The 40,469-nt window shown below is 55.1% G+C and carries 34 protein-coding genes; 11 read left to right on the top strand and 23 right to left on the bottom strand.

The window, feature by feature from the left end:
* Nucleotides 1-552: 552 nt before the first annotated feature.
* From P1S59_06245 to P1S59_06150, 20 genes are all read right to left on the bottom strand, one after another.
* Nucleotides 553-1,161 carry a Maf family protein gene (locus P1S59_06245; GenBank protein ID MDF1525850.1) on the bottom strand — a complete coding sequence of 203 codons (609 nt, stop codon included), beginning with the start codon at nucleotides 1,159-1,161 and terminating at the stop codon, nucleotides 553-555.
* 91 nt (nucleotides 1,162-1,252) lie between these two features.
* Nucleotides 1,253-2,797, bottom strand: coding sequence for a radical SAM protein (locus tag P1S59_06240; protein ID MDF1525849.1), 1,545 nt, complete (start codon nucleotides 2,795-2,797; stop codon nucleotides 1,253-1,255).
* 18 nt (nucleotides 2,798-2,815) lie between these two features.
* On the bottom strand, nucleotides 2,816-3,964 hold the full coding sequence (gene ftsZ / locus P1S59_06235; GenBank protein MDF1525848.1) for a cell division protein FtsZ: 1,149 nt from the start codon (nucleotides 3,962-3,964) through the stop codon (nucleotides 2,816-2,818).
* A gap of 131 nt (nucleotides 3,965-4,095) precedes the next feature.
* Nucleotides 4,096-5,328 (bottom strand): cell division protein FtsA, encoded by a 1,233-nt coding sequence (ftsA, locus tag P1S59_06230; protein ID MDF1525847.1) that lies wholly within the window; start codon nucleotides 5,326-5,328, stop codon nucleotides 4,096-4,098.
* A gap of 4 nt (nucleotides 5,329-5,332) precedes the next feature.
* Nucleotides 5,333-6,205: an FtsQ-type POTRA domain-containing protein gene (locus P1S59_06225; protein MDF1525846.1), complete on the bottom strand. Its 873-nt coding sequence runs from the start codon at nucleotides 6,203-6,205 to the stop codon at nucleotides 5,333-5,335.
* A complete protein-coding gene (locus P1S59_06220) occupies nucleotides 6,202-7,140 on the bottom strand; it encodes a D-alanine--D-alanine ligase (protein ID MDF1525845.1) in 939 nt (312 codons plus the stop codon). Before P1S59_06220 ends, P1S59_06225 begins: the two co-directional genes overlap by 4 nt.
* On the bottom strand, nucleotides 7,133-8,041 hold the full coding sequence (murB, locus tag P1S59_06215; protein MDF1525844.1) for a UDP-N-acetylmuramate dehydrogenase: 909 nt from the start codon (nucleotides 8,039-8,041) through the stop codon (nucleotides 7,133-7,135). Before murB ends, P1S59_06220 begins: the two co-directional genes overlap by 8 nt.
* Nucleotides 8,038-9,414, bottom strand: a complete 1,377-nt coding sequence (gene murC / locus P1S59_06210) for a UDP-N-acetylmuramate--L-alanine ligase (protein ID MDF1525843.1) — start codon at nucleotides 9,412-9,414, stop codon at nucleotides 8,038-8,040. Before murC ends, murB begins: the two co-directional genes overlap by 4 nt.
* Before the next feature lie 505 nt (nucleotides 9,415-9,919).
* Nucleotides 9,920-11,023 carry an undecaprenyldiphospho-muramoylpentapeptide beta-N-acetylglucosaminyltransferase gene (murG, locus tag P1S59_06205; GenBank protein MDF1525842.1) on the bottom strand — a complete coding sequence of 368 codons (1,104 nt, stop codon included), beginning with the start codon at nucleotides 11,021-11,023 and terminating at the stop codon, nucleotides 9,920-9,922.
* Nucleotides 11,020-12,117 carry a putative lipid II flippase FtsW gene (gene ftsW, locus P1S59_06200; GenBank protein ID MDF1525841.1) on the bottom strand — a complete coding sequence of 366 codons (1,098 nt, stop codon included), beginning with the start codon at nucleotides 12,115-12,117 and terminating at the stop codon, nucleotides 11,020-11,022. The genes murG and ftsW overlap by 4 nt, the downstream gene beginning before the upstream one ends.
* Nucleotides 12,114-13,514 (bottom strand): UDP-N-acetylmuramoyl-L-alanine--D-glutamate ligase, encoded by a 1,401-nt coding sequence (gene murD / locus P1S59_06195; protein MDF1525840.1) that lies wholly within the window; start codon nucleotides 13,512-13,514, stop codon nucleotides 12,114-12,116. The genes ftsW and murD overlap by 4 nt, the downstream gene beginning before the upstream one ends.
* 3 nt (nucleotides 13,515-13,517) lie before the next feature.
* Entirely contained in the window at nucleotides 13,518-14,582 is a 1,065-nt protein-coding gene (gene mraY, locus P1S59_06190; GenBank protein MDF1525839.1) for a phospho-N-acetylmuramoyl-pentapeptide-transferase, read from the bottom strand.
* An 18-nt stretch (nucleotides 14,583-14,600) separates the two neighbouring features.
* Entirely contained in the window at nucleotides 14,601-16,022 is a 1,422-nt protein-coding gene (gene murF, locus P1S59_06185) for a UDP-N-acetylmuramoyl-tripeptide--D-alanyl-D-alanine ligase (protein MDF1525838.1), read from the bottom strand.
* A complete protein-coding gene (locus tag P1S59_06180; protein MDF1525837.1) occupies nucleotides 16,019-17,485 on the bottom strand; it encodes a UDP-N-acetylmuramoyl-L-alanyl-D-glutamate--2,6-diaminopimelate ligase in 1,467 nt (488 codons plus the stop codon). The genes murF and P1S59_06180 overlap by 4 nt, the downstream gene beginning before the upstream one ends.
* Nucleotides 17,482-19,449: a penicillin-binding protein gene (locus tag P1S59_06175; GenBank protein MDF1525836.1), complete on the bottom strand. Its 1,968-nt coding sequence runs from the start codon at nucleotides 19,447-19,449 to the stop codon at nucleotides 17,482-17,484. Before P1S59_06175 ends, P1S59_06180 begins: the two co-directional genes overlap by 4 nt.
* Nucleotides 19,446-19,769, bottom strand: a complete 324-nt coding sequence (locus tag P1S59_06170) for a cell division protein FtsL (protein MDF1525835.1) — start codon at nucleotides 19,767-19,769, stop codon at nucleotides 19,446-19,448. The genes P1S59_06175 and P1S59_06170 overlap by 4 nt, the downstream gene beginning before the upstream one ends.
* 48 nt (nucleotides 19,770-19,817) lie before the next feature.
* Nucleotides 19,818-20,801 carry a 16S rRNA (cytosine(1402)-N(4))-methyltransferase RsmH gene (gene rsmH, locus P1S59_06165; GenBank protein ID MDF1525834.1) on the bottom strand — a complete coding sequence of 328 codons (984 nt, stop codon included), beginning with the start codon at nucleotides 20,799-20,801 and terminating at the stop codon, nucleotides 19,818-19,820.
* Nucleotides 20,802-20,990: 189 nt separating this feature from the next.
* On the bottom strand, nucleotides 20,991-21,443 hold the full coding sequence (gene mraZ, locus P1S59_06160; GenBank protein ID MDF1525833.1) for a division/cell wall cluster transcriptional repressor MraZ: 453 nt from the start codon (nucleotides 21,441-21,443) through the stop codon (nucleotides 20,991-20,993).
* 1,185 nt (nucleotides 21,444-22,628) lie between these two features.
* On the bottom strand, nucleotides 22,629-22,766 hold the full coding sequence (locus tag P1S59_06155) for a hypothetical protein (protein MDF1525832.1): 138 nt from the start codon (nucleotides 22,764-22,766) through the stop codon (nucleotides 22,629-22,631).
* A gap of 32 nt (nucleotides 22,767-22,798) precedes the next feature.
* On the bottom strand, nucleotides 22,799-22,942 hold the full coding sequence (locus tag P1S59_06150; GenBank protein MDF1525831.1) for a hypothetical protein: 144 nt from the start codon (nucleotides 22,940-22,942) through the stop codon (nucleotides 22,799-22,801).
* 365 nt (nucleotides 22,943-23,307) lie between these two features.
* Between P1S59_06150 and P1S59_06145 the strand changes: the two genes are divergently transcribed.
* The 3 genes from P1S59_06145 (at nucleotide 23,308) to P1S59_06135 (ending at nucleotide 28,091) form a co-directional block, all read left to right on the top strand.
* Nucleotides 23,308-24,066: a sulfite exporter TauE/SafE family protein gene (locus P1S59_06145; GenBank protein MDF1525830.1), complete on the top strand. Its 759-nt coding sequence runs from the start codon at nucleotides 23,308-23,310 to the stop codon at nucleotides 24,064-24,066.
* Nucleotides 24,067-24,296: 230 nt separating this feature from the next.
* The gene (locus P1S59_06140) at nucleotides 24,297-25,268 is read left to right on the top strand and encodes a permease (protein ID MDF1525829.1); all 972 of its coding nucleotides are present in this window, start codon (nucleotides 24,297-24,299) and stop codon (nucleotides 25,266-25,268) included.
* A gap of 324 nt (nucleotides 25,269-25,592) precedes the next feature.
* The gene (locus tag P1S59_06135; GenBank protein ID MDF1525828.1) at nucleotides 25,593-28,091 is read left to right on the top strand and encodes a right-handed parallel beta-helix repeat-containing protein; all 2,499 of its coding nucleotides are present in this window, start codon (nucleotides 25,593-25,595) and stop codon (nucleotides 28,089-28,091) included.
* Between the two features lie 91 nt (nucleotides 28,092-28,182).
* On the opposite strand, the gene nth is transcribed toward P1S59_06135, so the two are convergent.
* Together nth and polX are read right to left on the bottom strand one after the other, a co-directional pair.
* Nucleotides 28,183-28,830, bottom strand: coding sequence for an endonuclease III (nth, locus tag P1S59_06130; GenBank protein MDF1525827.1), 648 nt, complete (start codon nucleotides 28,828-28,830; stop codon nucleotides 28,183-28,185).
* A 266-nt stretch (nucleotides 28,831-29,096) separates the two neighbouring features.
* Entirely contained in the window at nucleotides 29,097-30,815 is a 1,719-nt protein-coding gene (gene polX, locus P1S59_06125) for a DNA polymerase/3'-5' exonuclease PolX (GenBank protein ID MDF1525826.1), read from the bottom strand.
* Nucleotides 30,816-31,075: 260 nt separating this feature from the next.
* On the opposite strand from polX, the gene P1S59_06120 reads away from it, so the two are divergent.
* The 6 genes from P1S59_06120 (at nucleotide 31,076) to P1S59_06095 (ending at nucleotide 37,170) form a co-directional block, all read left to right on the top strand.
* Nucleotides 31,076-31,579, top strand: coding sequence for a hypothetical protein (locus P1S59_06120; GenBank protein MDF1525825.1), 504 nt, complete (start codon nucleotides 31,076-31,078; stop codon nucleotides 31,577-31,579).
* A gap of 721 nt (nucleotides 31,580-32,300) precedes the next feature.
* Nucleotides 32,301-33,296 carry a TGS domain-containing protein gene (locus P1S59_06115; protein ID MDF1525824.1) on the top strand — a complete coding sequence of 332 codons (996 nt, stop codon included), beginning with the start codon at nucleotides 32,301-32,303 and terminating at the stop codon, nucleotides 33,294-33,296.
* 157 nt (nucleotides 33,297-33,453) lie between these two features.
* On the top strand, nucleotides 33,454-34,356 hold the full coding sequence (locus tag P1S59_06110; GenBank protein MDF1525823.1) for a zinc ABC transporter substrate-binding protein: 903 nt from the start codon (nucleotides 33,454-33,456) through the stop codon (nucleotides 34,354-34,356).
* Nucleotides 34,349-35,104: a metal ABC transporter ATP-binding protein gene (locus tag P1S59_06105; GenBank protein MDF1525822.1), complete on the top strand. Its 756-nt coding sequence runs from the start codon at nucleotides 34,349-34,351 to the stop codon at nucleotides 35,102-35,104. The genes P1S59_06110 and P1S59_06105 overlap by 8 nt, the downstream gene beginning before the upstream one ends.
* Nucleotides 35,105-35,512: 408 nt before the next feature.
* The gene (locus P1S59_06100) at nucleotides 35,513-36,322 is read left to right on the top strand and encodes a metal ABC transporter permease (GenBank protein ID MDF1525821.1); all 810 of its coding nucleotides are present in this window, start codon (nucleotides 35,513-35,515) and stop codon (nucleotides 36,320-36,322) included.
* A gap of 137 nt (nucleotides 36,323-36,459) precedes the next feature.
* The gene (locus P1S59_06095) at nucleotides 36,460-37,170 is read left to right on the top strand and encodes a hypothetical protein (protein ID MDF1525820.1); all 711 of its coding nucleotides are present in this window, start codon (nucleotides 36,460-36,462) and stop codon (nucleotides 37,168-37,170) included.
* Nucleotides 37,171-37,328: 158 nt separating this feature from the next.
* Here P1S59_06095 and traF read toward each other — a convergent pair whose 3' ends face one another.
* Entirely contained in the window at nucleotides 37,329-38,405 is a 1,077-nt protein-coding gene (gene traF, locus P1S59_06090; GenBank protein ID MDF1525819.1) for a conjugal transfer protein TraF, read from the bottom strand.
* 388 nt (nucleotides 38,406-38,793) lie between these two features.
* On the opposite strand from traF, the gene P1S59_06085 reads away from it, so the two are divergent.
* Both P1S59_06085 and P1S59_06080 read left to right on the top strand, forming a co-directional pair.
* On the top strand, nucleotides 38,794-39,687 hold the full coding sequence (locus P1S59_06085) for a GGDEF domain-containing protein (protein ID MDF1525818.1): 894 nt from the start codon (nucleotides 38,794-38,796) through the stop codon (nucleotides 39,685-39,687).
* 1 nt (nucleotide 39,688) lies between these two features.
* Nucleotides 39,689-40,462 (top strand): NYN domain-containing protein, encoded by a 774-nt coding sequence (locus P1S59_06080; GenBank protein MDF1525817.1) that lies wholly within the window; start codon nucleotides 39,689-39,691, stop codon nucleotides 40,460-40,462.
* The last annotated feature ends 7 nt before the right edge of the window (nucleotides 40,463-40,469 follow it).

Here is a 40,469-nt window from a genome sequence, read left to right as displayed (position 1 = left end):
CGATGTTATCATTCACCCCCACCTCGGTCCTCCCCCCTCAATAGGGGGAGGAAGAATTAGGAAGATGACTATTTTATGCTCGCAATGACATCAAGGACTAATTCCGGCTTCGGGGTCGGGCTCCCTTCGACAAGCTTCCCTCCCTTCGACAAGCTCAGGGCAGGCGACAGGCTCCCACCTTCGCGTGGAGCTTCGGTGGGCAAGCAGGGCAGGCGGGACAGGCAGGGCAGGCCGGCGGGCTCGGGAAAATGTAATTCAAGACCGACTGGATTCCGGGTCATCGCGTTCGCTTTGCCCGGAATGACGGCTAATGAGTGATATCGCACTTGAATGGACTGCGCTCACCGGCGCGCTAGAATGGGTGAGATGCAAGGCCGGAGCCCTGAGGAACACCGGAGCGTACACGATATCGTACGCGAGGAAGTCCGAAGGGCGACAACGCCGCCCATTGATTTAATTCAGGGTCCCGAACGAAGAGAGGGACAGATCGCCCGTTATAGCGCGCCGCCCCCCAATATTTTTACGGCTGCGATGATGTACTATTGGCAGCCGTTATAGCCTCACCCCAAAACTGCGGAGCAGCATTACAGTCTCCATCAGGGGTAAACCGATGACGTTGGTATGCGACCCCACAATCCCCTCTATAAAAATAGCCGCCTTCCCCTGGATTCCATACCCCCCTGCCTTATCCCGATACTCCCCCGATTCCAGATACCAGTTCATCTCCCACTCTTCCAGCATCTTCATCCGAACGCGGCTCTCCACCGTAACCACCCGCTGCTTGCTCTTCTTATGCCAGACGGCGGCAACGCTGGATAAAACAGTATGCTCCCGACCGGCCAGGCTGGTCAGCATCTGCTTGGCGTCCTTCCTGTTCTGGGGCTTGCCGAGGATATTGCGTTCGTTGAGGATAACGATCGTATCACACCCGATGACCACATCGTCCGGATGGTTGGCAGCCACACTTGTGGCCTTTTCCAGTGCCAGCCTCTCCACGTGGTCTTTGGGAGTTTCTTCCGGAAGGATCTTTTCATCAACACTGGGGATGATCACCTGATACCTGAGACCGGTGAGGTCCATGAGCTCCTTGCGACGGGGCGAACCTGAGGCAAGGATGACCTTTTTTCTGCGGAACCATCGTTTTGAAAATCTTACAGGCATGGGTTTTATCCTTATATCTCATCAGTCCAAGGTCCAATGTCCAAGGTCCAACGAAAGAGTTTGTTGCCCTCTTTGGTCTTTGGGCTTTGGGCTATTTTATAAACCCCCACGGTAACCGCCCTGATTCACGTCCGTAGAGGATCTGCTCCGCGGCGGGGATGATCTTTGTCAGGCGCTTCATTGATACACCCCCGGCGGGCAGGTTGTCCAGCACCTCGGCCACCGACCTGTCTCCCAGGGAAAGAAGAGCGTCCAGGTAAGCGCCCCTCACAGAGCCCGTCTGGACCCTGACCCCTCCAACGGGGCCGAGTCTGGATCTCACTGTTTTCATCCGCCCGTTGAGTATGGATTCCGCGGCCATGGGAGCCCTTTCAAAAGCTGTCCGCGGTTTGGGTACGAAGGGGTTGACGCTTATCGTTAAAGTGCCCACCTTCCCCCTGGGCCTGCCAAAGTGGAGCATCCTCTCTCTCAGTTTTACGGCAAGCTCCACGATCCCCTCAATATCACTGTCTGACTCTTCGGGCAATCCCACCATGAAATACAGTTTGAGGTTGGGAATTCCCGCATCGAGGAGTATGTCCACTTTCTCGAGGAACTGTCCATCGGAAAACCGTTTACCGATGGCGCTCCGAAGCTCCACAGTTCCGGCCTCGGGAGCAAGAGACACTGTCCGGTGCCGGGCGGCAACCAGCAGGGCTGCCAGCTTCGGGGTGACCCTTTCGGCCCGGATGGAAGAGGGGGAAAAGCTGCCTTCCTGCTCCAGGAGATAGCCGGCCATCTCTTCCAGCTTCGGGTGGTAGGACACAGCCGTCCCTACCAATCCGATAGTCTTGCGGTAATGAAGCCCAAGCTCTGCTTCCCGAACGAAGGCGTCCATCCCCAGGAACCGCACGGGACCGCAAACCGAACCGGCCGCGCAAAAGAGGCAGCCTGCCGGACATCCCCTTGAAACCTCCAGCGGATATAGGTTCCCGAACTCCGAATCGGTGCTGACCACGGCCGGCCGGGCGGGGTTGTCATCCAGATCGCCCACGGCTGCCGTTACGATGGTGGACGGGGTTCCCGGGTCGGGGCGGGTCCTGAGAAAGGGGCTGCCGGGCACAGGCTCCATTTTATATCTGCCAGGCAGGTAGACACCCGGCACCCTTACCATACTGTCCAGGAAAGCGGTTCTGTCGTTGCCTGGGCCCTCGGCCAGGAGCTGATCCTTTAATACCGGGAGGACAGGTTCTGCGTCCCCGAGGACAATGAGGTCGAAAAGATGATGACAGGTTTCAGGGTTTATGGTGACTGCCACCCCTCCTCCGATGAGGAGAGGCCTGGTTATTGGATTTTCAAGCCCCACCCTTCCCGCTTCCAGCAGCCGTGGGAGGTGAACCATGTCCGGCTGAAAGGAAACGGAAAAGGCGATGACATCGAACTGGTCAAGGGATCGCCCTCCATCCGGGAAACTGAGGGAGCGCCCATCCCAGAAAACTCTCCTGGCATCAAACCTGTGGTCCTCCAGGAAAGTCCTGAGAATTGCCTGGTATCCGAGGTTTGGCATGCCCACCCGATAACTGTTGGGGTAGGCCACGGCAACCTTCATACCGCCGCTTCGGGGTGGCGGCGAGATCCAGGTCTTTTGTGAAACCATGCTTGCAGGCACGGGAAATCAATCCGCCTGGCGCCTTAAAAAGGCCGGAACCTCGAACTCTTCCTCTTCGATGAGGGTCACCGACGGCCGCCTCACCTTATCGAGGGGATTTTCCGCTTCATTTTTACGGACATAGGCCGGGATCTCGGAATCGCTGGATCTGTCACCCCTGTGGGGGTGGATCAGGTCCCGCCCCTTGTGACCGGCTTCCCGGCCGAAACCTGTGGCGATGACGGTAACCATGAGTTCATCCCCTACCGTGTCGTCCTCAACCCATCCGAAAATGATCTCGGCATCGGCGTGGACAGCGGCGCGGATAATGGATGAGGCGTGCTGGATCTCCTGGATACCAATGTCGGAGCCGGCAGTGATGTTAATGAGCACGCCGGTTGCGCCATCGATGCTGTTGTCCTCCAGAAGGGGACTCGAAATGGCTGTTTGAGCTGCCTCGGCAGCCCGGTCATCCCCATCAGCAACCCCTGTTCCCATGAGCGCCCGTCCCTTGCCCGCCATGATGCGCTTGACGTCGGCAAAGTCCAGGTTGATCCGTCCCGGTTTCGTGATGAGATCGCTGATGCCTTTCACAGCGCAGTTAAGAACTTGATCCACGATCGCAAAGGCGTCGGTGGCCCTGGAGCCGTGTTTGACCACCGAGAAGATCCGGTCGTTGGGGATCACGATAAGAGTATCAACATTCTTGCGCAGCTCTTCGAGACCGTCCTCGGCGTTTTTCAGCCTGACTCTGCCCTCGAAGTCAAAAGGCTTGGTGACCACGCCCACGGTCAAAGCACCCGACTCTTTGGCAATTTTGGCCACGATGGGCGCGGCTCCTGTCCCGGTTCCCCCTCCCATGCCGGCGGTGATGAACACCATCTCGGTACCGGAGAGGCTCTCTCTGAGCTGCTCTTCGCTCTCCTCGGCCGCCTTGCGGCCCACGTCAGGATCAGCACCCGCTCCAAGACCGTGAGTCACCTGGATACCCATCTGTATCCTGGTGGGGGCCAGTGAAGTTTTCAGGGCCTGTGCATCCGTATTGGCCGAGATAAACTCCACGTTCTTCAAACTGGACTGGATCATTGTGTTCAAGGCGTTCCCGCCCCCGCCGCCGACCCCAATGACCTTGATCCTGGCCTTGAGATCCTGGCTGTCTTCCGCAAAAGTAAACATCAGTTCACCTCCCAATGAACTCGAGCGATCCCGGCTCGCTCTCGCTTATTACGAATCTCATATTTCAAATCTCAAATCTCAAAAAGACCATGGTTGCTCTTTGAGATCTGAGATGTGAGATCTGAGATCCCTTAGAAAAAGTCTTTTAACCATCCCTTCATCTTCACAACGATCTTGTCGAAGATCCCTGTTTCGTTGTGCCCGAACCCGGTTTCGCTGGCATGGGTGGCGGCGTATTTTACAAGCCCCACCGCCGTGGCATACATGGGGCTGTTAACCACATCTATCAGCCCGCCAATATCCATCGGTGTTCCCCGGCGAACAGGCAGATTAAACACCTGTTCGGCCAGTTCCGTCATACCCGGCATGATCACCGTTCCTCCGGTGATGACCACTCCTGATGCGATCCTGTCCTCATAACCAAACTTCAGGAGCTCCCGGTTGATAAGGTCGAAAAACTCCTCTGCCCTCGGTTCGATGATCTCAGCCAGGGACATTCTCGAAACGGTCCTGGGTTTGTGTCCTCCCACGGAGAGAACCTCCACAACCTCATCCTCCCCCACCATATCAGTGAGGGCGCAACCGTATTTTTTCTTGATCTTTTCCGCTTCCGTCGTGGGTGTCCTGAGACCGTAAGCAATATCGTTGGTCAGGTTGACGCCTCCCAGGGCCAGCACCGCTGTGTGCTTGATGCTTCCGTCCCCCAGGATAGCCACATCGGTGGTTCCCCCGCCGATATCAACCAGGGCTACACCCAGTTCTTTCTCTTCCTCCGTGAGCACCGCGTCGGCCGCAGCCAGAGGTTCCAATACGATATCCAGTACGTCCAGCCCCGCACGGTGGCAGCACTTGATGACGTTCTGGGCAGAGGTGACTGCCCCGGTAACGATGTGGACCCGGGCCTCGAGCCTGACTCCTGACATGCCGAGAGGGTCTCTTATTCCATCCTGATCATCGACGATGTACTCCTGGGGCAGGATATGGATCACTTCACGGTCAAGGGGCATGGCCACAGCCTGCGCGGCATCGATAACCCGCTCAATATCCTTCTTTGAAACCTCCCGGTTTTTAACAGCTACGACACCATGGCTGTTAAACCCCTTGATGTGGCCGCCGGCGATCCCTGCATAGACTCCCTGTATGGGCACCCCGGCCATGAGTTCAGCCTCTTCTATCGCCTTCTTGATGGAGTCCACCGTGTAATCGATGTTTATCACCACACCCTTCCGAAGCCCCCTGGACGGTGTGGTCCCGATACCGATGATCTCGCACTTCCCGCCGTTTCCCACAGCAGCCACCACCGCACAGATCTTGGTGGTGCCAATATCCAGTCCTACCACGATCCTCTCCTTACCTTTGGCCATCTGCTTATCCTCCCGCAGGGGAAAGACCGTTCCCCCCTGACGCATCATGCTTTCTTTCAGGCATTCCAACGACACGATCGGCAAACCTCAGATCGTATCCGGCAGAACGGGTATCAAAAATCCCTGCTTCCATGAGACGAGCCAACTTTTTCATCTGGACATCCACGCTCCCCTGTTTAAAAACAAGAACAGTACCGCTGCCCATGAGAGAAACCTTGACCAGTTCCCCTTCCACACCAAGTTCCGATATCCGTTCCTGTCCGATAAGACCGGACTGGGGAATATTTCGAAGAATTTCTATGGCTGGCTGCGCTTCGATCATCTGCCGCCCCGGCACTCCGGACTCCGGGATCCCGGTGATAACCGGATACCCCTTGGGGTAGGAAGTGTGAAGACTGAGAACAACCCCCTCGTTATCAACCAAAGCGAATTGCCGGCCAAGGACAACAGCTACAGGAGCCCTCTCCTTCACAGATATTCTCAGGGTATCCGGAAGCTCTCGCACCACGGTGGCCTCCTTGACCCATGGGTGTGTGATCACCTTCCTGCGAACCTCCTTCAGATCGATCCTCAGGAGGGGATCTCCTTTCACAACTCCAGCAAGCCGGCGGATAGCGTCCGGCTGAACATCCTGACACCCTTCAACCTCTACGGTCCTCACAGACAGGGACTGAAGACCCATAACCTTTCCGAAACCCAGGTAACCGCCATAGAAAATACCCAGGGCAAGTACACCCACCGCACCACCTCTGAAGATCCACCAGCCCCTGACCAGGTAGTGCCGGAAAGAAAAACCTGTCCTCTTCTTTTTGACCATGGAAACCCGCTTGGCCGGCTTTCCAGCTCTCTTTCTGCTTGTGGATGTGTTGCGCTTCACCGGCTTCCCTCTCCCGCAGCCTGGAGCATCTCCATGACCAGTTGGGCAAACCCGATCCCCACTCCCGCAGCCGATTTGGGCAGCAGGCTGTTGGGAGTCATTCCCGGTATAGTGTTGACCTCGATCACTTCGAAACGATCACCGGCTCCGCGAAAATCAACCCGGACAGCGCCGCAGCATCTCAGGGCCCTGGCCGCGGCCTGGGCCGCCTCCTGAACCGTTCTGGTGGCAGCTTCCCCGATGGAGGCAGGAACACGATACTCCTTGGCCCCGGTTACGTACTTGGTCTCGTAATCGTAAAACCCCGATTCGGTGACGATCTGAACGATAGCCATCGGACGATCGTTGAGCACTCCCACCGTAAGGTCCTCACCTGCCACGAACTTCTCCACCAGGACATCCGGATCGTGGGATGCGGCGATCTTTATCGCCGCTTCAAGTTCACCTTCTTCTCTCACAACCGAGATACCGATCGTTGAGCCTTCCCGGTTGGGCTTGACCACAACGGGCAGCCCCATAGCAAGAGGCGCGTCATAATTTCCAGGCCCCAGTTCGGTGTATTCGGGGGTGGGAATGCCCATGGCACGCAGCACCCTTTTGGTCATGATCTTGTCCATGGCCAGGGCCGACGCCATGACACCAGGTCCGGTATAGGGGATGCCCATAAGCTCCAGAGCACCCTGGATCGTCCCATCTTCCCCGCCTCTTCCGTGAAGAGCGATAAAGGCGGTGGCAACATTTTCCAGGGCGATCTCCTCCCTCCAGGATCCCTGTGTGTCGATACCAACGGCATCAACACCTTCCTCGAGAAGAGCTCCAAGGATCGCCTTTCCTGTAGTGAGGGAAACCTCCCGTTCGGCCGAGTTCCCGCCCATGAGCACGCCCACCCTGCCCACCGGTCTGTTTCCTGACTTTCCCTTGCGTGAGCTATTCATGGATGACCCTGACCTCCTCCTGAAGCATGACACCGAACCTTTTATGAACCGTTCCCCTCACCTTTTCGGCAAGTGTCAGAAAATCAGAGGTTGTAGCCCCCCCAAGGTTCACGAAAAAGTTCGCGTGTACCTCCGATACCTGAGCGTTTCCAACCCTTATCCCCTTCATCCCTGCCTCATCGATGAGCCTTCCCGCACTGTCCCCTGCAGGGTTCTTGAACCAGCAGCCGGCGCTGGGCAGGCCTGAGGGTTGTGTTTCCGTCCTCTTCTGTTTCAAAACATGGATCCTGGACCGCACTTCCTCCTCGGTGGACAGGGCCAGACCGAGCCTTGCCTCGAGGATGACATGGGTCTCAGGGAGGCTTGATGAGCGGTAGGAAAAGCCCAGCTTTTCCGCGGGCAGCCAATGGATATCCTCTCCGTCAAAAACCCGCACCTCGCGGATCACGTCGGATATCTCCCCCTCCCTGGTTCCGGCATTCATGGTCACCGCTCCCCCGACAGTCCCGGGAATACCCGCGAGGCACTCCATGCCGGCAAGGCCATGGGCGGCCGATGTTTCCATGGCCCCGGTCAGGGTGGCCGCAGCTCCTGTGAGCAGTATCGAATCTGCCTCCACCTTCATGCGTGCAAACCGCCTGCCCAGGCGTACAACACACCCCGGGTAGCCGCCGTTGGCAAAAACAACGTTGGTGCCTCCCCCAAGAAGGACCCAGGGAATGCCTTCCAGTTTGAGAAACTCCATAAGCTCAAGAATGTCTTCCGTGCTCTCCGGGATGGCAAACAGGGCCGCCGGACCGCCCGTTTTCAGATAAAGGTGACGGCTTAACGGCTCAGACTCCCGTAGATCACCAAGAAAGCCCCGCTTCCTGATCTTTCGAAGGAGAGGTGCCGTGGTCATTTCCCCAGCCTCTCGAGGATCTGCTCACCTGCCTTCCAGATATCACCGGCGCCTAAAGTGAGCAGAAGGTCACCCTCCTGCAGTTCATCCACGGCTATTTTCACCGCCTCGTCCCATGGGCCAACGTACTCGGCGCTCCTGTGGCCGTGGTTGGTGATGGAACCGGCCACATTCTCGCCGGTGAGGTTGTCCACCTGTTTTTCGCCGGCAGCGTAGATATCACACACAAGAACCCTGTCGGCATTGTGAAAAGCCATACCGAAATCCTGGAGGAGATCTCTGGTACGACTGAACCTGTGGGGCTGGAAAAGCGCTATAACGCGCCCCTTCCAACCGATCCGCGCGGCGCCAAGAGTCGCGCTGATCTCGGCTGGATGGTGGGCATAGTCGTCATAGATCGAGATCCCTTTGGCTTCCCCTTTTTTCTGAAACCGTCTCTGGGTCCCTGAATAGGAGGCAAGAGCCCTTGCGATCACTTCGAAAGGAACTTCCATCTCCAGTCCTACCGCGATGGCAGCCAGGGAGTTGTAAACGTTATGAACGCCAGGTACCGGCAGCCGCACTTCACCCAGAGTTTCAGCGCCCAGCGACGCCACATAAGTAGATGTAAACCCTTCATGGGCGATATCCGATGCCCTTACGTCCGCCTGAGCGGTCAAGCCGTAGGTGATGACAGGCCGTTCCAGATCAGCCAGCATCCCCGCCACATCTATGTCATCTACACACAAAATGGCGCGCCCGTAAAAAGGCACCTTGTCTAAAAAACGGCGAAAGGCTGATCTCAGTTCGTCGAAGGTACCGTAGTAGTCCATGTGTTCGTTATCTATGTTTGTCACCACTGCGATAGTTGGAGTGAGCTGAAGGAAGGAACCATCACTCTCATCAGCTTCGGCCAGGAGAAAATCCCCTTCACCCAGGCGCGCGTTGGTCCCCAGGCTGCCCAGCTTCCCGCCGATGACCACAGTGGGATCCAGACCAGCTTCGGCCATGATGGTGGCCACCATGGAGGTCGTGGTGGTTTTACCGTGGGAACCTGCTATGGCGATCCCGTACTTCATCCGCATGAGTTCGTTGAGCATTGCGGCACGAGGCACCACCGGTATTCCCTCATGCCTGGCAGCTATGACCTCCGGGTTGTCGTCCTTGACAGCCGAAGAGATAACCACCACATCGGCTTCTCCCACATTCTCAGCGGCATGACCCGCCGTCACCTGGCAGCCCACCTGCACCAGATGCCTGGTGGTGTCGCTCAGGACCAGATCGGACCCGGTGACCTCATAACCCAGGTTGGCCAGGACCTCTGCGATACCGGACATGCCGATGCCGCCGATGCCGACGAAGTGGATGTGCCTTGTTTTTCTTAATTTGACCATGTGCGACTCCTCACTGTTTCGTCGTCGCGAATGTGGAATGTAGAATGTAGAACGTAGAACGAGTGCACTTCCTGAACTTTTCCACTAATGCACTGCTCACTTTCATGTTTTCACCATCCACTTTTCATCTTTCCTTTAATGCTCTTTCCCCATATCTATGTGTCTACGTGTCTAAGTATCTACGTGTCTAAGTATCCAAGTGTCTACGTGTCACTGTGTCTTTTACTCTCCCCAACGACCGATTTATCCCTGGCTAAGATTTTCTCCGCTTGTCTCCGCGTCTCTGTGGTGAAAACATTCGCCTTTATATAAACTGTGCTTTACCCCTGGATTCCGGGTCATCGTTTCACTCGGCCCGGAATGACGGAGGGGTGATTATCGTGTCTCCGTGCTTCCGTGCTTGATCTCTTTCCGCCCTACGCTCCACGCCCTACGCCCTACGCTCCACGCTCCACGCCCTACGCCCTACGCTCCACGCCCTACGCCCACTTAAGATTTTCCCGTGTCACCGTGTCTCCGCGTCTCCGCGTCCCATGTATCCCAGCCTTTTCAGTTCTTCCGTCACGATCCTCTCCGCCGCGTTCCGGATACCGGCTTTCGCGCTTGCCCGGGCCATATCAGCCAGAAGGCCGGGAGTATCCAACAGCTTTCTTAACTGCTCATAGAGCTGTTCTAAAGTCGCTTCGGCAGGTTCGATGACAACTGCCGCACCCCTTTCCTCCATCCACCTTGCGTTGAGTCCCTGGTGTCCTCCCGCCGCATGGGGAAAGGGGATGAGCACGGCAGGCAGGCCCGATGCGGTAAGCTCTGAAATAGCCATAGCACCTGCTCTCGAAAGACAAATATCTGCCCTTGCATAGGCATCGGCCATATCGGTAATGAACGGTACCACTTCCACATCCACGCCGGCCTTCAGGTAGCCTTCCCGGATCGTTTTCTCGTGGGCATGACCTGTCTGATGGATCACCTTCAGATTCGAAAACTCATTTTTCAACCGCCCGACGACCTCCATGGCCAGCTCATTTATCTGCATCGCTCCCTGACTTCCTCCCAGTATAAGGAGCGTCCTTCGCCCCGGTGGTCGTGTCAGCCCCTCGGCAGGGAGAATTTCAGTTCTAATTGGGTTACCGGTTACCCTGGTCTTTTCCACCGGGAACACCTCGCTGCGACTGGCGAAACCCTGATAGATCCTGTGGACAAATCGCGCCAGGACCTGGTTGGCCCTTCCCGGTGAGACGTTTTGTTCCAGTATGGATCGTGGCAGCCCTCTTACAGCCGCAGCCAGGACCGCGGGGACTGAAGCGTAGCCTCCCACACCGAGTACCAGATCCGGTTTCAAGCGTCCCAGGATCCAGTACGCCTTAAAACAAGCCGCAACAAGAACTGCCCCTCGTGCGACTCCCCCGAAAAATCCGTGTCCCACAACACCGCGAACAGGCAAGGTTACAAGCTCATACCCCAAGGCCGGTATCACTTTGGTTTCCAACCCTCTATCCGCGCCAATAAAAATTACTTCCACATCGGTCACCAGCCGTTGGAACTCGCTGGCAAGAGCAACCCCGGGGAAAAGATGGCCCCCGGTCCCTCCTCCAGCGATGACCAGTTTCATGCTGTTTTGCTCCTGCCAGCTACGTTAAGAAGGATCCCGGCCGCGATCATTGAGGTGAGCAGTGATGATCCGCCGTAACTGATGAAGGGCAGGGGTAAGCCTTTTGTAGGCAGAAGACCCAGGACGACCATGCAGTTGATAAGAGCCTGGAGAGCAAGCATGAGGGTCAGCCCCGCACCGAGCATGGCACCGAAGCTATCCGGCGCCGCTGCCGATACCTTCATGCCTTTAATGATGAGGACCGCGAAGAGGCCCAGGACGGCCGCTACTCCCAGGAAACCCAGTTCTTCGCCAATGACCGCGAGGATGAAATCTGTATGTGACTCCGGAAGGAAAAACAGCTTGCTCTTTCCTGCCCCCAGACCCGTTCCGAAAAGACCTCCGTCTCCAAAAGCCACATAGGACTGCACCAGCTGAAATCCTGATCCGTCATATTCCTTCCATGGGTCCAGGAACGCCTTCATCCGCTGCACCCTGAAATCCTTCACCATGATCATGTAGGTAATAACAGGGATTGAGGCCAGGCTGATGCCTGTCAAAACCCTCCAGGGGACACCGGATATGAAAAGCATGGCGCACACGATCATTCCAATGAACATGGCTGTTCCCAGGTCGGGTTCTTTTACCACCAGGAAGGAAACAATACACATCACGGCCAATGGAGGGATGAGAAGCCGAGGCTCGGTCTTGAGCCTTTCGCCTCTTGCCGCCAGGTAGCGAGCCATATACATAACCACCACAAGTTTTGCGAACTCCCCGATCTGGAGGGAAATGGGCCCGATGCGGAACCACCTGGAAGCGTTGTTGGCTGTGTGTCCAAGGGGTGTCAGCACAAGGACCAGCAGAATAACCGTTAACGCCAGCAGCCCGATCACGCTCCTCTCCCACACTTTGTAAGGAATGGCTGCGCCAACTATCAGGGCCATGATCCCCACCATGAGGAAAAAGATCTGCCGTTTGAAATAGTAATAACCGTCACCCCCGTGTTCCGTATCAGCACGAACAGCGCTTGCCGAAAAAATTATCACCGTTCCAAGGATCGCCAGCGCAAGGACGGCAATGACCAGGGTAGGATCAAGCCTCAGGTGTCTCATCGCACCAACCCGATATATTTTCTGGCCGCCTCTTTGAAAACGCGCCCTCGTTCCTCGTACCCGCTGAACATGTCAAAGCTCGAACACGCGGGCGAAAAGAGGATCTCGCTTCCTGACCTTGCACGTTGAACCGCCACCCTCATCGCCTCGTCAAGACTTCTGACCTCCACGATGTCTGCGGCCCCTTCAAACGCTTCCTTCATCCTTTTGGCCGCCTCGCCGATGAGGATCAAATGGGTCACTTTTCGCCGGATAATTTTCTCAAGGGACTCATAGGAGGTCCCCTTGTCCTTTCCGCCGAGGATGAGAATCACATCCCCCCCCATTCCCTCCAGAGACCTGATGGTGGCTCCTGCGTTCGTCCCCTTGGAATCGTTGTACACCGGCACACCCCTGAAATATCCCAGCAGTTCCATCCGGTGTTCCAGACCGGAAAAGCTCTGAAGCACCTTCGCCATGGCGCCCCGCCCTATCCCCATCCTGCAAGCCATGGCGGTTGCAGCCAGGGCGTTCTCAAGGTTGTGGTTACCGGCAATGGCAAGGGAACTGACCGCTGTCACGGGGTATCCCTCACCATCTTCGCGCACTACGATCCACCCTTCCTTGACAAATGCGCCCTTTGCCAGAAGATGTTTCCTGCTGAATGAAAACCGGCCTACAGGCAGATCAGCTGTCACCCTCAAAACCCATTCATCGTCTTCGTTCAGAACAGCCCAGTCATTTTCATCCATCCGGGAGAAGATCCGGAGTTTAGCCCCCACGTAATCCTCAATATCAGCATGGCGGTCCAGATGATCCGGCGACAGGTTGAGCATGGCCGCTATTGCCGGACGGAAAGCTTCTGTGGATTCCAACTGAAAGCTTGAGACCTCGGCGACGATAAATGCGGGGGCTTCCTCCACATCAACAAACTGCGTCGCCGGCGTACCCAGGTTGCCCCCCGTAGATACCCGCAGCCCCTCCTCCCTGGCCATGAGGTCTACAAGAGTAACGGTGGTGGACTTTCCGTTGCTCCCGGTAATGGCGACCCAGGGGGCAGTGGTCAACCTGAAAGCCAGTTCCATCTCCCCCAGGATCCTGGCTCCCTTTTCTGCTGCCCCCTTAAGCACTTCAAGGTCACCGGGTACTCCGGGGCTGATTATTATGAGAGGGAACCGGTCAAACAGTTCCCCGGGATGTCCGCCCCAGTGAACGGTTATGGATGGGTCCAGTCGGGACAGATCCACCAGGGAATCCTCACGTTTGGACTTCTCGCTGATCTGAACCGCACACCCCATCCGGGCAAGCAAGTTGGCTGCCGAGATACCCGAACTTCCAAGGCCCACTACAAGAACGGGGCGACCCCCGCCCAGGAGCGCTTTGAGAGGATCGTTTATGTCACGAAACGTTACGGCCACAGTTCACCTTAGTTTCAGGGTGCTCAGTGAAACGAGCACAAGTATTATGGAGATGATCCAGAAGCGGACAATGATCTGAGGCTCCGGCCAGCCTTTCTTCTCAAAATGGTGATGCAGCGGCGCCATAAGGAAAACCCGCTTACCGAAAAGACGGAAACTGATGACCTGAATAATGACGCTCATTGTCTCCACAACAAAAAGCCCTCCAGCCAGAACAAGAAGGACCTCGTGTTTGGATACGACGGCCAGCAGACCAAGGGCGGCTCCAAGGGAAAGAGAACCGATATCCCCCATGAAAACCTGGGCCGGGTAGGTGTTGAACCACAGGAAACCAAGGCTTGCGCCTACCATGGCTCCCGCGAAAACCGACAACTCTCCGGCTTCAGGTACAAAGACGATCTGCAGGTACTCGGCGAACTTGGCATGACCCGACAGATAGATGAGCAGGGCAAAAGCAGAGGAAGCGAACATGATGGGCCCTATGGCCAGGCCATCAAGACCATCGGTAAGGTTCACCCCGTTGGAGGTGCCGACAATAACCAGGATAACGAAGGGGATGTAGATCCAGCCGAGATCGACCAGGGCGTCCTTGTAAAAAGGCAGCTGCAGGTGGTGTCCCCACTGCCCTGAGGGGAACACATACAGGTAAACAGCCACAACCCCGGCCATAAACATCTGGAGGCTGAACTTGGTTCGGATCGTGATGCCCTTCCTTTTTTTCCCGTAGACTTTCATCAGGTCGTCCACCAGGCCCAGAAGCCCGAAACCGGCAAAGGTGGCAAGAACGATCCATACCATCCTGTTGGACAGGTCCGACCAGAGGAGGGTGGAGATCGCTATGGCAAGGAGGATCAGCAGGCCTCCCATGGTAGGAACATCTGCTTTGAGAACATGCCCCTCGGGGAGATACTCCCTCACATAGTTGCCGGGCTGGGCCGTTTTAAGCCGTCCTATGATCCAGGGCCCCAGGATAAAGCAGAGTCCCAGAGCGGTGAGCACAGAAAGAATTGTCCGGAAGGTAATGTATCGGAACACATCAAAACCGGGGTCCACGGTTCTTAAATGCATGAAAAACTTATAGAGCAACTAGATCCCTCCCGAGCTGACTCTGTTGTCGCCATGGGGCTTGCCAAAGTGCTCCAGAATCTGCTCCATTTTCGAGGCCCTTGAACCTTTGAAAAGCACCCACACACCGTCGGTAAGAAGAGGTTCAAGGGAGAGGGCCGCCTCATCGTTGTCCCCGCACTCGGTGATCCTCGCCGGATCCATCCCTCCGGCACGGGCACCTTTTGCGATGAGGTGGGCAGCGGGCCCTACCGCTATCAGGTAATCTATTCCAAACTGGGCAACATCGCTTCCAGCCTGGGTGTGGCCTGTCTCGAAATAATCACCCAGCTCCTTCATTTCCCCCAGGATGGCCACAGTGACGCCTACTTGGCTGAACTGGGCCAGGCTCGCCAGAGCTGCCTGGACCGACAGAGGGTTCGCGTTGTAGGTATCATCAATAAAGTGAACACCGGGAAGAGGTGAGCTTATCTCTCCACGCCCGTTTGTCGGCTTCCAGGCGCTCAGCCCGGCCACCATCTTTTCAACCGGCACCTTGAGGGGCAGTGTCGAAGCCACCGCGGCCAGGGCGTTCTCCACAAAATGCCTTCCGAAACCTCTTAAGTTGACCCTCTCTTTGCCCGACGGTAAGGTGAGAATGAACGATGTTTCCTTTTCGGACAGGATGATCCCTTCCGCTGTCACATCCCCTGATCCGATACCGTAAGTGATCACATCACACGCCGCACTTTTGGCGAAATCGGCCTGGTTAGGATCGTCAGCGTTGATGGCACACCAGCCAGACGCCGGGATCTCTTCCAGAACCGACCTTTTTTCCGCCACCAGGTTCTCCATGGTTTTAAAACCCTCAAGGTGGGCCCAACCGATACGGGTAAGGACCGCGGCCACCGGTTTCAGAAGAGACGTGAGATATCGCACCTCTCCCGAGATGTTGGTTCCTATCTCCAGGACAGCATATTTGTGATAGTCGGCAAGTTCCAACAGGGAAAGGGGAAGGCCGATCTGGTTGTTTAAATTGCCTGTCGTTTTCAGGCAGGGGCCTGTTGTGGAGAGAATACTTGCCATCATTTCTTTGGTGGTGGTTTTGCCCACACTCCCTACCACAGCCAGTACCGGCAAAGTGTGACGATCACGCCAATAGGACGCCAGGGATTGCAGGGCCTTCAAGGTGTCCTCCACAACGATCACGGGAACAGGGGCCAGCTCCACCTTGCCGGAAGCGGCCTTCCTGTCAACAACTGTAAGCGCCGCACCTTTCCCGGCTGCCTCCCGCAGGTGATCATGGCCATCGTGAAACTCACCCCTCAGGGCGAAGAAGATCTCACCTTCCTTTACAGTCCGGCTGTCGATAGACACACCGGTGAACAGTTGGGCGCCCACCGCGCTGCTGATCAGTGATCCGCCCGTTCCACCGAGGATGTCTTTAAGATGAAACTGGATCAAAGCTTCTCACCCATAACCTTCTCTATGGCCCGGGCCAGTTCATCCACATCGGAAAAGGGAAGAATCCGTTCTCCGATGATCTGATAATTTTCATGGCCCTTGCCAGCCACCACCACCATATCTCCCGGTTTGGCTTCCCTGACAGCCCGGTCAATGGCCGTTCTCCTGTCCGTGATCCTTTCCACCGTTCCTGATGGCCCGTCGATACCCTCCATGATGTCGTCTATGATGGACTCGGGGTCCTCGCTCCTGGGATTGTCCGAGGTTACGAAAAGAATGTCTGACAGGCGGCCCGCAGTGTGCCCCATGAGGGGCCTTTTACTGGTATCCCGGTCCCCGCCGCAGCCAAGTACCGTGATGACACGCCCAACGGTGATCGCTCTGGCGTTTTCAAGTATGTTCTGAACCGCATCGGGAGTGTGAGCGTAGTCGACAACCGCGGAAAACGGCTGCCCTCTGTCCACACTCTCGAACCTGCCAGGCACCCTTTTAACCGACGACAACCCCCTGGTGATGGTATCGGTATCCAGACCCAGCAGACCGCAGGAGGCCACGGCCGCCATGATGTTGTAGAGGTTGAACCTGCCAGGGAGAGCCGTATTCACGTCCACCGGTCCCCAGGGAGTTTTGAGGCGGCAGCTGCTGCCCCACGCTTTTACTTTTACATCTCCTTCAGGGGATATATCCCCCTCATGCATCCCGAATGTGAGGACATCCCCGCCCAGCTCCTGGATGAGTCGCATACCGAAGGGATCATCCCTGTTCACGACTTTATGGTTCACTTCCCCAGACTCAAAAAGAGTGGCCTTCGCCCGGAAGTACGCCTCCATGTCTTTGTGAAAATCCAGATGGTCCCGGGTCAGGTTCATGAACACAGCTACTTCCAGTGTCACACCCGTGACCCTGTCCAGTACGAGGGCATGGGAGGATACCTCCATGATGCAGGCACCGCAGCCTTTTTGAACCATCCTCTCCATCAGTCCAAAAAGGTCCGGGGATTCAGGTGTCGTTCTGGCCGCGCTGAGGACCTCCCCTCCAACAAGGTACTGGACCGTTCCGATGAGCCCGGAATCGATCCCGGCCTGTTCGAGTATCCCGTGAACAAGATAGGAACTGGTGGTTTTCCCGTTAGTCCCGGTGATCCCTACAACTTTCAGTCTCGAGGAGGGGTCGCCGAAGAAATTTCTCGAGGCAAGAGCCAGGGTTTTCCTGACGTTGGAGGCGGTGACAAAGGTCCCTTCCGGACCTTTTTTCGTTCCCTCTGGTACCAGGAACGTCGTCGCTCCCCGTCTGGCAGCATCCTCGATAAAGTTCATGCCATCCTGTTTCTCCCCCTGTACAGCAGCAAACATGTCCCCTTCCAGAACCCGGCGGGAATCATATTTGAGAGATGCCACATTCACCGCACTGTCTCCCAGTATCTGGATATTCTCGATACCGCTCATGACATCCTGGAGCCTCAACTGGCTGTCCTCGGAAGAAGTTCCAGAAAAACAGCGTCTTCAATAGACTTACCAGCTCCGGGGTCCTGGGCCACAACGATCCCGGACCCGGAAACATTGACCCTGGCGCCGGATAGCCCGAGGCACGTCAGGGCTTCCCTCAGGGTCAGCCCCTTCAGGTCAGGCATAACGGTAAGATTCCCGGGTTCTGCAGGCACTGTTCCGCTGGCCCACCGTTCCCCATTTCCCTCACCTTCATAGAGCATCGGTTCCTGCTCCACGGCCGGGACATTCAGATATTTAAGGGTCTTGCTGACGATGTCAGCCCATATAGGCGCCGCCACCACACCGCCGTATGTATTTTCCTTCGGTTCATCGACGATGACGATGGCGGTGATGGCCGGATTTCGTGAGGGGGCAAAACCGACGAAGGATGCGATGAACGCCTCACTGGAGTAGCTGCCCTTCTTAAGATCAAACTTCTGGGCCGTGCCCGTTTTACCGGCAACCAGGAACCCCTTTATGGCAGCCCTTGTCCCTGACCCACCAGGCTGCGTAACGGTTTCCATCATCCGGGTCACCTTCCGGGCTGTTTCCTCACTGACAACCCTTCTCACTATTCCCGGTCGGTTTTGAAGGATCAACTCTCCGGAGGGCGATGTGATCCGCGAAACAAGGTAAGGGCGCAGGAGTTCACCACCGGTGGCCAGGACGTTCACTGCGCTCACCATCTGTATGGGCGTCACCCCAAGACCCTGACCGAAAGAGATATTCGCCAGGTCCACCTGGGTCCAGTTTGTTTCACTCCGAAGGATCCCTTTTCCTTCCCCCGGGAGCAGAATCCCCGCCTTCTGCCCGAACCCGAAACTCTTGACATACCTGCCCAGCCGATCTCGTCCCAGTTCGATCCCCACTTTGCTCGCACCGATGTTGCTGGACTTCCGAATGATCCCCATGAGAGTGAGCCAGCCATGAGGCACATGATCGCTGATGACCACATCGGCCACCGGGAACCTGCCGTTGTCGCAGAACAGGATGTCCATTTCATCAAAGATCTTTTCCTCGAGGGCCGCAGCTATTGTAATGACCTTGAACGTGGAGCCCGGCTCGTATATTGATGTCAGACCACGGTTTCGGAAGGACGTCTGTCCGTAGCGGCCAAAATTGTTGGGGTTAAAGCCCGGATAGCTGGCCATGGCAAGGACCTTCCCTGTGGCCGTTTCCAGGATGATAGCGGTACAAGTTCCAGCTCCGGCCTCGGAGCATCCATCTCTCAGGCTCTGCTCGGCGAAAAACTGTATGTTCCGATCCAGAGTCAGATGGACGGTGGATCCGGCAGCCGGGTACGTCTCCCATGGCTGGGCTGAGGTCATCACCTTCCCGCGGGCGTCAAGGTTGAGGATCCGGGTGCCATTTCCCCCTCTCAGGTGCTCTTCAAGGGAGGATTCAAGGCCTTCCAGACCCCCATCGGTACCCACAAATCCCAGTACGGCGCCTGCCAGATCGCTGTTGGGGTAGTACCTTTTAGATTCGGTCCTGATGCCGACCCCGTTGATATCCGCTTCCTTGACCCGGGCGGCAACGTCAGGATCAACTTTCCGCTTGAGCCACACAAATCCGCTTCCCCTGTCCATCCTGTTCATAAGGGTATCGGGGTTCAGACCCAGTATGGGCGCCAGTTCACGGGCTGCCAGGGACTTGTTTTCGATATTCTCCCTCATAGCGCATATGGAGGGAACTGGAACACTTATAGCGAGAGGCTGACCGTTGCGGTCCAGGATCGCGCCGCGGCGCGGATTGACCTTCTCAACCATCTGGCTCTGGCGGCTGGCGTGGTCCCTTAATGCATCCCGCTCATGTATTTGAAGGTAAAAAGCCTTTCCCGCCGGCAGGATCAGGAGGAAGGTAATAAAAAAACCGAGGAAGCGGATACGGGACCGAACAGTGGCCTCCCACTTGCGTCCGTTACCGGAGGTCCCTCTCATGGCACAACCCTGATCTGTCCAGGTTCCGGTTCTCTCAGCCCGAACCTGGCCCGGGCCACCTTTTCTATCCGTTCCGGGCTACTGAGCATGGCTCTTTCTATCTCCATCTCATGCTGTAGACGAAGAAACTCAGATTCACTTTTTTCCAGCCTCCTGATCTCGTACCCCACTTCTATGAAAGCGACCCGTCTCCAGGCTGTTATGAAAATGGCACAGCCTAAAAGCATCAACACCATCAGAGCGAAGGCGAAATCCTTCAATCCTCCCCTCAGGGTGATCTGCCCGGACTGCCTTACTTTTGTCTCAGCGGCTGTGGTCATAGTTAAAATAGTTCCAGGTTCCAGGTTCCGAGTTCCAAGTAACGGCTATTAATTTCCATTCTGCGTTCTGCGTTCTGCGTCCTGCGTGCTGCCTTTTTCAAATACTCTCAACTTCGCACTTCGGCTGCGAGGGTTGACCATGATCTCCTTTTCGGAAGGAACCACTGGTCGCCTGGTCAGCACCTTCCCCGCGCTTACTTTTCCGCACCGGCATTCAGGAAATTCTTTGGGGCAGCGGCAAGGACTTTCCAGCTCCCTGAAACTTCTCTTGACGATGCGATCCTCAAGGGAGTGAAAGCTTATTATCGCCAACCTGCCTCCCGGGGTCAGGCGCTCGACACCGGCAGGGATAACCTGTCTCACTGCATCGAGTTCATCGTTCACTTCGATGCGCAGCGCCTGGAACGTACGGGTTGCCGGGTGTATATTTCTCACTTTGCCCATCCCCGGCACCGAACTGATAAGATCCGCCAGCTGCAGCGTATTCTCTATGGGGGATGCTTCTCTTGTCCTCACAATGGCCGCTGCAATGGCCCTGGAGCGTTTTTCCTCTCCATACTTGAAAAACAGGTTGGCAAGGTCTGTCTGTGCCCATGTGTTAACGATCTCAGCCGCCGCAACTCCTGAATCGGGGTCCATTCTCATGTCAAGGGGACCATCCTGGGCAAAGGAGAACCCCCTGTTGGCATCTTCAAGCTGCATGGAAGAAACCCCCAGGTCCATGAGTATCCCATCCACCAACCCGACACCGGCTTCATCGAGCACCTTGTCCAACTCGCGAAAGTCACTGTGAAAAAGCAAAACCCTGTCGCCAAAGTTCGCCAGCTTTCGGGAAACGGCCTCCAGAGCCGCGGCATCACGATCCAACCCGATAACACGGGTATCCTCGTACATTTGGAGTATCCGGGAAGTATGGCCGCCCCACCCGATGGTTCCGTCCAGGTAAACTCCGCCCTGCCGGAGGGCCAGACCCTCAAGGACCTCCTCCAACAGGACCGGTACGTGGCGACTGAGCACCTCGATCCCGGTCAATTTGTTTCTCCCGTGTTCAAAAGGCTCTGCGAGTTTTCTGTCGGGCGGTCACGCCTTGGGCGTGATCCCTCGCCAGTGCCGGTCAATCCGTCCCATGCCATTGGCGTGGCGCTCACCCCAGGATGCACGCTTCGCGAACATCCTGTTTGTTGGAATCCTGGAGAGCCCATCAAGCATGGAGGTGTTGGTCTAAAGGCCGAAATCGGCTAGCTCGTCGGAGATATCGTCAAAGTTCTCCATGGCCTTTTTCATCTCCTCATCCCACCTGACCTGGCTCCAGATCTCGAGGCGATTCAGCATCCCAGCGATGACGACCTGTCTGTCCAGGTCTATGGCCTCTCTCAGAGACGGCGGGATAAGGACACGACCCTGCTTATCAAGCTCACATTCCGTTGCGCCGGAGTAGAAGTACCGAAGGAAACTCTGTACATTGCTTTTGACCGTGGAAAGCTTTCCCGATCTGGCTTCAATGGCTTCCCACTGGTCGGGAGTGTATGCCACCAGGCAATGGGGCAGGTTGGTGATGATCAGGCGTCCGTCATGCTCCTGGACAAGGGTCTCCCGGAACCTGGATGGGATGCTTAGGCGTCCCTTGTCATCCAGGGCATGCTGGTACCGGCCTCTGAAGGGTGCGTGGTTCATGGTTGCGTGTCTCCCCACTTTCTACCACTTTGCCCCACAATATACTTTCCGGCCATTCCATTGTCAAGGAAACAAAAAGGTTTTCAAATGGTTAGGAGAGAATGAGCCTGGCCTGAATCAGGACACAAATTGACCTGAATTGACCTGAATGGAGGCTGCTTTCAAAGGGATCTCAGTGTTTGTTGGGAAGTGGTGGGAGAAGGTGGTATGGAGGATTGTCCAAAGACCAAAGAAAAAGCAGGGTCGGTGAAGGGCAGCTTCTGGTGTCTGGGGACTAATCAAGCAGTGCTGAGGGCGGCTCGTCCATCTCGTCAGGTGCACAATTCGAAGGAAAACGTAAATTGGAAATTACGATTGAGAATTGAATGTCCTGGTTTTTCCTGATCAAAGTTCGCGGTTCAATGTTCACCAGCACTGTCTCGGTTTCAGACCACTTTTTCTGCACTCTACACCCTGCACTCTGCACTGTTTTTAAACGAGGTTGGCCCGGAGCCGGTAAACCGGCCCCGGGCCAGGGGGTGGGGTGGGGGTAAAACACCTTTTACATGGTGAGACTAAACGACAGGCAGCCTCACCTTAGTAGACTGACAGGATCAAAAAAGGAGTTGAAGGATCATTAAACAACCGCCCGCTGAAAGCAGCCATGCCAACCGAAGCACAACAATCTTTCTCCTATCAACGGCTATTGCTTTTGCCTTCATTTCAGATGCCCCTTTTTGAATCTGCATGTAATCAGGCACTTGCTCACTATTAATTACAATCAGGTATTTGCAAGTGGGATGCCAATCCGGCAGAAATTGTTACATTTTTGTAATAGTCTGATTTTACTCCATTTTCCCGAACAAATCCCGGGTATCAAATTGGAAATGTGACAATATTAAGACCAAATTTTGTGACACATCTTGTCAGGGGACATAAATTGTCAGAAAAATTCCGTGATTAGTAACTCGTGAATCGTGATTTGAAAGGCATGGATGTGGAACACGCAGAGAAGCTTGATTCAGGGGACAAATAGCAACAGCTTTAGGTGTGGTACTTTTTTTTCGGGAAGATGCGTTCTCTGCGTTTAGAAAACATCGCACTTATGTTAGCTGTGCTTTATCCAAGGCTACAGCCTTCCTCCGCGTTTCGAAAAAAAAAGGGGAGCCTGATGGCTCCCCTCTCTACGAGATCACTATTACCAGGTCAGGAAATTTCCTGGGTTGCCTTCTTTCTCATGGCCCGGCTGGCTTTGAGAACACCGCCGGCGAAGAGAGCTACGAAAACAGTAGCGGCACAAAAGATCATGGCGACGACTGACAGCATTGTGATGAATTCTAACATGTTAGCACCTCCTCCAAGCTCCATGCCCGATATCATTTCGGGCTGGATTTCTCAGCATTTCGCCTTAAGGCCGATTCCTTCAGCTTCATAAGTGCTCCCGAAATCAGGGCGACCACGATGGTCGCAGCAACGAAAACAAGGGCTATGACACCCATCGTTAGCAGGAATTCCATCATTTTGATCACCTCCTTAAACTTAAGACCGTGTGTTTCATCCTCTGAGCTTGTTAAAATTTTAACAAGCGTGCTACGCCATGTCAAGTATTTTTTGAGAAAAAATGCACAAGGGCTTACATATAGTGTAAATACGACTATTTATGCAAACTTTCACAAGCCAGCTGACGAATTCTCCTGAACATATTCGACTCCGACACTCGCTATTTTCTTGTCCCCTATTTCAGGTTCCAGGTTCGGAGAACTCGTAATTGCGTACGGCGTATAGCGTGTATGAGAAAGATCTGACGCTCTCACGCTCCACGCACACACGGTGTTCTCTACTGGATTCTGGATTCTGGATTCTCTTTCCTGTACTGTATTTTCCCATGCTGGCACTACTTTTCATCCTGGTCATGATAACAGCCGCCCTCTTCGGCATGATGGGGTTGGGAAGCGGCATTATTTATGTACCCCTTCTTTCATGGTGGGGACTTGACTTTGCCACCGGGGCCATTCCTCTCGGGCTGCTTTTGAGCGTTGCTACCGGCGCAGGGACTGCCTATACATACATGCGAAAGCGCCTCGTCCATGTAAAAACGGGCCTGGCCACGGGCACTGCCGCTGTCTTTGGAGCGCCGCTGGGCGTATTGGCCCTTCAGGCCGTTCCGATTAGCCTGGTGAAGATCATCCTTGCCGCGACTGCTTTCTATGTAGCTCTGCGCGCGCTGAGGTCTGGAGAACCCTTACGCCTCACGGACAAGTCCTATCTCCTGCCCGCGGCGGCCACTCTGTTTATTGGTTTTCTCATGGGTTTTTTCAGCGCTTTGGTCGGCGTCGGAGGAGGTTTTCTCCTTGTACCCATCCTTCTTATCAGGGGTTACCCGGCCAGGGAAGCCGTTGGGACAACATCCCTGGTTGTCACCATCAGCACCTTCTCAGCCTTCCTCTTTCACCTTCCCGATGCCGGCTTCCCACTGAAAGAGGCTATAATTTTAGCTGCCGCCGCCCTTGCCGGAGCCGGGCTCGGGGGTGTTTATGCCTCTCGACAGGTAAACCCCAAGGCCATCCGGATCCTCATCGGGATCATCATTATGGTAATTGCGTTCAAGGTGGGGGCAGAAGGCGTCATGGCATTGCTGAACTGAGAATCAATTCATTTCAGCAACGCCGAAACGGGGATGGGGTGAATCGGGGAAAGGGAGAAAAGCTTATGTGCCGGCTTCTGGCTCCTGGATTCTGAATTCTGCAGGTTTTGGCACAGCTATGGCATAAGTAGCCTCTTACACTGCCAAAAAGGGCCTTATCTGGCTGAATTCGGCCAGATGCCAACCATCTGAATCAAAGTGGTGACAGGTTCCTGTCTAAGGAGAATTATTTGGAATCTTTTTTCAATGAGATCCTCGGTCTCGGCGCCGACTTTGTAGCCGAGTTCCGCTACATCTTCTGGTACTTCGCAGCCGGAGTTGCCATGGAAGCACTGGTCCGAACCATGGGCTGGCACATCAAGCTGCGCAATGTGTTGGAGCGCTTCGGGCGAAGCGCCATTCTGATAGCCGTCGGTATCGGGCTTTTCAGTCCTCTCTGCGCCTGTGGGATCCTTCCTCTTAGCATTTCCATGATCCTCGCTGGGGTTCCCTTCGCACCAGCCATGGCCCTTCTTGTGACAAGCCCTCTCATGAGCCCGGCAGGCTACACCCTCACCGCCTGGGAATTGGGCCAGCAGTGGGCTGTGGCGAAACTGGTGTCGGCTGCCCTTATGGGACTTTTCGCCGGTTACGTCACCCTTTATTTTCAGCGGCGGGGATGGTTCGATATGGACAAGCTGTTCACCCGGGGCATCCCCAGGGGAGACTTTCACGATCCCGACTACCCCTGCGAGGACTTGCAGTGTGACTGCCGCAACCAGTTCAGCAAGAAGTACATCGAATCGCGCACCAGCAACAAATTCGCCATCTTTGCCGGCAAATTCGTAGACGGCACCTTGAAGATAGGAAAGTTTGTCCTGTTGGGAGTATTCATCGAGGTCGTGGCAGCCCGCTACATCCCCACTGAGTGGATCTCGCCCCTGCTGACCAACACTTTTCCGCTCAGCATCCCCCTCATCACCCTGGCAGTTGTGCCCCTCCACATCAATCAGATAATGGCTTCGGCCATTTTGTACGGCTTCGTGGACCTTCCTCTTGCCAAGGGGCCTGGCCTGGCCTTCCTGGTGGGTGGCCCGGTCACCGCCATCCCGGTGATGGGGATATTCCTGACCTTCTTTGCCCGAAGAGTGTTCTTTCTGTACCTGGGAATATGCCTTACCGGTACGATAGGGCTGGCGTATGCGTATCATTATTTGTTCTGAGGGACAGAATGTAGAACGTAGAATGTAGAACGTAGAAAAAGATCAAAAGCTGAATTACCGCAGAGTACCTCACGCCAGAGGCGCGACGGACTCTGCGGTTAAAGAATTGCCTGGATTTTGGACCTTGAATCCTATTCGTGACTGGTGACTCGACCGGGAAATGGCCCCATGACAGGATTAGAATTTTCAAATCACGAATTACGAATCACCAATTACGGAACTTTCAGTGAAAGGTAAAAAGTGAACGGTGAACGGTTAAAATCTTTGGACATTGGACTTTGCCCTTCGACAAAGCTCAGGGCCCCGAGCTTGTCGAGGGGGACATTGGACCGCGCCGCCTGTATTCTTTTATTCATTGTGGCGGCGCTCCCCTCCTGTGCGGCGCCTCATAGCGTTGTCATGACAGGCGATGTGGAAAAGCCCATCGTCCTTGCCGAGACTGTGACCACCGATACCACCGTATCCGGCAAGGTCACCATTGCCCAGGATCTTCTCGTCCCGGAGGGGATTACCCTCACATTCCTTCCCGGCACCCAGGTGACGGTGGTCCCCAGCGAGGGGACACGCACCGACTCCCAGTTCGTCACTACCCAGACCGAGATTGTGGTACGCGGCTCCCTCCTCGTGGACGGAACAACTGTCGGGACGCAAAACAGATCCAAAGGCTTCTGGGGCGGCATCATCGCAGCTACACCAGAGGCCGACATAACGATCAGGGGTTCCAGGGTAGCTGGTGCCCAGTACGGACTCATGATGTTGCACGGCACCGCCCGGGTAACGAACAGCACCTTTGAAAACAATGAAGTGGGGATCGCCGCCGCATTGGGTGCCTGGGTGGAGCTGGCTGACAACACCTTTGACGGCAACAGCATGGCCACGGCCGCCTGGCACACGGCCAACCCTCTGCGAAGTCCCACCGACACATTTACAGGCAACGAAGATGGAGCCCTGGCTCTCACGGCTGAGCCAATGGATATCCAGTTCCGGGAAATCCTGCCGGTCATCCAGGACACTCCCCCGATAACCCGGGAGTACCTGGGCGAGGTGGCTCTCACCGAGGACACCTCCTGGTCAGGTACGGTGGTCGTTGAGGGGCAGGTGGCGGTCATGCCGGAAGCCACCCTCACTATCGAAGCGGGAACACATGTCCTTTTCTCCCCACGCGATACCAATTCCGACGGCCTCGGTGAATCCTGGATCATCGTTCAGGGAACGGTTCAGGTTCTGGGAGAGGAGGACGATTGGGTCCTCTTCGATGCCCAGGACCAGGCTGCCGGTCCCGGGGCCTGGGACAGCCTGAGTATCATCGCCTCTGACTCCACAGACAACCTCGTTCAGTACGCTGTCTTCCGCCGCGGGGTGAAGGCGTTCCACACCCATTTTTCCAAGGTCCGCCTCGATCACGCCATTTTCGAAGACAACCTGCGGGGCATCCAGTTCCAGGAGTCCGAGAGCACCCGCATTGACCGGGTGATCTTGCGCCGCAACCAGAGCGGAGCACGCTTCAGAGACAGCGAGGTTAACCTCTCAAACGTTGCTGCAATCGATAACGTGGCGGGGATCAATTTTCTGCGCTCCAGCGTGACCGCGTCGGATATTTTTGTCACCGGTAGTTTCACCGAAAGTTTCGTATCCAGGGAGTCTGAAACGACCCTGAACCGGGCCGTCATTACCGGCAACGTCAGGGGGCCTCGTTTCAAGGGTGATGGCGAAAATGTGTCTATCCGGGAGGCAGCCGTCATGGGGAACCTCACCGAGGGCCTTTCCCTTAACAACGTCAAAGCCACGGTCCGCGAGAGCAGGCTGACCGGCAACGGATTTACAGGCCTATCTGTAACCGACGCCGAAGTGACGGCCTACGGGAACCGCATTGCGGGAAACGGGCGGTTCGAGGTGGACAACAACGGATCTACCGTTGTGGACGCCAGGGGAAACGACTGGGGCACAGGCTCCGGGCCAGCTCCGGAGATGATTTACGACGGCAGCGATGAGGGGGGGATAGGTCAGGTGCTTACAGCGGATCCCAGGAGGTTCCTTGTACTTTTTCCAGGTATGAACCCTCCAAGGGAAGACCTGGAAGGGGACCTTCTGGTGGTTGGCGATGTCATCACCTCACCCGAAACAACGGTGCGTCTGACACCTGGGACCTCGGTGTTTTTCTCAGAGGTTCCTCAAGACTCCCTGTTTGACCTGTGCTCCGACCACCCCAGCTTCCCCTCTTCCGAGCTGCACGTCATGGGAAAACTGGAGGCTGTGGGAACCATGGACAACCCCATCACCTTCGCTCCTGCCCGCCGAACCATGTTTGAGCTGAACTCTGAAGAGGGGCCTGGAAGGGCCCAGTGGGGGGCTGTGAACCTCACCGGAGGGCAGGGAGCCGTCTTTGAAAACTGCTACATATTTCGTGCCGCCACCGGCATCCATGCCAGAGACGCCGGAAAGGTGATCGTCAGGGACTCGGTTTTTATATCAAATGATATGGCCCTTCGCTTTTCCAGGAGCGATGTTGAGATCACCGGCAACGCCTTCGAGCTGAACAACACCGGCATGCGCTTTCACAAAAACGGCGGGATCGTGTCGGGCAACCTCTTTGACTCCAACGCAACGGGGATCTTCGTCACCGACAACCCGGAAAATGTCACCCTCACCGGGAACACTTTTAAAGCCAGCCGCGATTACCACATCAAACTGGGGATCCTCGTCACGGAGGATGTGGAGGTGCGGGGAGGACTCTTTGACCTGTCAGACGGTAAGACTTTAAGGGATATGGTGTTTGACAGGGAGGATGATGGGGACCTTGGGATGGTTATCATCCTCCCCTGATGAGGTGAAGAGGAGAAGAGGGGATGAGGGGAGAAGGCATGGAATGTTTATTCTCCTTTTCACCTTTTCTCCTTTTCCCCTCTTCGGTGAATTATGCCTCGACTCCTACCTTTGAGCATAATTCAGCAACGGGGCACTCTCCGCATTTAGGCTTTCTCGCAGGACAAAACTCCCTCCCCAGGTAGATCAGCTCGCTGGAGATGGCCATCCATCGCTCCGGGGGCAGCAGTTCGTTGATGTCCTTTTCGATCTTCTCCGGATTTTTGTTTACCGTCAGCCCCATGCGGCCCGCCAGTCTAGTAACGTGGGTGTCCACCACCACTCCAGGTAGGCCTTCGGCGATGCCCAGGACCAGGTTGCCGGTCTTTCTCCCCACACCCGGAAGCTTTACCATGTCCTCCAGCGTGCGGGGAACCTCCCCACCGAAATTCTCCACGATGGCCATGCCGCACCCCTTGATGGACTTGGCCTTCTGCCGGTAGAACCCGGTGGAGAAGATCATCTGCTCCAACTCTTCCATGTCAGCCTTGGCGAAGGCCTTCGCATCCGGGTATTTTTTGAATAACTCTGGAGTCACCTTGTTCACCTGTGCGTCGGTGCACTGGGCGGAAAGGATCGTGGCAACAAGCAGCTGGAGTGTACTTTCGAACCGCAGAGCCGTGTCGTTGGGGTAGCGTTGACTTAAAATGGTATCGATAGCCTGGCATCGCTGACTTCGCTTTGATTGAGATTCGCTCATTCAGTATCCTTTCAGCGCTCCCGAAACGGTGAAACGGGGACGAGGGAAAACGGAGAGAAAACACTTTGTCGTACCTCAGAATATATTTTAAAAAAATCCTAGTCGATATAATAGCGCCATCTGATGCTCGCGACCCTGGCATTGATATAGTTAAACATAATATTCCCCATTATTCTTACTACGGCCCACTGCGTTACGGCTTTTGACCGTCCCCCGGTTCCCCGCCTGTCACGCCAACGGCGTGATTTCGCCGACACCCCGTTTCGTTATTTCGCCCGCCTGTTGGCGAAATAACTTCTCAACTCATCGGCCGTCAGACTGTTGAGAACATCTTCTTTTTCCAACCACCCCTTCCGTGCGACTCCAAGTCCATAGAACGTATATCCCAGTTCCGCGGTGCTGTGGGCATCCGGACAGATGGCGATCTTTATCCCCAGCTTCTTCGCCTGGGGCAGGAGACGCCAGTCGATGTCCAGGCGGTAGGGGTGGGCGTTGAGTTCGATGGCTTTATTATGTTTCGCGGCGCAGGTGAGCACCTGCTCCATGTCCACAGCGTAGGGTTCCCGGGTGAGAAGCAGCCTCCCTGTGGGATGGCCGAGGATGTCAAGGTAGGGGTTCTCCAGGGCCCGGCAGATCCTGGCCGTCATCTCCTTTTCCTGCATGGTGAAGTTCGAATGAACAGACCCTATGACGAAGTCGAAGGAAGCCAGGACCTCGTCGGGATAATCCAGGGAACCATCCGGGAGGATATCTGATTCTATGCCCTTTAAGATCACAAAATCCTTGATTTTGTGATTGAGCCTGTCTATAAGATCTGCCTCCCGGGTAACCCTCTCCGGTTCCAGACCCCGGGCGTACCTGGCCGAGGCTGAGTGCTCCGTGATCCCGATGTAGGAAAGACCCAGGTCCCTGGCCGCCTGGACCATCTCCTCCAATGTCGCGGAACCGTCGCTGGCAATGGTGTGCACGTGCAGGGCGCCTTTAAGGTCTTCCGGTTCCACCAGTTCGGGAAGTTCTCCCTTTTCGGCAGCTTCAAACTCCCCCATATCCTCCCGAAGCTCCGGAGGGATGAAGGCCAGCCCGAGTTTTTTATAGATATCTTCTTCACCCTTGCACGGGATGTTCTTTTCTCCTTTGAACAGTCCGTACTCGTTGGATTTGAGCCCCAAGGCATGGGCCCTGCCTCTTAATGCGATGTTGTGCTCCTTGCTCCCGGAAAAGTGCTGAAGGGTGTAGGGGAACGAGGCGTCAGGAACGACCCTGAGGTCAAGGTTGAGGCCGGATCTAAGGTGAGCTGTGAGCTTGGTATCCCCACGGGCCGTGACCTCCTCCACAAGGGAATGGGCTGCCACCGCGTCCATAAGGGGACCCGGGTCCCCGGAGGCCACGATGTCCATGTCCTTGACCACTTCCTTCCGCCGTCTTAAAGACCCGGCGACTTCTACCCGTTGGGCACCCTGAACCTCTCGCAGGGCATGGGCGATCTGGTCGGCCTCAGCCCTCACCGTATCGGCCAGGTAGCGTCCGGCATAGGCCGTGAGGCTGGCGATCCCCTTGAGTATATTCTCCTGGGTCTTTGCCCCGAACCCGGGAAGCTCAAGAAGCCTGTTCTCCTTGCAGGCGTATTCCAGTTCTCCTATGGAGGTAATATCGAGCTCCTCCATGAGGGCCCTGATCTTTTTCGGGCCCAGGCCCGGGATGCGGAGCATGCCCAGGACCCCTTCGGGGAACCTTGATCTGAGCTCCTGCAAAAAGGGCGGATCGTCCGATTCCAGCAGTTCGGCGATGTCGCCTGCTATGGCTGGACCGATGCCCTTGATGGACCGAATAGACCCGTCGGCCACCGCCTCGGCAAGGTCTCCGGCGTAGGCCCGCACGATGCGCGAAGCGTTACTGTAGGCGCGCACCCGGAAGGGGTTGTCCCCGGCAAGTTCCATGAGGACGGAGGCTTCATCGAGGGCGTTGGAGATGGCTTTTTTATCCATGGGGCCAATTTAGCACAACTTGGAATGTAGAACCTAGAATGCAGAACGTAGAAGAAAGGCAAAAGCTGTTTAAACGCAGAGGTCGCGAAGAGCGCTGAGAAAATCAAAACCTGAATTCTGGAATCAGGGGGAAGGAACGTTTACAATAATAGCGATAAAACCAGCATTTAAAAAGACAACCTTCCCCTTTGCTTGAGCCTTCCTCTGCGTTAAAAGATCCCTGTCTTTTAGCTTTTGGAAATTTCACTATAGGACGCTGATTGTTGTATAATCCCGTCACCATGGACACAGCCGGAACCAACCAGATACTTCAGACCCTGGAAAACCTCTGTCATCTAGAGTCAGCCATGGCAGCCTATTACCTGGCGTGTTCTGAAAATTGGAAGTCCGTAGCCTCCCTGTGGATGGAACTGGCTATAGAGGAAGAACGGCACGAAAAGATCATCGGCAACCTGACCAGGGTGGTCGAAGCACACCTGGATCAGTTCAAGCCCGGGCTGAAGGTCGAGCCCACGGCTATTTCATCCTTCGTGGAAAATATCAACGAGAAGACGTCCGACCTCATGAAGGGACAGGTAACCCTCAGCGCAGCCCTTAATTTCGCCCTGGTGATCGAAGAATCCATCATCGAGGGACGTTTTTTCGAGATCATTATCAGTCAGAACCCTACGTACCTGAAGTTCATGGAGGTCATGAGCCGGGATCTGGCGCAGCATCGCCAGATGATCATAGAGGAGATTGAGAAAACAAAAAAAGGTGATTAGTGAACCGTGGAGCGTGGAGCGTGGAGCGTGGAGCGTGGAGCGTGGAGCGTGGAGCGTGGAAAGAAACTGATACTCTTCCTTTTCTTAGTCAAGCGTTTCACAGGATGAAAATAGCACCTCTGATTTTTCACATACGGTATGGTAACCCTATGAAAAACAAGATTTTAAAAGTCAGAAAATCACAACTCCAGGACCAGGGGAATGAGGGTGATGTGAGAGAAACCACACCGGCCGAGAAGTTCGCAAGAATGCGTTAGCTATGAGGCTCGACGGAAGCGTAATCGGACTGAATTTATGATTAGCTTTGAAGGTTTCCAGGAAGGGTTTAGATGCAAGGCCAGAGCCCCGAGGAATACCGGAGGTCCCGCCTGTGGCGGGATCGAGGTAACTTGACAATAAATCTGAAGTTGAAAGGATGTGCTTATCGGTGCGGGAGAATGGAAAAGATAAGTTCGAGTTGCTATGAGATAAGTGCTGAAGTTTTTCCTTATCTCCTATCACTTATCTATAAGAACTAAACTTGCAGATTGCCCGTTTTCAGGCGCCGTTTTACCCTTATTTAATCTATCTTACCCGGAGGTTTGAGGGCTTCAAGAGTGCGTTAGATGCAAGGCCAGAGTCCCGAGGAACACCGGAGGCGTATATGCCGACATACGACGAGGATTTCCGAGGGGTGATAACGCAGCAAATGACGTGCTATTGATGCCCGCATAAATCCAAAATGTCCACAAACCTTACTCCACAATATAGAGAAGCAGAGGAAGAATTCCGGCAGGCAGTCTCGCCCGAGGCCAAACTGGAAGCGCTGGAAAAGATGCTCCGCCTCATCCCCAAGCACAAGGGGACCGAGAAGATGCAGGGCGATATCAAGAAACGCATCGCCAAATGGAAGACCCAGTCCGAGCAGGCGAAAAAGAAGGGAGGCGGGCGAGTCGACCTTTCTCATGTACCGAAGGAAGGTGCTGCCCAGGTTGTCATCATCGGTCCGGTGAACACCGGAAAGTCCTCCCTCATATCGGTAATGACCAACCTGGAGCCGAACATCGCCGAGTACCCATTTACAACCCGGACACCTCAACCGGGAATGATGTTTCACCACGGCATCCCCATCCAGCTGGTAGACACCCCGGCCCTGGATCCCAACGTGACAGAGCGCTGGATCTCAGGACTCATCAGGAACGCCGACATGGCCGTCCTCACTCTGGACCTTGCCCGGGACGACCTCCTTGAACAGTGGGAGGCCGCTCATGCCGTCCTTGAGGACCTGAGAATAAAGCTCATTGCCTCTGATGGAGAAAAGGTATTTGAGGAAAGCGGCTGGGCCCATTTACCGTCTATCTACCTTGGGAACAAGTGCGCCATGGACGAAGCCGAGGAGCGTCTTTCCATCCTCACGGAACTGATCGAGGACCTTCCCCAGATACACCCCGTGTCGGCCCGCACCGGTTCGGGACTGGAAGAGTTCAAGGAAAATGTGACCAACTCCATGCGCCTCATCCGGGTCTTCTCCAAACCCCCCGGCAAGGAACCGGACATGGACCATCCCTTCGTCGTCAAACGCGGGTCTACTGTATCGGAACTTGCCAAAACGGTGCACAAGGACCTGGCCTTGAAAATGAAGTTCGCAAGGGTGTGGGGGGAGGAGGTCTTTGACGGCCAAAGGGTGGCGATGGATTACGAGTTGATCGATGGAGATATAGTTGAGCTCAATGACTAGCACGCAGCACGCAGCACGCAGCACGCAGCACGCAGCACGCAGCACGCAGCACGCAGCAAAAACGAAAGTCCACAGGATAGCTGTGTCAAGGGAATTTAAAAGAACTGTGAACCGTGAACTGTGAACTGCGACCATGGAGAGGCGATCGGCCCAACACATGAAAAAACGACTCAGCTTCCTGACAGCTGTCATGCTAGCGATAATGGTTCAGGTGCCCTCACATGCGGCCGCCGATCGTCTCACGGTGGTCGCGTCTGTTTTCCCCCTATTCGATTTCGCGCGGGAGGTGGCCGGTACGGCGGCTGATGTGCGGCTCCTGTTGCCGCCTGGGGTAGATCCTCACTCCTGGGAGCCAAAACCATCGGACATCGTAGACCTTTCCCAGGCGGATATTTTTGTGTACACAAGTGAGAGGATGGAGCCGTGGGCTGACAACCTCGCAAAGGCGGTCCAGGGACGGGGCGTTGCTCTCGTGCAGGTCATGGACAGCCAAGGCTTTACCAGCACTGTTTGCAGCGGTCAGAACCAGGGAGAGGACCCCCATTTCTGGCTGGACCTTTCCCTTTCTGCACGCACAGTGGAGATGATCGGCAGACTGCTGGCCAGCCAGGATCCTGAAAACAAGGACAGTTATATCGCCAATGCCCGGGCTTACGCCCACAGGCTTGAACAACTTGACCAGGATTTTATGACCGGCCTCAAAGAGTGCGGCTCGCGGCGTCTGGTGACGGGGGGACACGCGGCCTTCGGGCATCTGGCCCGGCGATACGGCATCGAACAGATATCCGTCTACGGTCTCACCCCGGATGCCGAACCAACGCCCAGGCATCTGGCTGGCATCGTTAACGTGGTCAAGGACAATAAGATTCACACCATTTTCTCGGAAGAGCTGATGAACCCCCGGATGGCCCAGGTCCTTTCTCAGGAGACCGGTGCAACGGTTATGGTTCTGAACCCTGGGGCGAACCTGACTGGGGCCCAGTGGAGGGAGGGGCTGATTTTCCTCGAGATCATGGACCGCAACCTGAAAACCCTCAGGGAGGGACTTGAGTGTGACTGAACCTGACGTCCTGTTTGACCTGGATGAGGTGAGTTTCCGGTACGGGAACGAACAGATCCTGGACTCGGTGAGCATGAAGGTCCATCGGGGGGATTTTCTTGCCCTGTTGGGTCCCAACGGTTCGGGAAAATCCACTCTCATCCGCATCATACTCGGTCTGCAGAAGCCCGACAGCGGGTTGGTCCGGATCATGGGCAGGAACCTGGGGGATTTTACCGCCTGGGACAGGGTGGGGTATGTTCCCCAGAAGGTCACCGACCTGGACCCCCTTTTCCCGGCATCGGTGAAAGAGGTGGTGGCTATGGGGCTCCTGCCCCACAAGGCCTGGCCCCGTTTCCTGAAACCGGGTGATGAAGCGGTTATCGACGAAGCACTGGACCTTATGGATATGCGCCGCTATAAAAACCGCCGTATCTGGGCACTTTCAGGAGGGCAGCAGCAGCGGGTATTCATAGCAAGAGCCCTTGCCTCCCAGCCCGAAATCCTGGTCCTGGACGAGCCGACCACCGGGGTGGACGGAGTCACCCAGGAGCGTTTTTATGACATGCTTGAGCACATCAACCGGGAGAAAGGTGTCACCTTGATCCTGGTAACCCACGACATCGGTGTGGTCACCAAACATGTGAACAAGGTGGCCTGCCTGAACCAGAGACTCATTTTCCACGGAAGCCACGATGATTTCTGCGATTCTGAACAGGCCATCACACTGTTCGGCCCGGAGAGCCATTTGATATGTCATAGGCATTAAATGACAGGACGCAGCACACAGCACGCAGAACGCAGGAGAAGATCAAAAGCTAATTTACCGCAGGGTACAACTTTGAACTTGGGTAAAGCACGGTTGCTATTAAAGCGATAAATTCTGTCTCTCGCCCTTCGACAAGCTCAGGGCAGGCAGTTAAGCCATTGCAAGGCCGTGACGCAAGGGAAGGCAAAAAAGAGGGGGAAAGAACAGGTTCTTAAAATGCGGACTGTGTTACGCAAAGACGCAAAGCCTACAAAGGTAAATTGGTTTAGTTCAAATTAACAAATTATGACATGCCGTATTATCGATAAGGTTTTACCCAGATTTTTGAATCACCCTGCGTACCCCTGCGGAGCGGCCTTCAGTCGGCCGCACTGCGGTTAGTAGGCTTTTACCGACTTCAAGGATACCATGGAGATATTAGCTTTTTCATTCATGCAAAGAGCCATCGCAGCGGGTCTTCTCATCGCCGTGGCGTGCAGCGTCCTGGGCGTCTTTCTCGTGCTGCGTCGTGATGCCATGCTTGGGCACGGCCTGGCCCACGTCACCTTTGGCGGCGTGGCCCTGGGTCTGCTGCTGAACGTCTCCCCTGTCTGGACGGCCCTTGTGGTGGCGATCATTGCCGCTATCCTCCTGCTCAAACTCCGGGAAGCGGCAGGGTTGCACGGCGACACCGCCATAGGGATCGTTTCTTCTGTAGGTTTCGCCCTTGGGATCGTCATCGCCAGCGTCTCAGGTCAGTTCAGCGTGGAGCTGTTCTCCTACCTCTTCGGGAATATCCTTGCTATCGGTCCTGGTGAGGTGTGGACCTCTGCCATCCTCGCTATTGCTGTCGTGCTCACCGTTGTCCTGAACTATCATGACCTGGTGGCCATTACATTCGACCGGGAGCTTGCCAGAACATCGGGGATACCGGTCCGACGGCTGGATCTCCTTCTTGCCGTACTTAGCGCCGTAACGGTGGTTCTGGCCATGAAGGTGGTGGGACTTCTTCTGGTAGCAGCTCTCATCGTCATTCCCGCGGCAACAGCTCTTCAGATGGCGGGTAACTTCCGCATGGCAATTATCTGGTCCTGCGCGGTTGGAATACTCTCCGTACTGGGCGGTCTCGCGATCAGTTACTACATGGACATACCGTCATCCGGTTCCATCGTCCTTCTGGAAGCGGTCGTTTTCGGGCTGGTGTGGGCCGGGAGCCGTTTCCTGAGGAAAAGCGGGTAGGATCTCAGATCTCAGATCTCAGATCTCAGAAAGAAACCTTAAATAAAATCTCTCAAGTAAATGCATTCAGCCTTTTCGATTTATTTGAGATATGAGATGTGAGATTTGAGATTCTCCCTTAACGAAAGGCACCCAACATGAGTGAGTACACCGTCAAGGTCATCGAGCTCATCCAACTCACTCCCACAGCCGTGACGCTGCGCATGGATAAACCTGAGGGCTTTACCTTCAAACCCGGCCAATGGGGCTACTTTACCGTTGAAGGGAGCTCCGGGAAGTTATCCCGCTCTCTCTCCTTTTCCTCCTCACCCACGGAACCTTACCTGGAGTTCACCAAGCGGCTCAGCGACTCCGATTTCTGTCAGAACGTCAAGCAGCTTCAGGTGGATGATGAAGTGTTCTTTCGAGGTCCCATGGGAAACCTGATCTACGAAGGAGGGCTGGACAAAGTATCTTTTCTGGCCGGTGGGATCGGGATCACTCCCATCCGGAGTATTCTGAAACACGCAGTGGACAAGGGAATAGGTGGCGAGAAGTACCTGCTGTACGGCAACCTCACCAGGGAGGAGACCGCCTTTGCCGATGAGATAAGGCAGTGGAAAAAGGCGGATCCAAAGCTCAAGGTGATCCATGTCCTTGAAAACCCTCCCCAAAATTGGGACGGTTTTAACGGGTTTATCAACAGCCGCATCATCGAAGAATCGGTGCCGGACCTCCCCGAGCAGACTTTTTACGTCTCAGGCCCTCCGGCCATGGTCAAAGCGGTGGCAATGTGTCTCGACGAACTGGGAATCCACAGGGACAAGGTCTATAAGGAGGAACTGGAGGGTTATGAGGGGATGGTTTAGTTCATCGGATTTATCAATCCGATGAACAGTGTAAAGTGCAACGTGCAGAGTGTAGAGCTTCAGATCTAAGCCGCTTCCTCGCTCTTCGTACCCGGTACAAAAAAAAGGCGCCGAAGCGCCCCTTTTGAGATATGAGATCTGAAATTTGAGATTCGTATTTAAAATCCCAAACTCAAATTCACACCGGCCATATAGTAATCACCGTCCTCGGCGTAGGCTGCTCCGATGTCCAGGAAACCGAGTCCAACGCCCAGGTGGATGAGGGTGGGAGCGGCGCTGAGGCCCGAGTTGTTGCTTAATCCTGCTCTCAGGGCGATAGCCCAAACGTCGAACTCCGCTCCCAGGGCCCAGTCCTGGTAATCCGTACCGCCTGTATCATCCTTCGTGACATCGTAATCAGCGGCAACGGTGATCATGGGAAGGTGCAGCGCCGCTCCAACCCTGTAGCGCGGGTCGAATTCGACCACACCCAGGTCAGTGCCGCCCACGTCCTTCGCTACGATACCAACATCAAGCAGGGGGGTTAGACCCATAACGGCACCTACATCAAAGGCGGTGGCACTCTCATCCTGTTCAGTACCCGCCGTTACATCACCAATACCGATGCCGGGATCGCTGAAGAGACTTTCCGAATCGGAGAAGACGGTAGCCTGGATGTTACGCAGGTTCGCACCCACGATGATGTTGCCGAAACTTTTAGCACCTGTAAGGATGATTTGTCTGGCTTCCATACCCCTCAATTCGAGGGTGTTGTTGGCTGAATCTAAAAGACCCGCATCCTGGGTCGTATAGATGTGGTCCGGGTAGGCGGTTCCGTAGATCAACTGGGAATAGGTCGCACCGGCCGAGATGCCGAAGAGCCCGAAACCGGCACCTGCAGCAGCGCTGGCCTGGATATCCAGAGCTCCACCCTGATCCAATTGGTTAAGGATAGCAATCATCTGGGTTGTATCAGCTGTATCAACGGCATTGTTCAGGTCATCGATGAGATCCACCAACCCTATGTGATCCTCGATGCGCGCAACGATCTCGGGTACAACCACGCCCACTGTAGAATCTTTACCCAGCAGTGCCGGATTGTACTGCACTGCGCCGATCCCTTCACCAGCCGCCACGAAAGCGCCGCCCATACCAAGAGCCCGGACATCGGTGATGGGGAAGGGAAGGGCCCAAGCTGCCGACACAAAGGCCAGAGCCACCAGGACTACAACAGTAAAAATGGATATTCGTTTCATCGCGTTCTCCTTTACCATTAATCGAAGGTTATTCTTGCATATTCATCAATTCCCTTGGCGAATTCAAGCTAAAAGGGTAAATGTGCAATAATCACACCACCGCAGACAGCCTAAATGTAAAGGTTTTCATTAATGCACAGTGGGTAACTATGAAAAAAGTGCGGTTAAGTGCCTTTATTCGTGACCCGTGATTCGAACAACGTGGCAGCCGTTGTTGGATCCAGGATTAACGTAGTGTATAAATTCGACAACTAAATGACAACAAAGGTCTTTTTCGCTTCACGCTTCACGCTTCACGGTTCACTGCATTTCCCCCTTTGCCGTGTCCGATAAAAAAGTGTAAATTTACTGGTATGTTAACTCTCAGGAACACAGGAGGACTTAACCGTTGAAAGTCAGCTACGTCATGTCAAAGAAGGTGGCCACTGTCCCTCCAGGGGCAAATCTTGTCACCGTAGGCCATATGATGAGCGATAAAAAGATCTCCTGCGTTATCGTCCAGGATAAGGACAAGATCGCAGGTATCATCAGCGAGCGGGACATTGTCCGCCGACTTGCCGCCAACGGGGGCGAGGTATCGAAGGTCAAGGCAAACCAGGTCATGTCATCCCCGGTTCAGACCCTTTTCTCCGACACCACCCTGGAAAGGGCGGTAGCCCTCATGACGGAAAAGGGGTTCAGACGGTTCCCGATCATTAACCGCAAAGATAAACTCGTGGGGATAGTGACTCAATCGGACGTCCTGAAGACCTATGTGCGGGAGATGGAGATCGCTCACGAAAAGTTGAAGGACCTTGCTGTAAGGGACTATCTTACCGGGATGTATAACCGCCGCTTATTTATGACCACCCTTGAAAAAGAGTTCTACCGGTCCAAGCGGTACAAGACCCCCATTACCCTCATCATGCTCGACATCGACGACTTTAAGAAGATAAACGACAAACACGGTCATCAGTACGGCGACCGGATACTTCAGACAGTGGGCGAGATTATCCATCGCCAGACAAGAGACGCCGACATCGCGGCGCGCTACGGGGGAGAGGAGTTTATCGTTCTCACCAACGGGGCCGACATAGAACACGCAGATCGTCTCGCCGAAAGACTGCGGTCAACCATCGCTGAATCCGGAGTGACTGTCAGCTGCGGTGTGGCCCACTATCCCAACGAAAAGAGCCGTTTCCCTGACGACCTGATCCGCCTTTCCGACGAGGCCCTGTATGTGGCCAAAAGGAGCGGCAAAAACCAGGTTGTGAGCTGGGACGAGAAAATAGGGGGAAAATAGAATGGCACATGATGATAATGGACATACCCTGGCGGTGTTCGTGGATTTTGAGAACATCATTCTGGGTTTCAAGGGGAAAAAACAAAAAAAGTTCGAGATAACCCTGATCTTAGAACGTCTGGTGGAGAAGGGCAAGGTCGTGGTCAAGAAAGCTTATGCGGACTGGACCCGCTACTCCGATTACAAGCATGCCCTCCACGAGGCGGGTCTGGAACTTATTGAGATCCCCAAACGCCAGTTGACCGGAAAGAATTCGGCCGATATCCGGCTGGTGGTAGATGCCCTCGACCTGTCCTGGGGGAAAGAACACATTGACACCTTTGTCATCGTGTCCGGGGACTCGGATTTCTCCCCGCTGGTTTCGAAGCTCAAGGAGAACGGGAAGAGGGTTATCGGCATGAGCCTTCAGGATTCCGCCTCCACCCTGCTCACCGAAAACTGTGACGAGTTTATCTACTACGAGGAGTTGGAAAACCCTGTAGGTATCCCTCCCAAGATGACCGAATCCATCCCCAAGCAGCGAAAGGAGGCGTTCCAACTCCTGGTGGACTCCATCATCGCGCTGGTCCGGGAGAACAAGGAGATCCTCTGGTCCTCCATGGTCAAGGAGACCATGAAACGAAAGAAACCCTCTTTCTCGGAATCTGCCGTTGGGTACCGTACCTTCAGCGAACTGCTCGATGATGCCCAGCGCAATGGGCTTATCCGCCTTCGCCAGGATGAAAAGAGCGGTTCGTATATCGTGATAGGGTTTGGTAAAGAAGGCACCAAATAGAGGTAAT

Source organism: bacterium (assembly GCA_029210965.1).
Classification (GTDB): Bacteria; BMS3Abin14; BMS3Abin14; order BMS3Abin14; family BMS3Abin14; genus JALHUC01.
The sequence above is the reverse complement of the archived record's forward strand: the minus strand, read 5'-3'. Positions and strand labels throughout refer to the sequence as shown.

Bases quoted from the DNA above. Each gene is read 5' to 3' on its own strand.
- P1S59_06245 (MDF1525850.1), bottom strand. From the start codon at position 1,161: ATGCCTGTAAGATTTTCAAAACGATGGTTCCGCAGAAAAAAGGTCATC.
- P1S59_06240 (MDF1525849.1), bottom strand. From the start codon at position 2,797: ATGGTTTCACAAAAGACCTGGATCTCGCCGCCACCCCGAAGCGGCGGT.
- ftsZ (MDF1525848.1), bottom strand. From the start codon at position 3,964: ATGTTTACTTTTGCGGAAGACAGCCAGGATCTCAAGGCCAGGATCAAG.
- ftsA (MDF1525847.1), bottom strand. From the start codon at position 5,328: ATGGCCAAAGGTAAGGAGAGGATCGTGGTAGGACTGGATATTGGCACC.
- P1S59_06220 (MDF1525845.1), bottom strand. From the start codon at position 7,140: ATGAATAGCTCACGCAAGGGAAAGTCAGGAAACAGACCGGTGGGCAGG.
- murB (MDF1525844.1), bottom strand. From the start codon at position 8,041: ATGACCACGGCACCTCTCCTTCGAAAGATCAGGAAGCGGGGCTTTCTT.
- murC (MDF1525843.1), bottom strand. From the start codon at position 9,414: ATGGTCAAATTAAGAAAAACAAGGCACATCCACTTCGTCGGCATCGGC.
- murG (MDF1525842.1), bottom strand. From the start codon at position 11,023: ATGAAACTGGTCATCGCTGGAGGAGGGACCGGGGGCCATCTTTTCCCC.
- ftsW (MDF1525841.1), bottom strand. From the start codon at position 12,117: ATGAGACACCTGAGGCTTGATCCTACCCTGGTCATTGCCGTCCTTGCG.
- mraY (MDF1525839.1), bottom strand. From the start codon at position 14,582: ATGCATTTAAGAACCGTGGACCCCGGTTTTGATGTGTTCCGATACATT.
- P1S59_06175 (MDF1525836.1), bottom strand. From the start codon at position 19,449: ATGAGAGGGACCTCCGGTAACGGACGCAAGTGGGAGGCCACTGTTCGG.
- P1S59_06170 (MDF1525835.1), bottom strand. From the start codon at position 19,769: ATGACCACAGCCGCTGAGACAAAAGTAAGGCAGTCCGGGCAGATCACC.
- mraZ (MDF1525833.1), bottom strand. From the start codon at position 21,443: ATGAACCACGCACCCTTCAGAGGCCGGTACCAGCATGCCCTGGATGAC.
- P1S59_06155 (MDF1525832.1), bottom strand. From the start codon at position 22,766: ATGTTAGAATTCATCACAATGCTGTCAGTCGTCGCCATGATCTTTTGT.
- P1S59_06150 (MDF1525831.1), bottom strand. From the start codon at position 22,942: ATGATGGAATTCCTGCTAACGATGGGTGTCATAGCCCTTGTTTTCGTT.
- P1S59_06145 (MDF1525830.1), top strand. From the start codon at position 23,308: ATGCTGGCACTACTTTTCATCCTGGTCATGATAACAGCCGCCCTCTTC.
- nth (MDF1525827.1), bottom strand. From the start codon at position 28,830: ATGAGCGAATCTCAATCAAAGCGAAGTCAGCGATGCCAGGCTATCGAT.
- polX (MDF1525826.1), bottom strand. From the start codon at position 30,815: ATGGATAAAAAAGCCATCTCCAACGCCCTCGATGAAGCCTCCGTCCTC.
- P1S59_06115 (MDF1525824.1), top strand. From the start codon at position 32,301: ATGTCCACAAACCTTACTCCACAATATAGAGAAGCAGAGGAAGAATTC.
- P1S59_06110 (MDF1525823.1), top strand. From the start codon at position 33,454: ATGAAAAAACGACTCAGCTTCCTGACAGCTGTCATGCTAGCGATAATG.
- P1S59_06100 (MDF1525821.1), top strand. From the start codon at position 35,513: ATGGAGATATTAGCTTTTTCATTCATGCAAAGAGCCATCGCAGCGGGT.
- P1S59_06095 (MDF1525820.1), top strand. From the start codon at position 36,460: ATGAGTGAGTACACCGTCAAGGTCATCGAGCTCATCCAACTCACTCCC.
- traF (MDF1525819.1), bottom strand. From the start codon at position 38,405: ATGAAACGAATATCCATTTTTACTGTTGTAGTCCTGGTGGCTCTGGCC.
- P1S59_06080 (MDF1525817.1), top strand. From the start codon at position 39,689: ATGGCACATGATGATAATGGACATACCCTGGCGGTGTTCGTGGATTTT.